This window comes from Arthrobacter sp. Y3224055 (assembly GCF_059090825.1).
Window position 1 is genome coordinate 342,501 of the sequence record NZ_JBNHGB010000003.1, and the last position, 56,662, is coordinate 399,162.

Below are 56,662 nucleotides of genomic sequence, written 5' to 3' on the forward strand. Positions count from 1 at the left end.
GAGGCAATCACGATGGCGGCCCCGCCAGCGGCGACGAAATCGCGGATGAGGTTGTGAACCTCCACCTTGGCCGAGACGTCGATACCCTGGGTCGGTTCGTCGAAGATCAGCAGTGAGGGCTTGGTGTTCAGGCAGCGGGCCACGATGGCCTTCTGCTGATTTCCGCCGCTCAGGTTTCGAATCTTTTCCCTGACGCTTGGGGCACGGATTGCCAAGCGCTGCCGGTAGCTCTCGGCCTGGTCCATTTCCTCGCGGTTTTTGACCAAAAAACCAAGCTGCGTGACGCCGCCCAAGCTGGAGATGGAGATGTTTTCGGCAACGGAAAACTCCGGCAGAATGCCCAGCTGCTTGCGGTCTTCCGGCAGCATGGCCAACCCGTGACGGTATGCCGAGCTCGAATCGCGGAGGCGCAGGGGTTGCCCGTTGAGGTGCATTGTTCCGCTGCTCATCTTGTCCAAGCCCATGATGACTCTGGCCAACTCGGTCCGCCCGGCACCGGCCAGTCCCGCTATGCCCAGGATCTCGCCCTTACGAACGGACAGCGAAATGTCCTTCAAGACGTGGCTGCGGTGCACATTCTCCAGTCGCAGCACTTCCTCGCCGGTGTCGGCCGCGGCGTGCGGCGGCGTGCCGCTGGCCGCACCGAATTCGCCGGCTGCGATTCCAAACATCATGCCAAGCAGTTCATCGACGTCCGTCTCTGCGATGGCGGCAGTCCCGGCGTTGGCCCCGTCGCGGAAGACGGTGGCGGTGTCCGCCAGACCGAACAGTTCCTCCAGGTGGTGGGTTACCCACAGCAGTGGCACGCCCCGCGCCCTGAGCTTGCGCATGTGTTCGAATAGGTGCCGCTTTTCTTCTTCTTCGAGCCCGGACGTCGGCTCGTCCAAAATCAGGACGCGGGGGTCGAAGGCCAGTGCCTTGACGATCTCCACCACACGCTTTTTCAAAGCACCGAACTCCCCAACGGGAAGCTTCAAGTCCTCAGGGGTGAGCCCGAAGTCGGCGGCGAGTTGCAAAACGCGCTCTTCCATCCCCTTGCGGTCAAGCCGGACCTTCAGGCCGAGGAATCGGGCATTGACCTCGCGGCCCAGGAAGATGTTGTCGAGTGCCGTGAGCGCCGGAACGAGCGACAGCTCCTGATGGATGGTCGTGATGCCTGCGTTGAGGGCGTCGCTGGGATGGCGGAACTGCACTTCTTCCCCGGCCAGGGTAACTGTGCCCGCGTCCGGCGAGACCACGCCGGACAGCACATTGATCAGCGTGGATTTGCCGGCCCCGTTGCCTCCCAGCAGGGCATGGATCTCGTCGGGGCGGATGTCCAGGCTCACCCCGCGCAGGGCGGTCACGCCTTGGTACTGCTTCACCACGCCCTCAACTTTGAGCAGCGGCGAATGGCCGCCAGGTTCGGTGGGATGCGCCATGGGATCGCTCCTGTTCTTGGAGGTTTGGCGGCAGGTGACGCTCGGTGTGTGAGCAACATCATGTGAAAACTCAATATAGTAATCAGTCACAACAAATGCAATAGCCTTTTTCGCTTGAGGGGCGGGGCACGGCTTCAGTCCGCAGGCCAGCGCAGGCACCGCCGTGGGTGTGTGGCCGCAAGGTGTCAGCGACTCGGCAGGGTGTGTGCGGCCTTGGGTGGGCGCTGGTCGTTGACTTGGGCCGCCGCGGCTAATATGTTGTTGCTCACTACTATTGCTTCCTGATGGGAGAAGGCAATGAGGCAACCGAGCCGCGAAGACAAGTTTTCCTTCGGCCTATGGACGGTGGGGTACACGGGGGCCGACCCCTTCGGCGGCCCTACCCGGTCGCACGTGGATGTCGTAGAAGTGGTGGAACGGCTGACGGGTCTCGGCGCCTACGGATTGACGTTCCACGATGATGACCTCTTCGCCTTCGGCAGCAGCGAGGGGGAGCGGCAGAAGCAGATCGACCGCCTGAAAGGTGCACTCGAGGACACGGGCCTTCAGGTTCCGATGGTCACGACGAACCTTTTCAGCCCCCCGGTTTTCAAGGACGGTGGGTTTACCTCCAACGACAGGGCCGTCCGGCGGTTCGCCCTTCGAAAGGTCCTGCGGAACATTGAGTTGGCCGCAGAGCTCGGGGCCCGGACTTTCGTCATGTGGGGAGGCCGCGAGGGCGCTGAGTACGACGCTGCCAAGGACGTCCGGACAGCCCTTGAACGGTACCGCGAGGCACTGGACGTTTTGGCGGCCTACGTGACCGATCAGGGGTACGACCTGCAGTTCGCCATTGAGCCCAAGCCGAACGAGCCCCGCGGCGACATCTTGCTGCCGACGGTGGGCCACGCGCTGGCGTTCATCGAAACCCTGGAGCGGTCCGAACTTTTCGGTGTCAACCCCGAGGTCGGACATGAACAGATGGCGGGCCTGAATTTCACCGCCGGCGTTGCCCAGGCGCTGTACCACGGCAAGCTGTTCCATGTTGACCTCAACGGCCAGCGGGGGGTTAAGTACGACCAGGATCTGGTCTTCGGCCATGGCGACCTGCAAAACGCTTTCTCTCTCGTGGACCTGTTGGAAAACGGCGGCCCGAACGGTGGCCGGGCTTACGACGGTCCGCGCCACTTCGACTACAAGCCGTCGCGGACCGAGGACGCCGGGGGAGTGTGGGATTCGGCTGCGGCGAACATGCGGATGTACCTGTTGCTGAAAGAGCGGGCCGCCGCCTTCCGCTCGGACCCGGAGGTCCAGGAAGCGATGCGCGCCTCCCGCGTCACCGAACTGGAGCAGCCGACCCTTGCCGATGGAGAGTCCTACGCCGAGCTGCTCCAAGACCGTTCCTCGTACGAGGATTTTGCCCCGGAGGGGTACTTTGACGGCTCCGGGTTCGGGTTCGTCAGGCTTCAGCAGTTGGCTATGGAACATCTGCTGAACGCGCGCTGAGCTGCGGAACCGGCGAGGTCCAGGCTCGGCCGACGTATCTGGAGGCATCATGACACTAGTCGCGGGTGTTGATTCTTCGACGCAAAGCTGCAAAGTGGTCTTCCGGGATGCCCGCTCCGGTCGGGTGGTTTCTGCGGGACGGGCCACCCATCCGGCGGGCACCGAAGTTGACCCGGAGGCCTGGTGGAGAGCGCTGCAGGCGGCGCTCGCAGAGGCGGGAGGTCTCGGCTCGGTCAGCTGCCTTTCCGTAGCGGCACAGCAGCACGGCATGGTGGCCCTCGATCAGGAGGGCCGGGTGATCCGGCCGGCCTTGCTCTGGAACGACACCCGCAGCGCGGGCGCTGCGGCTGCACTGGTGGGCGAAGTGGGCGCCGATGAATACGTGCAACGGACGGGATTGATTCCGGTGGCGTCTTTCACCGCTAGCAAACTCCGCTGGTTGCGTGACGCCGAGCCCGCCAATGCAGCAAAGGTAGCCGCGGTCGCTCTTCCCCACGACTGGCTCACCTGGCGGTTGCGCGGGTATGGGCCGGCCGCTTCCAGCCCGCTGGGGCCGGTCCTTGAAGAACTCACGACAGACCGGTCGGATGCCAGCGGTACCGGCTATTGGGATCCGGAGGCGAACCGGTACGACATGGATCTGTTCGCCTTGGCCCTCGGACATGCTGCCATCGTGCCCCGTGTCCTTCGCCCCCATGAGCCGGCGGGAAAGACGCCCGGGGGAGTCCTTCTGGGCGCGGGAGCCGGAGACAATGCCGCTGCGGCCCTGGGCCTCAACGCTTCCGGCCGGGAGGCCCTCGTTTCGATCGGCACCAGCGGAACCGTGTTCGCCTCATCCGCCGAACTGCGCCGGGACAGGACAGGTTCCGTCGCCGGGTTCGCGGACGCTGCCGGCGCCTTCCTCCCGATTGCCACCACGCTCAATGCAGCCCGCATCCTGACGTCGGTCGCCGAGGTGCTCGGCGTCGACAACGACGAGCTCTCGCGTCTCGCCCTGGAAGCTCCCGCCGCGGCCGGGGGAGCCGTCCTGGTCCCTTGGTTCGAAGGGGAACGCACCCCAAACCTGCCCAACGCGACGGGCAGTCTTCACGGGCTGTCGCTGACCGCAATGACAAGGCCCAACCTTGCGCGCGCTGCCATTGAAGGAATGCTGTGCAGTCTCGCCGGCGGGCTTGACGCGCTGCGGAAGGCCGGTGCCCTTCCCGAGCGGGTCCTTCTGATCGGCGGGGGCGCGCAGAACCGGGCCGTGCGGTCGATTGCCGCGCAGGTCTTCGATATGCCGGTCTCGGTTCCGGTACCCGGCGAGTACGTGGCCGAGGGGGCCGCGGTGCAGGCCGCCTGGGTCCTGGGCGGAGTACGCCCTGACTGGCCGCCGCACTTCGATGCGGAGCTGCGACCCGATCCGCGGCCTCTTATCCGGGACCAGTATCGCAGCCATGCCGAAGCGCAGGAGGCGTGGTTCCGCCGTCACAACGAAGGCGCGGCGTGAAGAAGCAGGCAGGCGCCGGCAGCCAGGAGACGGGACCGGTCCTCGCCAATGCGCGCAGCACGCGCCTGACACTCGACTGCTACGGTGCCAGGATCGTTGAACTGCTCCTGCCGGACAGGGGCGGCAAGCTCGAAAACGTGGTGCTTGGGTTCGACTCTGTGGATGACTATCGCCGCCACGCGGACTGCTACTTAGGGGCCACGATCGGCCGGACAGCGGGCCGCATCCCAGGCGGCCGGTTTTCCTCGGCAGGGGTCACCTTTCCCGTTGCCGCGAACGAGGGACGGAACCACCTTCATGGAGGACCCAGCCGAAGTTTCGACCGCGTCCTGTGGTCCCGTTCGGATGCGTCCCCGGAACGGGCGCAGGACGACTTTGTCAGTCTGGACTACCGCAGCCCCGAAGGCGAAGAAGGCTATCCCGGAAACCTCTCCGCGCGGGTTAGCTACTCACTCTCCGAAGCCAACGAGCTGTCGATTCTCTTCACGGCCAGGGCCGACGCGGACACCCCGGTCAATATGACCAATCACGCTTACTGGAATATGGACGGAGACGGGGCGAGGCCTGTCACCGATCAGCAGCTGATGGTTGACGCGGATTACATCCTGGCGACGGACTGGGAACGCATTCCGACAGGCAGCCACCTGCCTGTCGCCGGGTCGCCCTTCGACTTCCGCAAGCTAAGGCGGATCGGAGCCTTCCTGCCGAAGTCGGGCACCGAGCCGTGGCCGGGCATCGACAACACGTTCCTGTTCAATCCGGGCAGGGACAACACCAAGCCCGCGGCAGTACTTTATTCTCCGGAAACCGGACGTCTCATGGAGCTCTACACCACGGAGTTCTGTCTTCAGGTCTATACAGCGAACCGGCTGCCTCCGCTGGTCGGCCGCGGGGGAACCTTGTACGGGCCCGGCAGCGGCATATGCCTCGAACCCCAAAAGATCACCGATACCAGCCGTTTCCCCGACTTTCCGTCCGTGGTCCTTCCGGCCGGAACGGAGTACCGGCATCTCAGCCGATACCGTTTCTCGACAGCGTGAGCCGATCAAGCAGAAGCGGCCCCTCGTCGGGATACGCGACGCCCCTGTCAGGCGACGAAGGAGTAGGCAGCGGGGTCGGCCAGGAGGTCTGCAAATACCAGTTCAGCCGCGCCGACCATGAGAAGATTGGCGCCCAGCTGAGGTCGGGAAATGTGAACACTTTGGCGTGAAACCGGCAGCGATTCCCGGGAGACGAGGTGCTCCAGCCGCTCCGGATCGGCTGCATGCAAGGAACCCAGAAAGCCGCCCAGAATGATCAACTCCGGATTCAGGATGTTGATTGCGTTGCCCAGGGCAATGGCGAGGTATTCCTGCTGCCGGTCCACAACAGCCCGAACCTCGGCAGAAGTGGATGAAAGCAGCGCCTCCTCCAGTTCGTCCACGTCCGCGGATGCCAATCCGAGGGCGGCAAGCAGGGCATCGCGGGTAACTTCGGATTCCAAGGTGCCTCGGGCGTGCGCGGTGTCAAGCCCTCCGCCGCTTCTGATCCGGGTGTGGCCCAGCTCCCCGGCATGACCGGCGACGCCTGTCACGGCGTGGCCTCCGCTGATGATGCCGCCACCGATGCCGCTGGCCCCGCCGTTGAGGTAAATCATGTCGCTGACCCGTCGGGCGGACCCAAAGGTCCTTTCGGCGAGAGCACCAAGGCTCGCATCGTTGGCGGCTTTCACGGGATACCCGGTGGCAGCGGCCAGCATCTCGGCAATCGGTTCATCGGTCCACTCCAGGTGCGGGGCCAGCCGCACGAGCCCGTCCCGTGTCCTCACCAAACCCGGGACAGCGACGCCGATCCCTGCGATCCGGGTCCCGTCAGTCTTCATTCCTTCGATGATCGCCGCACTGATGTTGACCGCTTCCCGGACGCTGGGGGCCCTGTCCGTTTCATAGCGGACCCGTTTCTGGACAACGCCGCCCAGGCAGACGGCACCGACGGTCACCGCGTCGATCTCGGGATTGACGGCGATCGCCACTGTCGCCGGGTTGGGGCGCACCACGGCACTCGGCCGCCCGACACCGTTACTTGAGTCGGGGCTCGTTTCCAAGACCAGTCCGAGCTCGGCAAGCTCGCCGACCAAGGCACCGATTGTCGACCTGTTCAGCCCTGTTTTCCGGGTCAGCTCGGAGCGGGGAACGGGGCCGGCATGATGCACGAACTGAAGAATGGTGGAGAGGTTATGCCGGCGAATGCTGTCGAGGTTGTTCCCAGCCCGCGGGGCCGGCAGCGGCCGCCCGTGGCTGGTGCCAACCTGCGCGTCTGATGAATTCAACCAAGCCTCCCTGGATTCTGGACAAGAAACAACTGCGTAACTTATCGTTCAACCGCAGGCTACTCCATCCCCATTGCTCCCAATTGTTAATTCCTTGAACAAATTATGGCACAAGAGTAATCTTCCGGTATGTTGAACGCCCAAGGCCCTCCGCGGCCTGTCCGCACCGGCTTGGTGGGCTACGGGCTGGCCGGAAAAGTCTTTCATGGGCCCTTCCTCGGCGCCCTTCCGGAGTTCTCCCTGGACGTCATCGCGACGGCCCACCCGGAACGGAGGCTGCAGGCCGCCAAGGACCATCCCGCTGCAGAGATTGTTGCAGACGCCAACGAAATGCTGGCGGGGGGCCTGGATCTGGAATTGGTGGTGCTAGCCGGCCCTCCCCACACCCATGTGGATCAAGCGCTGGCAGCACTGGACGCGGGCTTGGCGGTGATCGTGGACAAGCCCTTCGTGCCAACGGTCGGCGACGGCGAGCAACTGATAGAACGGGCAGAACGCGTCGGGAAACCCCTGATCGTGTTCCAGAACCGGAGGTGGGACGGGGACTTCCGAACGGTGCGGAAGATGCTGGCCGAGGGGCACCTGGGACGGGTCTATCAGTTTGAATCGAACTTTGAGCACTGGGCGCCCAAAGTCGTTGACCGCTGGCAGGATACGACGCCTCCGCACCTGGCCGGCGGGATCACGTTTGATCTGGGCAGCCACCTCATAGACCAGGCCTTGGTGCTGTTCGGTCCGGTTGAAGAGGTCCGTGCCGACGTGCGCACCGTTCGTGATGGCGGCGGCAACGACGACGTCAGCCTCATTGAGCTATTCCACTCGAACGGCGTGCATTCGCGGCTCTGGATGAGCCGGGTGGCGGCGCAAGCCGGACCCCGCTTCCGCGTTCTGGGGACCGAAAGCGCCTATGTCAGCTATGGCCTGGACGGCCAGGAACCGGCCTTGGCGGCGGGGGCAGTCCCAACTGATCCAGGGTTCGGCGCCGAGCCCGAAAGCACGTGGGGCACGCTCGGCATCCGGGCGCCGGGCCATCCCGCCCCCATTGCGGTGCCGACCGAACGAGGCGACTACCTTGGGTTTTACCGGGCTGCGGCTCTGGCGGTCCGGGGAAGCGGGCCCATCCCGGTTAATCCCCGGGAGGCTTTGGAGGTCGTCCGGGTGATCGAACGAATCCATCAGTTGGCGAAGCCCGGCTAGGGATGCTGCGGGCGTGTCGCTTCCGAAGACCTTGTCCCGCCGTCAAAGAACGGAAAACCCCGCCTGACCGGGCTTTCGCCAATCAGACGGGGTTTGTCTGTGCACCCCCCGGGACTCGAACCCGGAACCCATTGATTAAGAGTCAATTGCTCTGCCAGTTGAGCTAGAGGTGCAGCTGTCGGTGAGGGGCCGGCGCCGGTTTCCCGGGCGCTTTCTCCCTCGCAACGACATGTAACTCTAGCAGGACTTTTCCGCGAATGTGAAATTGAGGCGGCCTTTGTCGCCTACTTCACAGAAACCGCCAGCATCCGGTCCTCGTCGGTGCCGTTGGTGAGTACCCAGAGCCGGCCGTCCGGGGCAGCGGCCACGTCGCGCAGCCGGCCGTATTCTCCTTCGTAAAAGGCCTCGGGCTCTCCGGCCTCGGTGCCGTCGAGCTCCACCCGCCAGAGCCGCTGGCCGCGCAGCGCGGCGATCCACGCCGTCCCGTCCACCAGGGCCATGCCGCTGGGGGAGGCCTCGGCCGTGGACGGCCAGACCACCTTGGCGTCGATGAACCGCTCGTCGCCGGGGGCTCCGGTAACGTCCGGCCAGCCGTAGTTGCCGCCGGGCTCGATCAGGTTCAGCTCGTCGTCCCGGTCGGGGCCGAACTCCGTAATCCAGAGCCTGCCGTCGGCGTCCCACGCCAGCCCCTGCACATTGCGGTGGCCGAAGCTGTAGACCGGGCTGTCGCCGAAGGGGTTGCCGGGGGCAGGGTCGCCGTCGGGCGTGACCCGTAGGATCTTGCCGCCCAGAGAGGAGAGATCCTGGGAGCGGGAGGAATCGGCGGCGTCGCCGGTGGCGATGTACAAGTAGCCGTCCGGGCCGAACTTGAGCCGCCCGCCGTTGTGGATCCCGGCTTTGGGAATGCCCGTGACGATTTCCTGCCCGTCGCTGAGCCGGCCGTCGTCCCAGCGGTAGCTGAGAACCCTGTTGTCCTCCGGCGAGGTGAGGTAGACGTAGAGCCGGGCGTCGGCGTCGAAATCGGGGCTGGGCTCCAGCCCCAGCAGGCCGGCCTCGCCGGTGGTTTCCAGCGCGGAGTCCACGGGCACGGCGGCAACCGTTTCGCCGTCGACCACGTGTTTGATCAGGCCGGTGTCGTTCTCGGAAATGAGGGCACTGCCGTCGGGCAGTACGGCTATGGACCACGGTTCGGCCAGGCCCGAGGCCGCCGCTTCCACGTCCGGGCTGGTAGCGGCGCCGCCGCTACTGTCCGGCCGGCCGCTGCCGCCGACGCTGCAACCGGCCAGGACGGCCGCCAGCGCTACGGCCAGGGCCAAGGGGGCAAACCGAAGCGGCAGGATGCGCCGATCCGCTTGGTCGTCCATCCGTCAGCCTCGTTTCCGGTCCGCTCCGTTCCCATCCTCGGCCTCCACGGACGGTTCGATGACCGCCTCGCCCGCGTAACCGAGCCATTCGGTCTCATCGTAGAGCGGTTTCTCCGTGACCGCCGCCTGCTCCGCTGCCGCGTCCTCGACATCGGCCGGCACCGGCTCGTCCGCGCCGAAGCCGCCGGCAGCCGACGTGCCGGTGTCGCCCGGGGACTCCGGCATGGTCTCCTCCACCATCAGGTCCTCGTCGAATGCCCGCGGCGTGCGGCCGGTCGTTGGGTTCCCGCTGGCAGTGCCGGAGGGGGCGTGCATCAGGTTCGACGGCGTGGGGGCGGCCTCGGAGGGGGCGTGCGCCAGGTTCGACGGCGTGGGGGCGGTCTCGGAGGGCGCGTGCGCCAGGTTCGACGGCGTGGGGGCGGGTCCGGAGGGGGCGTGCGCCGGATTCGCCGGCGCGGAGGCGGCCAGGGATCCGGCCTTCGTGGAGCGGGACTTGCGGCTGAACAACCGGCACAGCAGGGCGGTCGCGAGGGTGGCTGCGACGGCGGTCCTGATTCCCCATCTCCGGTCCATGGCCTTCACCTTCGGTTGATGGTTGTGCTGCATCCGGTCCCGACGTTACGTGCGGGACACGGCAGTGTCCATAGCCTCCCGTGGCCGGTTCCGTCTCCGAAAACGTGAGGTGGACCGGCAGGTTGAGGCGATGCTTTGCAGGCCCGGGGCGGGCCGCTAGGCCCGGAAGATCAGCTCCGCCATGAAGCTGTGGAAGTCGGGCTGGTCTTCGGACTGGTCGATCGTGTGGCCCTCGGCGGGCAGCCTGCCTTCGGCCTGGACGCCGAACCGGAACGTCCTGCCGGTGCTGGTGCCCACTTCGTATTCCCCGCCGCCGAGCTGGACTGCGTGGGACATGTTGGTCATGTTGATCGCGACGGGGGTGCCGCCGGCCGTCAGCGCGGAGCCGTCGAACGGCGCGATGACCAGTTCCTGCGGCCGCCAGCGGTAACCGATCACGTAAAAGTCTTCGGTCCCGCCCTGCGTCCGGTGCGCATCGTCCTGGCGGCCGCTGGCGAAGACGAGGTTGTAGTCGCCGTAGTTGGGAATCTGGGAGTCAAAGATGGCGCTAAGCGCGTCCTTGAGTTCGTCGCTGGTGGGCATGTGGCCTTCGGAAGTGCGTAATCGGGCGGGAGTGCTGGGCGCCTGCGGCGCCGGAAGCGCGGGGCGCTGCCGTCAGCCTAAGGAACCGGACCCACAAAAAAGCGCCTGGCCCATGTGGTGCCCGGCGCTTGATTGTAAGGGTGGAAGTCAGACGGCGTCGACCGCTTTCACCGGCATGGCCGAATGGTCGGTCTCCCACGTGTGGCTGCGGGGAACCGGGCCATGGTCGCGGCGGACAACGACGGCGAGGCGCGCCAAGACGGCGGCCATCCCTATTGCGGTCAGGGCAACTGAGACTGTCATGCCGCTATTGTCAACCGGGGCAACCGTCAAGTTCAAGCTAACGTTACTTACCTCACTATGTAGTATCTCTTTATGGACATGAGGCGGCTGCAGATTCTGCGGGAACTGGGCGACCGCGGATCCGTCGTCGCCACCGCCGCTGCGATGAAGATCACAGCCTCGGCCGTCTCCCAGCAGCTGAAGGCGCTGCAGCGGGAGGTGGGCGTCACGCTGGTGGAGAAAGCCGGCAGGGGAGTGCGGCTGACCGAGGCCGGGCTGGCCATGGCAGCAGCCGCCGCGGACGTCTCCGCGGCGATGGAGCGGGCGCAGGCCACCGTGGACGGCTACCGCAGCGGCTGGCAAAACCAAATCCGTGCCGCGTTCTTTCCCAGTGCGGCGGAAATGTTCCTGCCGGGCCTGATGTACCGGCTGCAGGACATCGAGGGGCTGCACTTCGACCCCTGCCTGGAAGACCCGTCCGTCGAGGGGTTCCTGCCGCTGGCGGCCGACTACGACCTGGTGCTGGCCCACAGCCAGCAGGGCGTCGAGGCCTTCGCCCGCAACGGCATCACCGTGCTGCCGTTGCTGGACGAACCACTGGACGTGGCCATGCCCGCCGGCCATCCGCTGGCGGCACTGGACGTCCTCCGGCCCGAGGACGTGGTGGACCACCCGTGGATCGGCGTCCCGCAGGGCTTTCCCTTCGAGCAGGTGCTGCGCCAGATCGAAGCGCGCACCGGCAGGCTGGCCAAGCGCACCACACGCTACGCCGACCTGCGCGTAATGGAGGCCATGGTGGCCGCCGGGCACGGGCTCGCCGTGGTGCCGCGGTTTACCTCCCGGAAGGCGCAGTCCACGCGCGGCTTCGTGATGCGCCCGCTGGAGGGGATCCGCGCCCGCCGGACCATCGTGGTGCTGGCCCGCAGCGACGTGGCCGAGCGCAGCAGCGTGCACCGCGTGATCGGAATGCTGCAGCAGGAGGCGGCGGCGATCGCCAGCCAGCAGGGCTGAGGGCGGCCGGATCCGGGCAGCCCCGGCGCGCGGCAGTGCGGCCGGATCCGGGCAGCCCGGCGCGGTGCAGGGCGGCCGGATCCGGGCGGCCCGGGCCGGGGGGCGCCGGGCCAGCCGAGGCACCGCCGTCGTAATATGGCCCTGCCATGGCGGCGCGGGTCATAGAATCGATGCCATGAGTGCGGACGCAACCCCAGACATCAAACCCCGTAGCCGGGTAGTAACCGATGGCATCCACGCCGCTCCGGCGCGCGGCATGCTCCGAGCCGTAGGGATGGGCGACGAGGACTTCGCCAAGCCGCAGATCGGCATCGCGAGCTCCTGGAACGAAATCACCCCCTGCAACCTGTCGCTGAACCGGCTGGCCCAGGGCGCCAAGGAAGGCGTCCATGCCGGCGGCGGTTTCCCGATGCAGTTCGGCACCATCTCCGTCTCCGACGGCATTTCCATGGGGCACGAGGGCATGCACTTCTCGCTGGTCTCCCGCGAAGTCATCGCCGACTCGGTGGAAACGGTCATGATGGCCGAGCGCCTCGACGGTTCCGTGCTGCTGGCCGGCTGCGACAAGTCGCTGCCGGGCATGCTGATGGCCGCCGCCCGCCTGAACCTCTCCTCGGTGTTCCTCTACGCCGGCACGATCATGCCCGGCTTCGCGAAGATGGAGGACGGCTCGGAGAAGGAAGTCACCCTGATCGACGCCTTCGAGGCCGTGGGTGCCTGCGCCGCCGGCAAGATGAGCCGCAAGGACCTGGACTCGATCGAACGCGCCATCTGCCCGGGCGAAGGCGCCTGCGGCGGCATGTACACGGCCAACACCATGGCCTCCATCGGCGAGGCGATGGGCATGTCGCTGCCGGGTTCGGCCGCGCCGCCGTCCGCGGACCGCCGCCGCGACAACTTCGCGCACAAGTCCGGCGAGGCCGTGGTGAACCTGCTGCGCCAGGGCATCCGCGCCCGCGACATCATGACCAAGAAGGCCTTCGAGAACGCCATCGCGGTGACCATGGCCTTTGGCGGCTCCACCAACGCCGTGCTGCACCTGCTGGCGATCGCCCGCGAGGCGGAGGTGGACCTGACGCTGGACGACTTCAACCGGATCGGCGACAAGGTCCCGCACCTGGCCGACATGAAGCCCTTCGGCCGCCACGTGATGTTCGACCTGGACAAGATCGGCGGCGTCCCCGTGGTCATGAAGGCGCTGCTGGATGCGGGCCTGCTGCACGGCGACTGCCTGACCGTGACCGGCAAGACCGTGGCCGAGAACCTGGCGGCCATCAACCCGCCGGACCCGGACGGCAAGATCCTGCGCGCCCTGGACAACCCCATCCACAAGACCGGCGGCGTGACCATCCTGCACGGTTCGCTGGCTCCCGAGGGCGCCGTGGTCAAGTCCGCGGGCTTCGACGCCGACGTCTTCGAGGGCACCGCCCGCGTGTTCGAACGCGAGCAGGGCGCCCTGGACGCGCTGGACAACGGGCAGATCAAGGCCGGCGACGTGGTGGTCATCCGCTACGAGGGCCCCAAGGGCGGCCCGGGCATGCGCGAGATGCTGGCCATCACGGGCGCCATCAAGGGCGCCGGGCTCGGCAAGGACGTGCTGCTGCTCACCGACGGCCGGTTCTCCGGCGGCACCACCGGCCTGTGCATCGGACACGTGGCGCCGGAAGCGGTCGACGGCGGCCCGATCGCGTTCGTGCGCGACGGCGACCTGATCCGCGTGGACATCGCGGCCCGCAGCTTCGACCTGCTGGTCGACGAGGCCGAACTGGAAGCGCGCCGGGTGGGCTGGGAACCGCTGGCGCCGAAGTTCACCACCGGCGTGCTGGCCAAGTACGTCAAGCTGGTGAACTCCGCCTCCACCGGCGCGTACTGCAGCTGAACCACGACGGCGGGCGCCTCCCTCCGCGAGGCGGGCGCCCGCCGTCGTGCCCCTCCCCGGGTGAAGGGTCCATCTTATGGACTCAAGTGCCCAAATAATGAGACGGCGATGTCTCAGGTTGACACTGATATCCGCGTGGCACGAGACTGAAGCCATGCAAAGCGTATCCGTGGTCGTCCTTACCAAGCGCGTGGCGTAAACGCCCGTCTGGCACAACCACGTCACGCGCGAAACCCCATCGGAGCCAACCGGCTCGACGGGGTTTTTTTATTTGCAGAAGAGAACAGGGCCGTTCCCCGCTCGCGGAGGACGGCAAGCACATCAGAGAACATCAAGATCCGCAAAGGAAATCCGATGACTAAGGGATCGCCAATCAGCCCCTCGCTGATGGCCAATAAGGCGCCGGCCTCGCCCGACGCTGTCAAAACCAAAGATGTAGCTGCCTCTGTCTCTTCCGTCGTGGACGGCCTCAGCCCGGTAGTCGGGCCGAACAACATCGTGCCGCCCACGGAAATGACCGGCTCACAAGCCGTTGTCCGTTCGCTGGAAGAACTGGGCGTCGATGACGTCTTCGGGTTGCCGGGCGGGGCCATCCTCCCCACCTACGACCCGCTCATGGATTCGGCCAAGATCAACCACGTCTTGGTCCGTCATGAACAGGGTGCAGGCCACGCCGCACAGGGTTATGCCATGGTCACCGGCCGCCCCGGTGTCTGCATTGTCACCTCCGGCCCGGGGGCCACCAACCTGGTCACCGCCATTGCCGACGCGCACATGGACTCGGTGCCGATGGTGGCGATCACCGGGCAGGTCTCCTCGGCCGTGATCGGCTCGGACGCGTTCCAGGAAGCGGACATCGTCGGCATCACCATGCCGATCACCAAGCACTCCTACCTGGTCACCAAGGCGCAGGACATTCCCCGCGCCCTGGCCGAGGCGTTCCATATCGCCACCACCGGCCGCCCCGGCCCGGTGCTGGTGGACATCACCAAGGACGCCCAGCAGTCCACGATGAGCTTTTCGTGGCCGCCGAAGATCGACATCCCCGGCTACCGCACCGTGGTCCGCGGGCACTCCAAGCAGGTCCGCGAGGCCGCCAAGCTGATCGCCGCGGCGGAGCGCCCGGCCTTCTACGTGGGCGGCGGCGTGATCAAGGCCCACGCGTCGCAGGAGCTGCGCGAGCTGGCCGAGCTGGTGGGCGCCCCGGTGGCCACCACGCTGATGGCCCGCGGCGTGTTCCCGGACTCGCACCCGCAGCACGTGGGGATGCCGGGCATGCACGGCTCCGTCTCGGCGGTGACCGCGCTGCAGCAGGCCGACCTGCTGATCACGCTCGGCGCCCGCTTCGACGACCGCGTCACCGGCGTGCTGAGCAGCTTCGCCCCGGGTGCCAAGGTGATCCACGCGGACATCGACCCGGCGGAGATCTCCAAGAACCGCACCGCCGACGTGCCGATCGTCGGTTCGGTCAAGGAGATCATTCCGGAACTGGCCGAGGCCTGCCGCGAGCGGTTCGCCGCCGAGGGAACCCCGGACCTCTCCGCCTGGTGGGCCACGCTGGAGCGGCTGCGCGAGACCTACCCGCTGGGCTTCGCCGAGCCCGACGACGGCCTGATGGCCCCGCAGCAGGTGATCCAGCGGATCGGCGAGCTGACCGGGCCGGAAGGCGTCTACGTCGCCGGCGTGGGCCAGCACCAGATGTGGAGCGCGCAGTTCATCAAGTACGAGCGCCCGCACGCCTGGCTGAACTCCGGCGGCCTGGGCACCATGGGCTACTCGGTGCCGGCCGCCATGGGCGCCAAGGTGGGCAACCCGGACCGCGTGGTCTGGGCCATCGACGGCGACGGTTGCTTCCAGATGACCAACCAGGAACTGGCCACCTGCCGGCTGAACAACATCCCCATCAAGGTCGCGGTGATCAACAACTCCTCGCTGGGCATGGTCCGCCAGTGGCAGACCCTGTTCTACGACGGCCGGTACTCCAACACCGACCTGAACACCGGCCACGACACCGTGCGCGTGCCGGACTTCGTGAAGATGGCCGACGCCTACGACTGCGTCGGCCTGCGCTGCGAACGTCCGGAGGACATCGACGCCACGATCCAGCAGGCTCTGGCGATCAACGACCGCCCCGTGGTGATCGACTTCGTGGTCAGCCCCAACGCCATGGTGTGGCCGATGGTCCCCTCCGGCGTGAGCAACGACCTGATCCAGATTGCCCGCGACATGACCCCCGAGTGGGAAGAGGAGGACTAGGAATGTCCCGCCATACCCTTTCAGTGCTGGTGGAGGACGTCCCGGGCGTGCTGACCCGCGTCGCCAGCCTCTTCGCCCGCCGGGCGTTCAACATCCATTCTCTGGCCGTCGGCCCCACGGAAGCAGACGGGTTCTCCCGCATTACCGTGGTGGTCGAGGCCGAGGGTGACCTGCTGGAGCAGGTCACCAAACAACTGAACAAGCTCATCAACGTCATCAAGATTGTCGAGCTGGTTCCCGAAACTTCCGTGCAACGCGACCACATCCTGGTCAAGGTCCGCGCGGATGCCGCAACACGGCTGCAGGTAACCCAGGCAGCAGACTTGTTCCGCGCCTCCGTGGTCGACGTGTCCACCGACTCGTTGGTCCTGGAGGCCACCGGCACCGCCGATAAGCTCGAGGCCCTGCTTGCAGTGCTGGAGCCGTTTGGCATCCGCGAAATAGTCCAATCCGGAACGCTGGCCATTGGCCGCGGCTCCCGCTCCATGAGCGACCGCGCGCTGCGTTCCGCCTGATTCCTTTCCACGCAATCCCAACAGGAGAAACCTAAGTGACTGAGCTGTATTACGACGACGACGCCGACCTTTCGATCATCCAGGGCCGCAAGGTCGCTGTCATTGGCTACGGCAGCCAGGGCCACGCCCATGCCCTGAGCCTGCGCGACTCCGGCGTCGACGTCCGCGTCGGCCTGGCCGAGGGCTCCAAGTCCCGCGCCAAGGCCGAGGCCGAGGGCCTGAAGGTCCTCTCCGTCGCCGACGCTGCCGCCGAGGCCGACGTCATCATGATCCTGACCCCGGACCAGGTCCAGGCCAAGGTCTACGCCGAGTCCATCGCCGACAAGCTCGAAGAGGGCAACGCGCTGTTCTTCGGCCACGGCTTCAACATCCGCTACGGCTTCATCCAGCCGCCGGCCAACGTCGACGTCGCCCTGGTCGCCCCGAAGGGCCCGGGCCACATCGTGCGCCGCGAGTTCGAAGCCGGCCGCGGTGTCCCGGACCTGATCGCCATCGAACAGGACTTCACCGGCAACGCCAAGGCCCTGGCGCTCTCCTACGCCAAGGGCATCGGCGGCACCCGCGCCGGCGTCATCGAGACCACGTTCACCGAAGAGACCGAGACCGACCTGTTCGGCGAGCAGGCAGTGCTCTGCGGCGGCGCCTCGCAGCTGGTGCAGTACGGCTTCGAGACCCTGACCGAGGCCGGCTACAAGCCGGAGATCGCCTACTTCGAGGTGCTGCACGAGCTCAAGCTGATCGTCGACCTGATGGTCGAAGGCGGCATCGCCAAGCAGCGCTGGTCGGTCTCCGACACCGCCGAGTTCGGCGACTACGTCTCCGGCCCGCGCGTGATCACCCCGGAGGTGAAGGAGAACATGAAGGCCGTCCTGGCCGACATCCAGAACGGCTCCTTCGCCAAGCGCTTCATGGACGACCAGGCCAACGGCGCCAAGGAGTTCCTGGAGCTGCGCCAGAAGGGCGAAGACCACCCGATCGAGGCCACCGGCCGCGAACTGCGCAAGCTGTTCTCCTGGATCAAGTCCGACGACGACTACACCGAGGGCGTAGCAGCCCGCTAGGTCAGTCCGACGGCCGGCGCCCACTGCGGGCGCCGGCCGTCGCGTTTCCGGAAGGCCCCGCCGTCGTCGTCACGGCTCCCGAGGCGCCCCGCCGTCGTCGTCACGTTTCCGGAAGGCCCCGCCGCCGTCGTCATGTTTCCGCGGCGCCCGCCGTCGTCGTCACGATTCCCATGGCCCGCCGTTTCACCGGGCCGGTGCCGGCCGGCCGGTACCGGTAACAACTGGGGGACAGGGCCGCAGCCGTTCTAGACTGGAGTCACCCCCATCTATACGCACGGCCATCACCATGCTTGCAGCGAAGGAACACCCCTGTGGAAAAACCAGTAGTCCTGCTGGCGGAGGAACTCTCCCCGGCGACCATCGAAGCCCTTGGGCCCGACTTCGAGATCCGGCAGACCGATGGAGCCGACAGGTCCCAGCTGCTGGCCGCGATTGCCGACGTCGACGCCATCCTGGTCCGCTCCGCCACCAAGGTGGACGCCGAGGCCATTGCCGCGGCCAAGAACCTGAAGGTCATCGCCCGTGCCGGCGTGGGCCTGGACAACGTGGACATCAAGGCCGCCACCCAGGCCGGCGTCATGGTCGTGAACGCTCCGACCTCCAACATCGTCTCCGCCGCTGAACTGACCGTCGGCCACATCCTGGCCCTGGCCCGCCACATCCCCGCCGCGAACGCCTCGCTCAAGGGCGGCGAGTGGAAGCGCTCCAAGTACACCGGCACCGAGATCTACGAGAAGAAGATCGGCATCATCGGCCTGGGCCGCATCGGCGCCCTGATCGCCGCGCGGATGCAGGCGTTCGAGACCCAGATCCTGGCCTACGACCCGTACGTGACCAGCGCCCGCGCCGCCCAGCTGGGCGTGCAGCTGGTCAGCCTGGACGAGCTGCTGGAGCAGTCCGACTTCATCACCATCCACATGCCGAAGACCCCGGAGACGGTGGGCATGATCGGTGCCGCCGCCTTCGAAAAGATGAAGCACACAGCCTGCGTGGTCAACGTGGCCCGCGGCGGCCTGATCGACGAAGCCGCGCTCTACGACGCGCTGAAGGAAGGCAAGATCGCCGGCGCCGCCATCGACGTCTTCGTCACCGAGCCGAGCACCGACCTGCCGTTCTTCGAACTGGAGAACGTGGTGGTCACCCCGCACCTGGGCGCCTCCACCGAGGAAGCGCAGGAGAAGGCCGGCATCTCCGTGGCCAAGTCCGTGCGCCTGGCGCTGGCCGGGGAACTGGTGCCCGACGCCGTGAACGTGGCCGGCGGCGTGATCGCCCCGGACGTCCGCCCGGGCATCCCGCTGATCGAAAAGCTCGGCCGGATCTTCACCGCGCTGACCCACGACTCGGTGACCCAGATCGACGTCGAAGTGGCCGGCGAAATCGCCGAGCTGGACGTGAAGGCGCTGGAACTGGCCGCGCTCAAGGGCGTCTTCCGTGACGTCGTCTCCGAGCAGGTCTCCTACGTCAACGCCCCCGTGCTGGCCGAGCAGCGCGGCATCAACACCCGCCTGATCACCACCACGGAGTCCGAAGAGTACCGCAACGTGCTCACCATCCGCGGCGCCCTGTCGGACGGTTCCCAGATCTCCGTCTCCGGCACGCTGACCGGCCCCAAGCAGATCCAGAAGATCGTGGCCATCAACGGCTACGAGGTGGAAATGCCGATCAGCGAACACGTGATCGTCTTCCTCTACGAGGACCGTCCGGGCGTCATCGGCACCCTGGGCCGGCTGCTGGGCGAGCAGGACATCAACATCGCCGGCATGCAGGTGGCGCGCAACGACGCCAGCAAGCAGGCGCTGGCCGTGCTGACCGTGGACAGCGCCCTGCCGCAGGACCTGCTGGAAAGGCTCAGCGCGGAGATCGGCGCCGTCGTGGCCCGCGAAGTCGACCTGCAGGACTGACTCTCGCCCCGCGGTAAAGCGCGCCCGGTCCCTGCTGTTCCCCCGGGGCCGGGCGGGCTTTACGCAGACCCGCGGGTCGATTCCTCGCCTGCGCTCACCTCGTGAGAACCTTAATGCCGGGTCAATTCGACCTCTGGCCTTTTTGCTGCCGTATGGAGTGATTCTGTGGAAATCCGGTTCAACGCTGCGTCACGCTTCATGCGCAGCCGTTCGCTCGTGGTGACGGTCGCCGTCCTGATCGCGGCAATGGTCCTTTCCATTTTCGTCCAGGGTCGGGCACAGGCATCGCTGACCCGGATCGTCGACGCCAACACCCGCGGCGTGTACGACATCCTGGTCCTGCCCGAGGGCACCGCGGGCGACGAACTGCGCCAGCCGGACTTCCTCAGCGGCAACGGCGGCATCGCCGCGTCGGATCTGGAGCAGGTCCGGGGGATCGACGGCGTCTCCGTCGCCGCCCCGATTTCGCTCGTGTCCAAGGTGGTCCAGGACATCGAGTTCCCGCAGCTGAAGGCCACCGATTACGTCGGCTACAACCCGAACATCGAGCAGTACCTCAAGGGCCAGGGCATCAAGGACGCCGTGCCGAAGGAAGAGTGGCCGGCGCCGGATTCCGTCTTCAACGAAGAACCGACGAACTACCGCATCACCGCCAAGGCCGTCAGCTCCGACGGCCTGACGGACACCGTCCTCTTTGAAACAGCCGCCGAGGGTTCCCTGGGCCAGGCGAAGCTGGAGGAGCTGAAAGTACCCGGCGGCACCAGCCTGCGCACCGTGGCCCCCAAGGGCGAAACCGGCATCAAGTTCCCGGACCCGGCCGGCGGCAGCATGCACGGCGATTTCGACACCACCATCGCGCTGCCCATGCTCCCGCAGATCACCGAGACGGTGGTTGCCGTGGACCCGGCGGCCGAATCCGCGCTGCTCGGCGAGGCCGGCGACTTCCTGGCCCCGCTCAAGCAGGCACCGGAACCGACCGACCGCAACGCCCAGGAACTGGGCCAGCACTTCTCCTCGCAGTTCGGCATGGGCATGTTCTCCGAGGGCGGCGAAGGCGCCGCCATCGACGGACACCCGTTCGAGTTCTGGAGCCCGTTCTTCGTCCAGTACCAGAACGCGGTGGAAGCCGGCACGCTGGACGAGGAATCCCAGGTCATCCCCATGGTGGTCCGCTCCGGCACCGACCTCGACCTGACCTACTCGGTCACCATCGAAGAACTGGACGACGCCGGCAACACCGTTTCGGAGGTCGGCACCGTCAGCAAGGAGCTGGGGGAGGGCTACCTGCCCTTCGCCTCCAGCAAGCCCTTCCAGCTGCGCTGGCCCGGCGGAGAGGACTACAACTACCTGCTGGGCTCCGGCGGCGTCCAGATGGTCGCCGGCCTGCACCAGCCGCCGGTGTGGACCACGGACTTCATGTCCAACCCGGAGTTCACCGCCGGGGACGCCGCCAGCGACGGGAGCGCGGAGCAGACCGCCACGCCGCAGGGTTGGATCCAGGTCAACAAGCTGCCGGAGAAGACCCTCCAGTGGCAGCTGGAACCGGACCAGAGCCAGCGGGAACCGGTGGAAGAGCAGTCCTACCGCAGCACCGTGGATTCCGGCGGCGAATCCGCCACTCCGCTGCCCTTCGTCTACGGCACGTTCGACGCTTCCGCCGTGCGCGAGGCCGCCGGCGACGTGAACTACCTGCCGTTGGGCGGGTACGACCCGACGCCGGTGACCATCACCGAAGACGCCGAGGGCAACAACGTCGACGACACCGTGATGAAGCCGGGCCTCAGCGGCGCCGGCCTGTCCGTGCAGTCCGCGGGCGCCATCACCGACTTCGCCGGACTGGCCGCCGTCCGCGGCACGAGCGCCGAGGAGCCGGTCATCGACGCGGTCCGCGTCCGCGTCGACGCCGCCGGCTCGTGGGCCGACGCCGAAGACCAGATCAACGCCGTGGCCGCCGCGATCGAGGACCTTGGCCTGCAGACCCAGGTGGTGGCCGGCTCGGCCCGCGAAGACGTGTCCATCTACGTGCCGGACTACCACAAGGACGCCTCCGGCACGGTCAGCGACCTCGGCACCGTGCAGCAGTCCTGGGTCCGCCAGGGCGCGGCCGGCGAGGTGCAGGGCGCCCTCAGTGCCTCCAGCGCGGCGCTGCTGGCCCTGACCGTCGGCGGCGCGGCGCTGTTGACCGCCGCCAGCGCCGTCGCCTTCACCCGCTCCCGCCGGACCGAAGCCGTGACGCTGCGGGCCATGGGCTGGAACCGGCGGCGCATCCGCTCCTGGTTCCTGAACGAACTGCTGGTCGGCGGCGTCGCCGTGCTGGTGGTAGCCGTCGTGGCCAGCGCCATCAGCCGCAGCGCCGTGACGCTGTGGGTGTCGCTGATCGCGCTGGTCGTCTACGGTGCCTCCGCCTTCATCTCCGCCGCCATGCTCAAGCCGCACCCGGCGAAGGACGTCGAACCGTCCGGGGCGGCCGGCGTGCCGTCGGTGAAGACCCCGCTGCAGTTCGCCGCCCGCCAGCTGAGCACCAACCGGTTCAACACCGTGGCCATCGCGTTGGGCGTCGCGGTGCTCGGCGCCGCGGCCGGAGCCCTGATGGCGGTGCTGGCCGACATTCCGCGGGCAGCCGGCAGCACGGCGCTCGGTTCGCTGGCCGCCGCACAGCTGAGCGGCCTGAACATCGCGCTGGCGCTGCTCGGCGTGGTCACGGCGCTGCTGCTGGCGCTGATGACCACCCGGTTCGAGGCGCGCCGCAAGCGCGAACAGTTTGCCATCCTCGGCGCCATGGGCTGGACGCCCACGCTGCTGCTGCAGGCCCGCCGCGGCGAGGCCGGCATCACCGCCGCCGTCGCCCTGCCGCTTGCGGTCATCGGCGCCGTCGTGACCGCCCTGTTTATTGCACCGCATACCGCGGTGTGGGCCGCTGCCGCTGGCATCGCGGCCGTGCTCCTCTGGTTTGTTTTGATGACAAGGACCCGGAAATGATCGAAGAACCCCTGACCCGCGCCGCCACCAAGGAGCGCACCGCCGACCATGCCATGCCGGTGGAGCTGCGGGGCATCACCATCCGGTACGACGGCGGTGCCGAGCCGCTCGTGATTGCCGACGACTTCGACCTCGGCCTGGAAGCCGGCACCATGCACTGCCTGGCCGGCCGCAGCGGCTCCGGCAAGACCAGCATCCTCACCGTGGCCGCCGGGCTGCAGCAGCCCACGGCCGGCGAGGTGTTCTGGCAGGGCGACGCCCTCAGCACCATGGACGACGACGAGATCTCCGACCGCCGCCGGGCCCTGATCGGCTACGTGGACCAGGGCGGCGCGCTGATCGACGGCATGAGCGCGCTGGAGAACGTCCTGCTGCCGGCCGTGCCCGACGGCAAGGTGGAAGAGCGCACCGAGATGGCCAAGGACCTGCTGGACCTGGTCGGGCTGGGCCGCCGCATGCGCCACCGTCCGGGCCAGCTCTCCGGCGGTGAACGCCAGCGGGTGGCCATCGCCCGGGCGCTGATCCTGGGCACCAAGGTCCTGGTCGTGGACGAGCCCACCGCCAACCTGGACCGCGAACAGGCCAACAAGATCATCCACATCCTGAAGGACACGACCAAGGACGGCATTGCCGTGCTCGTGGCGTCCCACGACCAGGAACTCATCAAGGCCGCGGACAGCAGCACCCGGATGAACTAGGCGCCCGGGCAACGTCGCACGGCCCCTGATCTGGAGACGAGGTCAGGGGTCAGCGTCCAGGTCACCGCTCATGGCCCCTGATCTGGAGACGAGGTCAGGGGTCAGCGTCCAGATCACCGGTTATAGCCCCTGATCTGGCAGCCAAAGGGGGATCTGGTGGATGGCGTCCGCTCACGCCGTCAGGCCTGAGGCCTTGCGAAACGCCTCGTTGTACTTCCGGACCAAACGCTGCCTGAGCGCATCATCGTCGTCGAGATGGCTCCATCGGACACGGACGATCGTCCAGCCGTCTTCCATCAAACGAGTCTCCCGCTTCCGCTCGTCCAGAATCACTTGGTCCGTGGGGTGATAGGCGCGGTACTTGCTTTCGCCGTCGAACTCGAAGATGAGCTTCAGTCCCGGCCAAGCGAAGTCAGCGCGGTAAGTGCCCTCCGCCGTCCTGATCTCGTGTTGAAGTACCGGCGGCGGGAAGTTCCAACTGCGCAGTTTCAGCCGCAATCTGGTCTCACCCGCCGATTCGGACCGCCCATCGACGGTGTCGAGCACTTGCCGGACGCGTGTCAGGAAGCGTGATCTGGGGGCGGCGTCTGCCAATTCATGCATCCGTTCGAGGCTCGCACCGAGCTGGAGGGCCGAATCGGCGATGACCACGGCCGGTTCGAATGGCAGCGCCCGCGCGCAGTCCAGTACCGTCCGCTCACGGGATGTTACGCGGATGCCCCCGTCCAGAATCCGCACGTCTCGGTCCGGCACCTGATGGGTGTGCCGCACCACCCCGGTGCCAGCGGACTTCTCGCCACGGCGGCCGCGCTGGATCACATGGATTTCAGGCGGCGCGTTCCAGATGTGCAGGCCCCACAGCCGTGCGGCCGAAGCATGGCTGTAAACAAGGTTGCCGTCGGAAGCCGCGTGGTGGGCTTTAATCATCAGCACCTGCTGGTCCCACGGTTTCTGCGCCCGCCAGTATTCCTCCGAGACGTAGATGCCGCGCCGCAGGCGGCGCAGGATCCTGCGGCGCACGGCGGCAGTGATCTGGCGTTCCTCGATCCCGAGTTCGCGCAGTTCCCGGTAGGTGACGATTCGGTCAATGCGGCATGTCTGCCCGAGACTGCCGATGAGTTCGTCCATCGAACCAACGTGCCCCATGTCCCGTCCGCCGTCGATCCCGCCGGCACATCTGTGGATGAAGCCCGACGTCGGCGCTCCTCGACTGGCGGCACGCCCGTCCCACGCCACGGCCCGTGCTGCCTGCCTGCCGACACCACCGCTCCAGGGCCCCGCCCCGCGCTGCTTGCGTGCTTACGGCACCGCTCCAGGCCAAGGCCGCCTAGCCCCGCGCCTCACCCGCGGCTACCAACCGACCACACGCCACCGAGCGCGTCGCACATTTCGACACCGCCGAACGCAGAGGGTAATTTCATAGGGTGACCGCATCCGAGCCCAAGCCCCCGTTCTACATCACCACGGCCATCACGTACCCCAACGGCGTGCCGCATATCGGCCATGCCTACGAGTACATTGCGACCGACGCGATGGCCCGCTTCAAGCGACTGGACGGCTACGACGTCATGTTTCTGACGGGCACGGACGAGCACGGCATGAAGATCGCCCAGACCGCCGCCAAGGAGGGCATGACCCCGAAGGAATTGGTGGACCGGAACACCGCGGCCTACAAGTCGGCCCATCAGGTCCTGGAGATCTCCTACGACCGGTTCATCCGCACCACCGATGCCGACCACTACGCTGCCTCTCAGGCCATCTGGAAGAAGATGGAAGAGGCCGGGGACATCTACCTGGGCAAGTACGAGGGCTGGTACTCGATCCGCGACGAGGCCTACTACGCCGAGGACGAGACCGAGCTCCGCGAAGACGGCAAGCGCTACTCCGTCCAGACCGACACCGAACTGACCTGGACCGAGGAGGAGAGCTACTTCTTCCGGCTCTCCAACTACCAGGACAAGCTGCTCAAGCTCTACGAAGACCACCCCGATTTCGGCGCCCCGCGCAGCCGCTTCAACGAGGTCATCAGCTTCGTCAAGGGCGGCCTGGAGGACCTGTCAATCTCCCGGACCACCTTCGACTGGGGCGTGCCCGTGCCGGGCAACGACAAGCACGTCATGTACGTCTGGGTCGACGCCCTGACCAACTACCTTACCGGCGTCGGCTACCCGGACACGGAGTCGGAGTCGTTCAAGAAGTTCTGGCCGGCCGACGTCCACGTGATCGGCAAGGACATCTCCCGCTTCCACGCCGTCTACTGGCCCGCCTTCCTGATGTCGGCCGGTCTGGAACTGCCCAAGCGCGTCATGATCCACGGCTTCCTGAACAACAACGGCGTGAAGATGTCCAAGTCGCTGGGCAACGTGGTCGCTCCCGCCGAATGGGTGGCGCAGTACGGCCTGGACCAGGTGCGCTTCTTCCTGCTGCGCGAAGTTCCCTTCGGCGCCGACGGCTCCTACAATCACGACGCCGTGGTCGGCCGGATGAACGCGGACCTGGCCAACAATCTGGGCAACCTCGCCCAACGGTCGCTGTCCATGGTGGCGAAGAACTGCGAGGGCAAGGTCCCGCAGCCCGCGACGCTTGCCGCCGAGGACCACGAACTGCTGGCCCGCGCCGAGCGCCTCCTCGAGAAGTCCCGGGCTGCCTACGAGGTCCAGGATTTCCACGGGTCGCTCGAAGCCATCTGGACCGTGCTCGGCGACACCAACGCGTACTTCGCGGAACAGGCTCCCTGGGTGCTGCGCAAGACGGACGTGGAACGGATGAACACCGTGCTCTACGTGACGCTCGAGGTGCTGCGCATAGTCTCCATCCTGGTCCAGCCGGTCATGCCCGCCGCGGCCGGCAAGCTGCTGGACGTCCTGGGACAGGACGACGGCGGCGCCCGCGACTTCGCTGCCATCGGCACGGCTTTGGTGCCGGGCACCCTGTTGCCGGCGCCCACGCCGATCTTCCCGAAGTACGAAGAACCGGCCGGCTAGCTGATCGTCGTGCGGCAGGAAGCGCCTGCCGGGTAGCCCTGCCCGTGCGGCAGGAAGCGCCTGCCGGGTAGCCCTACCCGCCCGGCAAGAAGCGCCGGCTGTCTGGCCCCCGGCCGGTTGGCCCTACCCGGCCGGCAGGAAGCGCCTGCCGGGTAGCCCTACCCGCGCGGCTGGAAGCGCCGGCGGGATAACCCCGGCTGGTTGGCCCTACCCGCCCGGCTGAAAGCGCCGAGCCGCGGTCGCGGCCATGATCCGCTCCACCCGTCTCTGCTGGTCCGCGGCCTGGGCCTCGAGTTCCTGGAAGCGGGTGGCGTCCAGCCGGCGGTCCCTGGGCGCCAGAACGGTCAGGACCTGCCACATGCACTGCTTGCCGCGCAGGGCGGACATCAGTGATTCGAGTTCCAGTTGGGCGCCCACCCCGCCCGAAGCCCGCGTGGGGTTGAGCGGGTTCACTTTGCTGGCGATGGCGCCGGCCATCGAGCCGAGCTGCTTGAGCTTGTTCCGCCGGTAACCGAAGCTCCGGTGCAGGGCCTTCAATTCCTTGCGCTCTGCGGACACCTCGTCGCGCAGCTTCCGGAACTCGGCCTCCTCCGGGGTTCCCGCCCACGACTGGCGGACGGCGTCGAACAGTTGCACGCCAGCAGCCGAACCCAGCAGATGGTAGTCCAGATAGGCGGCGAGGTTCTCCTGGTCCAGGGTCCCGGTCCGGTGTTTCTTGGCGGCCATGGCCTTCCTTCCTGCTGGCTCTCATTCGCCCGCGGCCGGTCTCAGAAGGCCGCCGGCGTCGTCGTCACGCGGACGGCCTCCGCCGTCGTTGTTTCACTGTCCTTACCCACCCATGCCCCGGGTCAATCGCCCGGGCTCCGTCAATCGGCGGCTTCGGACGATCGCCGGTGCGATGAGTCACCCGGTTCGCTCCGTACGCCCGGTCCCGTCAACCGCCCAGTTCCTCCGGGCTGCGGAACCTCGTCTTCCTGCCGTACGCGCCGCGGTTCCAGAGCCAGGTGAGCAGCCACAGCACTAGGCCGAGGACGATCAGCAGGCCGGCAATCTGGTATTCGATCGGATCCTGCGCCCACGGGCCCACCAGGAAGAGGCATGTGGCCATCCCGAGGTAGGGCAGCACGGTGGGGGTCCGGAAATGTTTGCGGTCGACCGGTTTGCGGCGCAGGACCAGCACCGCCAGGTTCACGATCGTGAAGACGCCCAGCAGCAGCAGGGCAGTGGTGCCGCCCAGCGCGGCGACGGTGTCGGTGCCCATCACGTTGGTGACCACAAAGATCAGGACGAACGCAATGAGCGTGGTGAAGATGATGGAGGCCCAGGGGGAGCGGCGGTTGGGGTGGACCTTGCCCAGGAACCGCGGCAGCACGTCCTGCCGGGCCATGCCGTAGAGCAGGCGGCTGGCCATCAGCATGTTGATCAGCGCGGTGTTCGCCACGGCGAACATGGACAGGAACGGATAGATGACGTCCACCGGGAACCCCGGCGCGCCGACCGACACGACTTCCAGCAGCGGCGTCGGGCTTTCCGACAGCTGCCCGATCGGCACGATGGCCACCGCGGTGATGGACACCAACACGTACACGATCACGGTGATGCCCAGGCCAGTGAGCATGACCTTGGGGAAGGTGGTGACCGGGTCCTTGGTCTCTTCGGCCATGTTCACCGAGTCCTCGAAGCCCACGAAGGAGAAGAACGCCAGGGAGGTGGCGGCGGTGATGGCCAGGAAGACGCCCTTGTCCTCCGAGGTTTCGAACACCATGACCCGGCTGAAGTCGACATTGCGCTGGCTCATGGCCCAGAAGCCGATGAAGATCACGATCAGCAGGCCGGTGAACTCCACTACCGTCAGGACCACGTTGAACTTCACCGACTCGCTGACGCCGCGGAAGTTGATTCCCGCCAGGACCGCCATGAAGACGATCGCCACCCAGGTCACGCCGGTCTGGTTCCAGTCCAGGTTGAACCCGGCGATGAAGTTCTCACCCAGGAACTTGGCGGCGGTGGAGGCGGAGGTGATGCCGGAACTGAGCACGGCGAACGTCACCAGGAAGGTGAGGAAATGGACGCCGAAGGCCTTGTGCGTGTACAGCGCGGCCCCGGCGGCCTGCGGGTACTTGGTGACGAGCTCCAGGTAGGAGAACGCGGTGATGGTGGCCACGACGAACGCGAGCAGCAGCGGGGCCCACGCCGCGCCGCCCACCTCGCCGGCCACCTGTCCGGTCAGCGCGTAGACGCCCGTGCCCAGGATGTCACCCACAATGAACAGGAGCAGGAGTTTGGGTCCTATGGCCCGTTTCAGCTCCGGTTGTTTTTCGGTTGTGGTGGAACCGCTCATGCCTTTCCTCCGTCCGCACGGCGCTCTGCACTGGTCTGTCCCGCCAACGTAGCATCAGGCCCTGCCGATGTCTCCGCCGTGGCGGCCGCCGAGGGAAGCGAACGGCTGGATCCTCGTTCCCCTGGGACCGCCGGCGCCGCAGTCGGTAGAGTGTCGGCTACCCGCCCAACGGAAGGCCGCTCCGATGACCTACAAGGCCCTGTCCCTCGCCAGCCTGCGTCCCGCCTCGGGAGCCGCCGTCTTCCGTGGCAGCGAACACGGCGCCCACGCGTCCTTCTTCGTGAACTCGCGCGGTGCCGAACGCCATCGCCATCCCTACGAGGAGATCTTCGTACTGCTCGACGGCGAGATCGACTTCACGATCGACGGCCAGTCCGGCCATGCGGGCGCGGAAACGGTGATCGTCATCCCGGCGTACGCCTGGCACGAGTTCACGGCCACCACCGGGGACGGCGTCAGGATGGTGAACATCCACCCCGTCGCGGAAATGCAGACCGAATGGGCCAGGTAGGCGGTCAGGCGGTCGCCAGGCCTTCCACGGGGGAGAGGCGGGCTGCCCGGCGGGCCGGCAGCACGGAGGCGAGCAGGCCGGCGACCACGGCCACGGCCAGCACCCCGAGCAGCTGCAGCCACGGCACGTCCGGAACCACGGTGGCGAACGCCCCAAGCGCCGACTGCGCGCCGAGCCAGCCGTAGACCGCGCCGAGCACCGATCCGATCAGCGCGGCGACCCCGGCGATGAGCACGGCCTCCAGCGCCAGCATTGCGCGCAACTGCGACGTGGTCAGCCCGAGCGCCCGCAGCAGCGACGACTCCTGCGTACGCTCCAACACGGAGAGCGAGAGCGTGTTGGCCACACCCACCAGCGCGATCAGCACCGCCACGCCCAACAACCCGGTGACCACCAGCAGCAGCACATCGATCACCTGATTGAACGCGGCACGTTCCACGGCGGCACCGGACACCTGGTACTCGTCCACGTCGAGCCCGGCGGCCAGTTCGGTCCGCAGGTCCAGGAGCGCCCCGGCATCCAGGTCCCGGTCCACGGACACCCACAGCTGCGGCAGGGCTGAGTAGTAGTCCGGGGAGTCGGCGGCGGGCAGCTCCGGCACGCCGATCTCGTCGGCCACCGCGGCGGAGATCAGCGGCGGCAGGGTGCGGCTGTCGGCCTCCACCACGCGCAGTTCCTTGGCCCCCCGGCTGCCGGTCACGGTCAGCTTCTCCAGTCCCGAGCCCTGCGGCATCAGCACCGTGCTCGCGTCCAGCTCCAGCGAGCCGTCCTGCAGCAGGCCCAGCTGCTCCGGCGCCAGCTGGTAGACCCCGGTCCGCTGGCCGTGCAGGTCGGCGAAGCCGCCGTTGGTGACCAGGCCGGCGGCGGCAACGCCGTCGTATGTGACGGCGGTGGCCGCGGCCGAGGCGTCCAGCGGTTCCCCGCCGAGCGTGAGGTGCCCGACCGCCAGGTCCACCGGATACTCCGCGCCCAACTGGGCGTCGAACGCGGTGCGGGCGGTTTGCGCGCCGGTCATCATCATCGCCACCAGCGTGACGCCGATCAGCAAGGCGGTGGCGGTGGCGGAGGTACGCCCCGGGTTGCGCACCGCGTTCACCGCGGCCAGCTTGCCCGGCACTCCCGCGGGCCTCGCGAGCGCGCCGACGGCGGTGACCAGCGGCGGCACGAACAAGGTGGCGCAGAGCAGCAGGCCGATGAAGGAGAGCATGCCGCCGGGCAGGGCGATCAGCAGGTTCGCCGACAGCGCTCCGAGTGCCAGCAGGACGGCGCCGACCGCCGTGAGCGCGCCGCCGATCGCGAGCCGGACCTTGCCTTTGCGGTTGCCGGTGCGCGCCTCGTCGGCCGGGCGCAGGGCGGCCAGCGGTGCCACCCGGGTGGCGGCACGGGCCGGGGCGAGGGCGGCCAGCACGGTCATCAGGATGCCCGCCGCGAGTCCGACGGCGACGGCCGACGGCGGCACGGCCAGGGCGGCGAACTCGGTCTCCGGCTGCCCCTGCAGCACGGCGATCACGCCGGCCATCAGGGCCACCGCCCCTAGCACGCCCAGCACGGAGGCACCGACGCCGACCAGCAGGGCCTCCGCCAACACGGAGTTCCGGATCTGCCCGCGGTCCGCGCCGATGCAGCGCAGCAGCGCCAGCTCGCGGGTCCGCTGGGCGATCAGCACCGAGAAGGTGTTGGTTACCACCAGCGCCGAAACCAGCAGGGCCACCAGCGCGAACGCCAGCAGCACAATGGTCAGCTGGTCGCTGCCGCCGGTGAGGCCGGCCACCACGGCCTTCGTCTGCTCCGCGGCCGTGTTCACGGTGGCGTCGCCGAAGCCTGCCTCCGCCAGTGCCGCGGCCACAGAGTCCTGCACCGTGCCGGCAGCGGCGCCCGGGGCCAGATCCAGCTGGATGTTGTGCAGCTGCGGCCCGGCCTCGCCGGCCAGCTGCCGCACCAGGGTGCCACCGGCGAAGAACTGCGGCTGGCCCATCATGAACGGGTCCTTGGACGGCTTCACGATCCCCGAAACCGTTAGTCCGGTCCCTGCGGCGGCGATGTCCTCGGCGGCCACCTTCCCGGCGGCCGGCGCCAGCTCCAGGGTGTCGCCGACCGCCAGATCCTGCTTCCCGGCAGTTCCGGCGTCCAGCGCCACCTCACCCTCCGCGGGCAGGGCGCCTTCCACCAGCTCCAGGTGGTTCAGTCCGTCGGGGGCGGTGTTCTGCAGAACCGCGTAGCCGGGGTCGGCCCGGGACCGGAACGCGACGGGCGCCGTCTCCTGTGCGTACACCTCGCCGGCGCCCTCGGCGGCGGCCACGGCATCGACGGCCAAGGCGTCCAGCGGCCGGTCCGGAGGGCCGGACACCACCAGGTCGGCGTTCCGGAAACCGGCGCCGATGCTGTTGCCCAGCGAGGCTTCGGTGGATGCGTTGACCATCAGCGTGGCGGTCAGGAACCCCACCGCCATCACCACGGCCAGCCCGACGGCGATGAACCGCCGCGCGTGCTGCCGCACCTGTGCAAGCGCTACCTGCAGCATGTTCAGGCCCCCAGCTTGGCCAGGGCGGCCAGGATCGCGTCGGTGTCGGGCCGGTTCAGTTCGCCCACCAGCGCGCCGTCGTTCATCAGCACCACCCGGTCCGCGTAGGAAGCGGCCACCGGGTCGTGCGTGACCATGATGATGGACTGGCCTATCTCCCGGCAGGACCGGCGCAGCAGCGAGAGCACCTCCGCGCCGGACTTCGAGTCGAGGTTGCCGGTGGGTTCGTCGCCGAAGACGACGTCGGGGCGGGTCAGCAGCGCCCGCGCCACGGCGACGCGCTGCTGCTGGCCGCCGGACAGCTCGTGGGGCCGGTGCGCGAGCCGGTCGGTCAGGCCGAGCGTTGCGGTGACAGAGCGGAACCACTCCCGGTCCACGGAGCCGTCCGCCAGGGAAATCGGCAGCGTAATGTTCTGCTCCGCGGTCAGGGTGGGCACCAGGTTGAAGGCCTGGAACACGAAGCCCACGCGCTCGCGGCGCAGCTTGGTCAACTGGGAGTCGTTCAGCGAGGAGATTTCGGTTCCGCCGATCCAGATGTTGCCCGCATCGGCGGTGTCCAGCCCGGCCAGACAGTGCATCAGCGTGGACTTGCCCGAGCCGGACGGGCCCATGATCGCGGTGAACGTGCCGGCCTCGAAGCTGGCGTCCACCTCTTTCAGGGCGTGCACGCGGGTGTCGCCGGTTCCGTAGGTCTTGTTCAGGCCGCGGGCAGCGGCGGCCGGGGTGGCGCCGCCAGGGGCAGCGCCGGCGCGTAGTTGCTCAGTACTGGTAGTCATACCCTTACGCTATGGAAACGCTGCCTTGTGCGGATCAGCCGCAGGTCTGGTCTCCGCAGCCCGCCGGCTCATACCCAGGGTGGAGAGCGCGGGCCCGACGGGACGGGCTGATCCGGCGGGGACACGGCCGTCATGCGGTGAAACCTTTGCACGGCGGCCGGGTACGCGGGAACATAAAGCCATGAAACTTGCCCGCCTCGCCGCGCTCCCGCTCGTATCCCTTCTCCTGCTGACCGGCTGCGCGCCGAAGGCCGAGCAGCCCCGTCCGCTGCATTCGGCAACTCCCAGCCCCAGCATGGTGGAGACCGGCGAGATGCCCGAACCCCTGGCGGAGTTGGCGACGGCCATCTACGAGGGCGGCGACGTTGCGGCCAACAAGCTGGCTGCCGGAGCGCTCGCCGGCCGGACTCCTGTCGAAGCCAAAACCACGGTCAAGGCCGCGACCGGTAAATGGAACGGGCAGCACATGGCCGTCCTGACCTCCGGCGACGACGTGACCCTTGCCGTAGACAAGGACGGAACGTGGACGGCGGTGGGAGGCTGGTGGCCCTCGCTCGACGTGAACAAGACGGTTCTGGGCGGCAAGCGCCACGTCCTGCTCATAGGCTCGGACGCCCAGAAGAGCAAGGGCGAGAAGGTTCGTGAAGCCCGCGCCGACGCCCTCCAGGTAATCGGTGTGGACGGCAAGGGCGGAGGCGGCATCCTGGGCATTCCGCGGGATCTCTGGGTGGACATGCCAGGCGGCGGCCAGGCGAAGATCAACGCGGCCATGATGCGGGGCGGACCCAAGGCGCAGCAGAAGGTCGTGGCGGACGTGACCGGCCTGAAGGTGGAGGGCTACATCCTCACCGGTTTCAGGCAGTTCGAGGACCTGGTGGATGAAATCGGCGGCGTCACCATTGACGCCCCAATCCCGGTGCTGGACGTCAAGGCGGGAAAGAGCAAGCTCGACGGTGAGACGGCGCTGGACTACGCCCGGGAGCGGAAAACCCTGCGCAATGGAGACTTCGGCCGCTCAACGCACCAGGGGGTACTGTTGCTCGGATTCGCCGCCATGGCCAAGATGAGCGGGCCGGCCGGGCTGGTCGACCTGCTCACCGCCGCCGATCCGCTGGTCGAGACCAACCTGAGCGCGGAGCAGGCGCTGACGCTCGGCGCCTGGGTCTACAAGACAAAGCCGGCGAAGGTCGGGCACCAAGTCCCCGAGCCCGGCTTCGGCTACAGCACGGACGGCCAGTACATGCTGCCCATGGATGCCAAGACCCGCAAGATCTTCAATTCCTTCGCCGACGGCAATTTGTAAGCACTTTATCGAACCGCGGGCACGCCGCGAACGCAGTTTCTCGGACTGTCCGGACGAGCGAAAGGCCGGGGCGGGAGTGCTCCCGCCCCGGCCTTTCGCGTCGGCCTTGCCCCCGGCTAGCGGCGACGGGTGTCGTCGTCGGTGCCGTCGGTCTCGATGCGTTCCTTACGCACCTCTTCGTCGACCCTGACTTCGTCGGTGACCGTGTCCTTTTCCAGCCGGACACGTTCCACGGGGACGGTCTCCTTCTCCACGACGGGCCGTTCCTCGTGGAGCGTGACCTCGTGTTCCTCGTCGCTCAGATCCGGGCCGGACATGGCGTCGCCGCGGTTGGCGTCGGTGATCGGTTCGCGCTCGATGCGGACTTCCTCGCGCTGGACCGGAACGGTCTGGGTAACATTTTCCGTGGTGACGTACTTGCGCAGCCTGGCCCGGCCCGTCGCCTGCTTCTCGGTACCGACATGCAGGCGCTCCTCGGAGCGGGTCATGGCGTCGTCGGTAGTGGGACCGGAGGTGTCCCGGCCTACCGTGCCCGGGGCGTCCTCGGTGTACGTGCCGCGGGCGTCGTCGGTGCCGTACTGCCCGGTAGTGCCGGTGCCCGTGCCGGCAGCGGTGTAGTCGGTATCCCGGCCGGTTGTGGCGTCGGTGTAAGTCCGTCCGCCGCCGCCCAGCTGATAGTGCGCGTAGAGCCGGTCCTCCTCTGCGGGCTCCAGGTAGCCGTCCACGTCAACCCGCGGGGCGTCCTTGATCTGGTCCTTCGTGTAGGGGACCACAATGTCGTCACCCTCCACCCGGGCCGCTTCAAGCGGGACGAAAGTTTCGGAGGAGCCGAACAGGCCGGTCTTGGCCGTCACCCACGTGGGGCGGCCGCTGTCATCATCGGCGTAGACCTGGCCGATGGAGCCGATTTTGTCTCCGTCAGTCGAAACGACATTTCCGCCGCGGCTGAGCAGGTTGTTGAGTTGTTCTTGGGCGAGCATGGTATCTCCTTCTCGATCGATGTCTTTTGGAGGGTACGGACGCCCGTGTTGAGCGTGATCCGTGCGGCCCTTAACGATTTAACCTAAGCATGCTTATTAATCTTTGGCAAGGCCCCCGAAGCGTGCAGCCGCAGGCGGGGCGGGTGCTTTTCCGTGCCGGTTTTGGCGGTGGGCTGCGGCCGGCCCCGCCGCACGGCCCGCAGCTCCGTGCGAGGAGTGCGGGCGAGTCCTACGGGGTCACCACTCCGGTTTCGTAGGCGATCAGCACGGCCTGCACCCGGTCGCGGGCGTTCAGCTTGGCGAGGATGTGTCCCACGTGGGTCTTCACCGTGGCCTCAGACAGGAACAGCCGGGCGGCGATCTCCGGGTTCGACAACCCGCGGGCGATCAGCGTGAACACCTCGCGTTCCCGCGGGGTCAGCGACTCGACCGCCCGATGGTTCCGGCTGAGGGACGGGCCGGGGGTGCGCAGCAGCGGTGCCACATGGTTCAGCAGCCGCCGCGTGGTCGACGGGGCGATGACGGCGTCTCCCCGGTAGACGGTGCGGATGGCCTCCAGCAGCTCCTCCGGCGGCGCGTCCTTGAGCAAAAACCCGCTGGCCCCGGCCTGAATGGCGGCCAGCGCGTATTCGTCCAGGTCGAACGTGGTCAATACCACCACCTTCAGCTCCGCCCGGTCCGAGCCGTTCGGCTGCGCGGCGGCGGTCTCGAGCAGCCTCGCGGTCGCCTCAATCCCGTCCATGCCCGGCATCCGCACATCCATGAGTACGACGTCGGCGCGCACCTTCGCGAGCGCGCTCACCGCTTCGCGTCCGTCGCCTGCCTCTGCCACCACGTCGAGGTCGGGTTGGGAGTTGATCAGCATTTTGAAGCCGCCGCGGACCAGCTGCTGGTCGTCCACCAGGGCAACGCGGATAGGGGAGTCGGTCATGTGGATCTTTCTGGTTCGGCGGTCCAGCGGACGGCGAAGGTTCCGCCCGCAACGGCGGCCCGCCCCGGCGGACGTGCCGGGGCTCAGGCTTCGGTGTAGGGGATGAAGGCGCGGACGCGGTATCCGCCGCCCGTGAGCGGGGCGGCCTCCACGGTTCCATCGTAGAGCGCCAGCCGTTCGGCCATCCCCGTCAGGCCCTGCCGGCTGCCGGCGGTGGCGGGATCGGCGGCGGCGCCCCGGCCGTCGTCGTCAATCTGCAGGCCAAGTCCGCGGGCGCTCCAGTGCAGGCGGACCCGGGCGGAGGCCTCCGGACCGGCATGCTTGAGCACGTTGGTCAGGCCCTCCTGCACCACCCGGTAGGCGGTCAGCTCGGCGCCGGCCGGCATCGGGCGCCGTGGCCCGCCTGACTGTTCCAGCTGCACCGTAAGCCCGGAGCGCCGGACGGTTTCCACGAGGGTTTCCACATCGGCCAGCGTCGGCAGCGGCCGGGTAGACGCGACCTCGTCCCCGCGCAGCACACCCAGCAGCCGGCGCATGTCCCGCAGAGAGGTCCGCCCGGTCTCCGCGATGGTCGCCAGGGTATCCGTGGCCACCGCGGGGTTCTGTGCGCTGGCGTACCTGGCGCCGTCGGCCTGCGTGATGATCACCGAGAGCGAGTGCGCCACAATATCGTGCATCTCGCGGGCGATGTGGCTCCGTTCGTCGGCAGCGGCCAGGTCCCGCTCCTGCTGCCGCTCCACCTCCAGCCGGCGGGCCCGGTCCTCGAGCGCCTGCACGGTGAGCCGGCGGTTCCGCACCAGGTCGCCGAAGGTCCAGCAGACCAGCACCACGGCATCAATCGCCACGAGTGCGATCAGGTAAAACGGGGCCGCGCCCGCGTTGAACGGATCGGTGATCAGGTACCGCACCACGTACAGGGCACCGCCCAGCAGCGCCAGCACCAGTCCGCCCAGGCTCGCCCAGCGCGGTCCGTAGGCTGCCAGCGAGTACACCGTCGCCAGGACAAAAATGTGGGCCGGAACCGGCTCGGCCAGCAGCGCGACGTTGAGCAGCGCGGCTACGGCCATGGCCACGCCCGATTGCCACGGGCGGGTCCGGCGCCAGGCGAGGGGGATGACCAGGAGGGCAGAGAGGAAGAACGGCGCCATGCTGCCCATCGCCACGTAGGACAGCGGCAGCACGGCGAACGCCGCCAGCATCAGGATCAGGTCGACCTTGCCGGTGTTGGCCTGGAGCCAGCGGTAGAGGTTGTGGTGCATGCCCATGACGAGAAACTCTAGGCGCTGGCGCCCGCGGTCCGCGTCATGCCCAGGTCTGAGCTGAAGCCCGAGGTGTTCACATTTTGGGACGGTTTGCCCAGAATGTGGAATGGTTTCCTAAACTTGAAGCCATGAGCGCAGCAGCAAAGGCATTCTCCCTGGCAGTCATTCCCGGCGACGGCATCGGACCGGAGGTCGTGGCGGAGGCGGTAAAGGTCCTCACGGCGGCCACTGCCGACGGCGGCGCCACCTTCGACCTGACCGAGTACCCGCTGGGCGCCGAGCACTGGCTGGCCACCGGCGAGACCCTGCCCGAGGAGACGCTGGAGCGGCTCCGCAAGCACGACGCGATCCTCTTCGGCGCCGTCGGCGCCGCCCCCGGCGACACCCGGATTCCGTCCGGCGTCATCGAGCGGGAGATGCTGCTCAAGCTGCGCTTCTCCCTCGACCACTACGTGAACCTGCGCCCGGCGAAGCTGCTGCCCGGCGTCCCCAGCCCGCTGGCAAACCCGGGCGAGGTGGACTTCGTCGTCGTCCGCGAAGGAACCGAAGGGCCCTACGTGGGCAACGGCGGCGCGCTGCGCGTGGGCACCCCGCATGAAATCGCCACCGAGGTCTCGGTCAACACCGCCCACGGCGTGGAGCGCGTGGTCCGCGATGCCTTCCGCCGCGCGTCCGGCCGCCGCAAGAAGCTCACCCTGGTGCACAAGCACAACGTGCTGGTCCACGCCGGGCACCTGTGGCGGCGCACCGTGGAGACCGTCGGCGCCGAGTTTCCGGATGTTGCCGTCGACTACCTGCACATCGACGCGGCCACCATCTTCATGGTCACGGACCCGGCCCGCTTCGACGTGATCGTCACCGACAACCTGTTCGGCGACATCATCACCGACCTGGCCGCCGCCATCACCGGCGGCATCGGCCTGGCGGCGTCCGGGAATATCAACATGGACCGCACCGCGCCGTCCATGTTCGAACCGGTTCACGGCTCCGCGCCGGACATCGCCGGCCAGCAGAAGGCCGACCCCACGGCGGCCATCCTGTCCGTGGCCCTGCTGCTGGAGCACCTGGGCCTCGCCGACGCGGCCGCCCGCGTGCAGCAGGCGGTGGAGCACGACGTCGCAACCCGGGGGAGTGCCTCCCGCACCACTGCGGAAATCGGCGATGCGATCACCGCCGCTTTGGCAGTAGGGTAGTTAACGGTTACTAACCAGAATCATTATTTGACGCACAAGGGCGTGCCCTCACCGCGGAGGAACCATGACTGAACCCCTCGAATTCACCCAGCAGCTCTCGGAGCGTCCGAAGAGCGCCGAGGAGCGCGCCGCCATCTTGGCGAACCCGGGCTTCGGCAAGCACTTCACGGACCACACGGCCGTCGTCGACTACAAGGTCGACGCCGACGGCAAGGGCAGCTGGTCGAATGCGCGGATCGAGCCGTACGGACCCATCATGATGGATCCTGCCGCCGCGGTGCTGCACTACGGCCAGGAGATCTTCGAGGGCCTGAAGGCCTACCAGCACGACGACGGGTCCGTCTGGACCTTCCGGGCCGAGGCCAACGCCGCCCGCCTGAACACCTCGGCGCGCCGGCTGGCCCTTCCGGAGCTGCCGGAGGAAACCTTCATCGAGTCCCTGCGCCAGCTGGTCACCACCGACAAGGCGTGGGTGCCCTCCGGCGACGGCGAAGCGCTGTACCTGCGTCCGTTCATGATCGCCACCGAGGCGTTCCTGGGCGTGCGCCCCGCCCACGAAGTGTCCTACCGCGTGATCGCCTCGCCGGCCGGGAACTACTTCGGCGGCGAGCTCAAGCCGGTGTCCATCTGGCTCTCCGAGCGCTACTCCCGCGCCGGCGAGGGCGGCACCGGGGAGGCCAAGTGCGGCGGCAACTACGCCGCGTCCCTGGCCGCGCAGCTGGAAGCCGAAGCCAACGGCTGCCAGCAGGTGCTGTTCCTGGACAAATTCAACGACAATGCCATCGAAGAACTCGGCGGGATGAACGTGTTCTTCGTGTTCAAGGACGGCAGCCTGGTCACTCCGGAGCTGAACGGCCACATCCTGCACGGCGTCACCCGTTCCTCGGTGATCGAGCTGGCCAAGGACCGCGGCCTGGACGTGCAGGAGCGCAAGATCACCATCGACGAATGGCGCGACGGCGTGGCGGCGGGGGACATCACCGAAGCCTTCGCCTGCGGCACCGCCGCGGTGATCACCCCGATCGGCGAATTGAAGGCCGACGGCTGGAGCATCGCCTCGCCGAGCGCCGGGTCCGGCGACGTGTCCATGTCCATCCGCCAGGAGTTGCTGGGCATCCAGACAGGCGCCGTGGAGGACTCGCGGGGCTGGCTCACCCGCCTGGCCTGACCTGACCGCCGGCCTGGCCTGACCGCCGCTTCCGTTCGGGTCCCGGCCGGGCCACACTGGGTCCATGACGGTGGCGGCGTACGTCCTGGCGGCGCTCTTCGGAGTGATGCTGATTGCCGTTGGCGCGGCGGAGGCCTTCTTCTACCGCGACCAGCGCTTCCACCGGTTGTTCCTCATCCGACCGGAGGACGTGGGCGCCGTGCGGCTGTGGACCATTAACGTGGGCTTCTACAACATGGTCTGGGGGCTGGGCGCCCTCGCGGGCGTGCTCATCGCCGCCGGCGGCCGCCCGGCCACCGGCGAGACCATCATCGTCTTCACCTGCATCGCCCACGTGATCCTCGGGGCCGTGCTCTGGTTTTCGGAACGCCGCCTGTGGCAGAGTGCGCTGGCCCAGTCGGTCCTGCCGCTGGTGGTCCTGATCCTGTTGTTCCTCTGACGCAGGACCACGACGGCGGGGCACACCTTCGACGCCCGCCCACCTTCCTTCCGGGCCCGCCCACCTTCCTTCCGGGCCCGCCCACCTTCCTTCCGGCGTACCCCCGGGGAGCGCGGGAAGGTGCTGCGGCTAACGCTTCCGGGCGGCTGCCTTGCGCTCTGCGGCCTTCCGAGCCTTCTTGGAGACGGGCTTGAGCGCTTTGCGCTCGGCCTCTTCGGCGGCGATCCGGTTCTTGCGGGCATCCACCAGGTCGTTCCACAGGGCGGTGGCGAAGCTGCCGCCGTCCCGCGCGTAGACCTCGTACGGGAACGAAGCGAAAATGCCGGCCGGCGCCGCCGTCCCCGGGAGTTCCTTCCCGCTCTTCAGCGCGTAGGCGTCGCCGAGGGCCCAGGTCTCCGACAGGAAGCGGGCCAGGTTCTCGCGGATAAACACATTGGCGTCCGGGGCCTCGGCAGCCTGTTCCAGCAGGGCCTGCAGCCGGGAGGACGCCAAGGCCGCTGCGGCTTCGGCGGTATCCGCGCCGCCCGCGGCGGCGGCCTCGAGCTCGGCGGAGAACTCCTGGACGGCGGTTTCCCAGTCGGTCGTTTCGCGGTTTTTCTGCCAGGTGGGGAACCACACAATGTCCCCGTTGGCGTGGTTATGGATGTGCTGCATCCCGCTGTTGCGCTCGGCCACCGCATGGTCGTGCTCGGCCACGTCATATTCGGCCAGCAAATCGGCCAGGGACGTGGTGTTCTGGGTATCCGCCATGAAGTTTTCCTATCCTGCAGCTGCAAATGGTTCCATCAAGGGCAACCCGGCCGCAGCCCGGACTTATTCCGTCTCCACCCCGGCAAGGCGTCCGGCGTGCGTCGCCAGCCACTGACGCGCCTCGGCCTCGTCGTCGAAATATCCCGTCGGGAAGTCATCCTTCGCGAAAATCCGTACGAAGAAGCTGGCGAGCACCCGATCGACCGCCCCGTTGCCGAGCACCGCGAGGGCAACGCACGGCGTGAAGGTATCGGCGATCAGCCGCGCCTCCGGAGTCACCCAGCGCACGCCGGCCATTTTCAGCAGCACCGCTACCTGCCGGTCCCCGGCGACGTCGAAGAGGTGGTCGACGACGTGCTGCGCGAGCTCGGCACCGACGCTGAGGCCGCGCCGGACAGTCAGCACCAGGAGCCCATCCCGGCCGAGCTGCACGTCGTACTCTGAGTGGACTTCCGCGAGCACTGATCCCCCATCCGGCCGGGAAGATGCGCGCATCGCCCAGCCTTCGTCCGGCCGCCGTTGGCGGGACTGCAGGTGCCTAGCGTAGCGAACATGGTCAAGCCACCGGTACGGGCCCGGCACGTGTGACGGACGGTGTGGGCGAGTGTGACGGATGCCGTCCGGCCCGGCGGGAATGACGACGGCGGCGGCGGGCTCCGGCGGATGCCTCTTGGGGCGCCGGCCTGCGGCGCGCGGCGGGGAGTGCGAGGATGAATCCTGTGACCGCTGAACAGAATCCCTCCCTTATCCGCAGCAGTGAACTGACCCGGTACCGGCTGGCCCCCAACCCGGGGCCGATGAGCCTGGACGGCACCCAGTCCTACCTGATCGCCGCCCCGGGGAACGGGGGAGTGGCAGTAGTCGATCCCGGGCCGCTGGACGAGGAGCACTTGGCTGAGCTGGCGGCGGCGGGGGAGGTGGAACTGGTGCTGATCACCCACCACCACATCGACCACATCGAGGCGAGCGAACGCTTCCATGAACTGACCGGCGCCCCCGTGCGTGCCCTGGACGAAGCGCTCTGTTATGCCGCGGAACCGCTGCGGGACGGCGAGGTGATTCGGGCGGCCGGCGTCGAGATCCGGGTGCTGGCCACGCCGGGCCACACGGCGGATTCGGTGAGCTTCCATCTTCCCGACGACGGCCCCCACGGCTCGGTGCTCACCGGCGACACGATCCTGGGCCGCGGCACCACCATCATCGCCTACCCCGACGGCAGGCTCGGCCCGTACCTGGATTCGCTGGCCCGGCTGGAACTCCTCGGTCCGGCGAAGGTCTTGCCCGCGCACGGCGGCACGCTTCCGGACCTGTCGGCCATCTGCCGCGAGTACGCCGACCACCGCCGGCTCCGCCTGGACCAGATTCGCGCCGCACTGGAGCACCTCGGCGCCGACGCGACCGTCGGCGCGGTGACCGACCATGTCTACGCCGACGTCGATCCCGCGGTCCGCTTCGCCGCCGAATCCTCCGTCGCCGCTCAGCTCGAATACCTGCGCGGTTGAGAGGTGCAGGTTCGGGCCCGTCCCATTTGAAATCCGCGGGCGGGAAACCAGTAGGCTAAACCCATGCGCATAGCCCGGTTTGTCCTTGAATCCGACCCCCAGTACGGCATCGTCGAAGGCGAGGAGGGGAGTGAGCAGATTACCGTCATCGCCGGCGACCCGTTCTTCAACGGCATCCAGCCCACCGGTGCCCAACACAAGCTCGAGGACGTGCGGTTGCTCGCCCCGATCATTCCGCGCAGCAAGGTGATCGGCATCGGCCGCAACTACGCCGACCACATCCGGGAAATGGGCAACGAGACGCCGGCCGCCCCGCTGATGTTCCTCAAGCCCAACACCTCGGTGATCGGCCCGAACGAGCCGCTGGTCCTGCCTGAGTTCTCCGACGAAGTCTCCTACGAGGCCGAACTCTGCGTGATCATCGGCCGGATCTGCAAGGACGTCCCGGTGGAGCGCGTGGACGAGGTCATCTTCGGCTACACCTGCGGCAACGACCTGACCGCCCGGGACGCGCAGCGCACCGACAACCAGTGGGCCCGCGCCAAGGGATTCGACGGCTCGGCCCCGCTCGGCCCGTGGATCGAGACCGAACTGGACACCGAAGACCTGGCCATCCGCGGCCGGCTCGACGGAGAGCTGAAGCAGGAGGGCAATACCTCGCAGATGATCTGGGGCGTCAAGGAACTGGTCTCCTACGCCTCCCAGGCCTTCACCCTGCTCCCCGGCGACGTCATCATGACCGGCACCCCCTCCGGCGTCGGCACCATCGAATCCGGCCAGCGCTACGAGGTTGAGATCGAGGGCATCGGCACCCTGTCCAACACCGCCCGCCGCTGATCCCATGCCGGCACGCCGCCGCTCCTTCGGAGTCTTTGCGCTCGGATCGCTGGCCACGTTTTCCGTGGCGGCCCGGGCCACCCACTACTGGGGCGGCCCGGACTGGCTGGCGGGGACGTTCCTGGCGGTCGGCATCCTGCTGGCGCTCTATTACCTCTACCGATACACCGCCGGTTCGCGCCGGAAGAAGCCGCACAAGAAGTAGCCGGGCCTCCGGCCCGGCCAGCGGCAGCGGCTTGGCAGACTAAACTGGAGCACATCATGACTACTGCTGCTGCCATCCCCACTGTTGACGACGAAACTCCCGTCCGTGTGCGCTTCTGCCCGTCTCCCACGGGCACGCCGCACGTCGGACTGATCCGCACCGCCCTGTTCAACTGGGCCTACGCCCGGCACACGGGCGGCACCATGGTGTTCCGGATCGAGGACACGGACGCCGCCCGCGACAGCGAGGAAAGCTATCAGCAGCTGCTGGAAGCGCTGAAGTGGCTGGGCATCACGTGGGACGAGGGCGTGGAGGTCGGCGGGCCGCATGAGCCGTACCGCCAGTCCCAGCGCGGCGACATCTACCGGGACGTCATCGCGAAGCTGAAGGAGGCCGGCCACCTCTACGAGTCCTATTCCACCCCGGAAGAAGTCGAGGCCCGGCACAAGGCCGCCGGCCGCGACGTCAAGCTGGGCTACGACAACTTTGACCGGGACCTGACACAGGACCAGATTGCCGCGTTCAAGGCCGAGGGACGCGAACCGGTGTTGCGCGTGCGGATGCCGGACGAGGACATCACCTTCACGGACCTGGTGCGCGGGGAGATCACCTTCAAGGCCGGCAGCGTGCCGGACTTCGCCGTCGTCCGCGCCAACGGCAAGCCGCTCTACACCTTGGTTAACCCCGTGGACGACGCACTGATGGGCATCACCCACGTTCTGCGCGGCGAGGACCTGCTGTCTTCGACTCCTCGCCAGATCGCGCTCTACCGGGCCCTGGTGGACATCGGCGTGGCCCGCTACATGCCGTTGTTCGGCCATCTCCCGTACGTGATGGGCCAGGGCAACAAGAAGCTTTCCAAGCGCGATCCCGAGTCCAACCTGTTCCTGCACCGGGAGCGCGGTTTCATCCGGGAGGGCCTGCTCAACTACCTCTCGCTGCTGGGCTGGTCGCTGTCCGCCGACGAGGACATCTTCACCATCGACCAGATGGTGGAGGCCTTCGACATCCACGATGTGCTGGCGAACCCGGCGCGCTTCGACCTGAAGAAGGCCGAGGCCATCAACGGGACCCATGTGCGCCTGCTTGAACCCGGCGACTTCAAGCTCCGGCTGATCCCTTACCTGCAGCATGCCGGCCTGGTCGGGGAGTCGCTGACGGAACGCGAGCAGATGATCCTGGCCGACGCCGCGCCGCTGATCCAGGAGCGCATCACCCTGCTGGGGGAGGCGCCGGAGATGGTGGCGTTCCTCTTCAAGAACGACGACGAGATCGAGGTCGCCGACGACGCGCGCAAGGGCCTGCCCGAGAACCTGGCGGAAGCCCTGGACGCCGCGCTGGCCGCGCTGGAGCCGCTCGAGGAGTGGACGGCAGAGAACATCCAGGCGGCCCTGCGGTCGGCCCTGGTCGAGGGCCTGGGGCTGAAGCCGCGGCTGGCCTTCGGGCCGGTGCGCACCGCGGTCTCCGGGCGTCGGATTTCGCCGCCGCTTTTCGAGTCCATGGTGATCCTGGGCAAGGACTCCTCCCTGGCGCGGATCAAGGCCTTCCGCGGCTGAGCGCGCCCCGGGCGACGCGCGGCCCGGCTGCCGCGCGTTGCTCGTTTTGCACTTTCGAGCAGGCATCCGGTAAAGTAATTACTCGTGCTGAGGCGCCAGGGAATGGGTAAAAGCCCGTTTCCACCGGCTCCGAAAGTGCCAGTGGGATATGGTGTAATTGGCAACACAACGGTTTCTGGTACCGTCATTCTAGGTTCGAGTCCTGGTATCCCAGCGCTACAGTCTCCGCTCCGGCGGGGACTGGATTGTGTGGAGCGAAAACTCCGCGCAAACCTACGGCCCCATCGTATAGCGGCCTAGTACGCCGCCCTCTCACGGCGGTAACGCGGGTTCGAATCCCGCTGGGGTCACGGTCCGCAAGGGCAAGGCAGTGCAGGCCTTCAACTGTGCAAGCTATGCGGCCCCATCGTATAGCGGCCTAGTACGCCGCCCTCTCACGGCGGTAACGCGGGTTCGAATCCCGCTGGGGTCACCAACAGCCGGTCCCGGACATCCCGTCTGGGACCGGCTTTTTGTATGCCCCGAAGAACCAGGCCTACGGCCCGCCGTGGCAGGGTTGGCGGCTCCTGCTGGCATGATAGGAACCGTGACAAGCAGGTTGCCCGAGGGCCAGGACAGGGGAGCGGCGGACGCCGTCGTGCTCCTGGAACAAAGCCGGGGCGCGCTTGAAGCGGTCCAGTTGCCGCTAAACGTTCCCGGTGCCGCCGCAGCCCGCGGAGCCGTCGCCGCCGCCATTGCCCAGTTGAACGACTACATTCTGCCCCGCTACCGCACGCTGGAAGCCCCGCTGCTGGCCGTCGTGGGGGGATCCACCGGCGCCGGGAAATCGACGCTTGTGAACGCGGTGGCGGGCTTTCCGGCCACCCGTGCCGGAGCGATCCGGCCCACCACACGCCAACCCGTCCTGCTGCATCATCCGGGCGACGCGGCATGGTTTTCGGATCGGCGGATCCTGCCCGGCCTCAGCCGAATCACCGGAACGCCGGCGCCGGCCACCGCCGACAGGCAGGCCCACAATCCGGAACCGGCCGGCGAACCTGCCGGAACCTCGCTGGTGTTGCTCGCCCACAACAGCATTCCCGCGGGCATAGCGCTGCTCGATGCACCGGATATCGATTCGATTGCCGACGAGAACCGGCGGCTGGCGGGACAACTGCTGGCCGCCGCCGACCTGTGGATTTTCGTTACCACCGCCAACCGGTACGCCGACGCCGTGCCGTGGGCGCTGCTCCTGGACGCCGCACAGCGGGACATCGAAGTGGCGATCGTCCTGGACCGGGTGCCGGAAGAAGTTGAGCGTGAAGTCCGCGCCGACCTTGCCGGTCTGCTGCAGCGGCAGGGTCTCGCCGCGGCCCGCCTGTTTGTCATCCTCGAGTCCCGGCTGGACGAACGGGGCATGCTCCCGGCCGGCGCCGTCGATCCCCTCCGGGAGTGGCTCCAGGAACTCGCCGCCGACGCCTCCGGCCGCGCAGACATCGCCCGGCGCACCCTCGGCGGGGCAGTGCGCTCACTGGCCGCGACGGTCGGCTCGGTCGCCGATGCCGCGAACGACCAGCATGCCGCCGGCCAGCGGCTGCGAAAGGTCGTGGAAGACGCCTACGAGGCGGCGACCACGCGGGCTCTCTCGGCCACGGAGGACGGAACGCTCCTCCGGGGCGAGGTGTTGGCGCGCTGGCAGGACTTTGTCGGCACCGGAGAATTCTTCCGGGGTATCGAGAGCGGCATAGGCCTGCTGCGGGACCGGATTGGCGCGTTCTTTTCCGGCAAACCCGCTCCCTCCGTCGAAGTCGAAGAAGCCATCGAGTCCGGGCTGCAGGCCGTCGTCGTCGAGGCGGCGGCCGCCGGCGCGGAGGAGGCCGACGCGCGCTGGCGGACAGACCCGGCCGGGCAGGGCCTGCTCGGACGCGAAGATCTGTCGACTCCCAGCGCGGGCTTTGCGGACGAGGTAGCCCGCGAAATCCGGGCGTGGCAGGCAGACCTGCTGGACCTGATCCGCAGCGAGGGTGAGAGCAAGCGCTTCACCGCGCGCATGCTCTCCTTCGGAGTCAACGGCCTCGGGGTAGCGCTGATGGTGGTGATATTCGCGGCCACCGGAGGGCTGACCGGCTTGGAAATCGGCGTGGCGGGCGGAACGGCCGTGGTGGGCCAGAAGCTGCTGGAAGCGGTCTTCGGCGAGGACGCCGTACGCAGGCTGGCGCGCAAGGCCCGCGCCGAACTGCAGGAGCGAACGCGCAGGCTCATGCGCGCCGAAGCGGAGCGCTTCCTGGCGCGGATCCCTGAGGTGGAGGACGCAGGGACCATGCGCGCACTGGAAGGGCGGCTGCACGCGCTGGGGGCAAAGACGGACACGGGAGCCCCGGATTGAGCCGCCACCGGGGCCAGCCCGAGACCTCCCTGCTGCAGACACGGCTGGATGCCTTGAACACGGCCGCCGAGCTCGCCGCCGGGGTGCTGCCGGAAGCGGAACTCGCACCCGTCACCGAAGTCCTGGAACGGGCCAGCACCCGCCGCTCCCTGTCCGCCGAGCACACCGTGGTTGGCTTTTTCGGTGCGACCGGCAGCGGAAAGTCCTCCCTCTTCAACGCCGTATCCGGCACCCGCCACGCCACCGTGGCGGCACGCCGCCCCACCACGTCCGAAGCAATGGCGGGAATTTGGGGAACGGCCGGCAGCGAACCGCTGCTGGACTGGCTGCAGGTAGCCAACCGGCACGTGGTGGACGACGGATCGTTCGCCGGGCACGGCGGCCTGATCCTGCTGGACCTGCCGGACTTTGATTCCACCGCCGTCGAGCATCGCGCCATCGTGCAACGGTTCGCCGGCCAGGTCGACGTACTGGTCTGGGTGCTGGATCCGCAGAAGTACGCCGATGCCGCCGTGCACCAGGGATTTTTGCGCCCGTTGGCCTCGCACGATGCCGTGACGCTGGTGGTGCTGAACCAGGTGGACCGGCTGGCCGAGGGACAGCTGCAACCGGTCCTGGGGTCGCTGAGGGAGATTTTGCTGCGGGACGGGCTCGCCCGGGTGGATGTCTACCCCGTCTCCGCGACGACGGGGACCGGCCTTGCCGAGCTGACGGCAGCCATCACGGCCTTTGCCGACAAGCGGCAGGCCGCGGCCGAGCGGCTGCTCGCCGACGTCAGGAAGGCGGCCCAGGGCCTGGCCGTTGAACCCGGGGCGGAGCCGGCAGGCGTCAGCAAGGCGGCCAGGAACACGTTGGCCGAGCAGTTGGCGCAGGCGGCAGGCGTGGAAGCGATCAGCGACGCCGTGGGGGCCTCCTACCGGTGGCGGGCGCATGCCCGGACCGGATGGCCGGCGGTCCGCTGGCTCGGAAAGCTGCGCCGCGACCCGCTCAAGCGGCTCAACCTCGACCGCAAGGACGTTAATCCGCTGCTGAACCGCTCGTCCATGCCGGCCCCGGGCCCCGCCCAGCGGGCGCAGGCCGACAAGGCCATCCGTCAGTTCGCCGACCGCGCCGGTGAAGGCGCCGCCGCCCCCTGGCGCGCGGCCATCCGCCGGGCGGCACGATCCGCGGAGGAAACGCTTCCGGACGACTTGGACCAGGCCCTGGTGGGCACGGACCTGCGCTCCGACCGTGCCTCGTGGTGGTGGCCGGTTTTCGGCCTGCTCCAGTGGCTCGCCCTCGCAGCCGCCTTGGCCGGAGGGCTCTGGCTCCTTGGCATCGCCGCGCTGGGCTACCTGCAGTTTGCGGTCCCTGAGACACCAACGGTCGAAGGCTTCCCGGTGCCGACCTTGTTGCTGGCCGCCGGGATCCTCGCCGGGGTGGTGCTGGCGCTGGCATCGGGCGTGATCGCGCGGTTCGTGGCCCGTGCCCGGGCCGCAAATGCGCGGCGGCGGCTCCGGGACGCTGTTGCGCGGGTCGCGGAAGAGCGGGTGGCACGGCCGGTCGAAGAAGCGGTGGCCCGGCACCGGGCATTCAGGCAGGCAGTGCTGAGGGCGTCCGGCGAATGACGTCCCGGGGGAGGCGCGGGGCCATGGACCCGGCAGACGAGATACAAGGAGAACGCAAAAGATTGGCCGCTGAACTGACTGTCAACGATCTGGACGAAGGCTCGCTTCTGGAAAGGATTTTCCCGCGCCTCGGCCCCGCCCGCGTCCCGGTCGGGCCGGGCGATGACGCTGCCGTGATCGAGGCACCCGATGCCCGCACCGTCATCTCGATCGACACATTGGTCCAGGACCAGGACTTCCGGCTTGAGTGGCCCTCCGGGTACCGGACGACGGGCTACGACGTCGGATGGAAATCCGTCGCGCAGAACCTCTCGGACATCAATGCCATGGGAGCCGTGCCGACGTCACTGGTCATCAGCCTGACCCTGCCCGGTGCGACGCCGGTGGCATGGGTCGAGAGCCTGGCCGACGGCGTGGCCGATGCCCTGCGGAAACTGGGGGCGGGCCGGTGCTCCGTCGTGGGCGGTGATCTTGGCCGCGGCGAGTCGATCGTGGTCACGGCTGCCGTTACCGGGGACCTCGAAGGCCGCAGCCCGGTCCTGCGCAGCGGCGCGCGTCCCGGCGACACCGTCGCGGTGGCCGGCACGCTGGGGCGCGCGGCGGCCGGACTGGCGCTGCTCGAAAGCCCGGTTTTCGACGACGGGGCCCCGGCTCCGCTGCAGGAGCTCGCCGGAATCCAGTCCCGGCCGGTGCCTCCGCTGAGCGCCGGCCCCGCTGCGGCCGAATGTGGCGCGACCGCCATGATGGACATCTCGGATGGCCTGCTCCGTGATGCGGCGCGGTTGGCCCGCGCCAGCAGTGTCGCGGTAAACCTTGCGTCGGCGCAGTTGCGGCACTTTGCCGCACCCTTGGACGAGGCAGCGGCCCTGGTGGGGGCGGAGCCCAGCGACTGGGTCCTCGGCGGCGGCGAAGACCATGGCCTGCTGTGTACCTTCCCAGCAGCACAAACCCTGCCGGCGGGGTTCGCCGCCATCGGAGTGGTCGGCGGCGGGAAGGATACGGTGACCCTCGACGGCGTCCCCGTCCAGGTTCGGGGATGGGACCATTTCAGGGGCTGAAGCGCTGCTAGTCGTTGGTCTTTCGCAGGGCTTCGGTCAGTTGGGCGGCCGCGTTGCAGACCACCTCGGCATGCAGCCGGCCGGGTTGCCGCGTGAGCCGCTCGATCGGCCCGGAAATGGAAACCGCGGCGATGACCCGCCCGGACGGACCGCGGACCGGGGCGGAAACCGACGCCACGCCGGGTTCGCGTTCGCCCAGGCTCTGGCCCCAGCCGCGGCGGCGGACGCCGGCGAGGACCGTCGGGGTGAAACGCGCCCCATGGAGTCCTTCAAGCAGCCTCTCGTGGTCTTCCCAGGCCAACAGCACCTGGGCGGCGGAGCCGGCCTTCATCGAGAGCTGTGTCCCCACCGGAATGGTGTCCCGCAATCCGATCGGCCGCTCGGCCGAGGCGACGCATACCCGCGAATCGCCCTGCCGGCGGAAGACCTGGGCGCTCTCACCCGTGGCATCGCGGAGGTTCATGAGCACCGGGCCGGCGGCGGCTATGAGCCGGTCTTCGCCGGCGGCCGCGGCCAATTCGACCAGCCTGCTGCCCAGGACGAACCTGCCCTGCATGTCCCGGCTGACCAGCCGGTGGTGGACCAGCGCCAAAGCGAGCCGGTGGACGGTGGGCCGGGCCAGGCCGGTGGCGGCCACCAGTTGGGCCAGGGACGTGGGTCCGGCCTCCAAGGTGTCCAGCACCATGGCCGCCTTGTCGATGACGCCGACACCGCTAGGATTGTCCATAAGCTGATATTCGCATCTCAATATGTGAGATGCAAGTCGATTGACTGGCGGGCGGGCAGCCGCGCTGGAAGAGTTAAAGCACACACTTGGTGCGGGCCTCCCGGCGGGAGAAAAAGCCTGCGTTGGTATTGATGGAGGAGATCTGGCCATGGCCGGTAACACTGCGGGCAAGACGCTCGCCGAAAAAGTCTGGGATGCACACGTGGTGCGCCACGGCGACGGTGAAGGCGCGGCGCGCCAGCCCGACCTCCTCTACATCGACCTTCACCTGGTACACGAGGTCACGTCGCCGCAGGCCTTCGAGGGCCTGCGCCTGGCGGGGCGCGGGCTGCGCCGCCCGGACCTGACCATCGCGACCGAGGACCACAACACCCCCACGCTGGATATCGACAAGCCGATCGCCGACCCGACCAGCCGCACCCAGATCGAGACGCTGCGCACCAACTGCCGTGAATTCGGGGTCCGGCTGCACTCGCTCGGGGACGCCGAGCAGGGGATCGTGCACGTGGTGGGTCCCCAGTTGGGACTCACCCAGCCCGGCATGACGGTGGTGTGCGGCGACTCGCATACCTCCACCCACGGTGCCTTCGGTGCCCTGGCATTCGGCATCGGGACCTCCGAAGTTGAGCACGTCATGGCGACCCAGACGCTGTCGCTGAAGCCGTTCAAGACGATGGCCATCAACGTCGAGGGCACGCTGCGCCCCGGCGTCACCGCCAAGGACATCATCCTGGCGGTCATCGCCAAGATCGGCACCGGCGGCGGCCAGGGCTACGTGCTGGAGTACCGTGGCTCCGCCATCCGGGCCCTGAGCATGGAAGCCCGGATGACCATCTGCAACATGTCCATCGAGGCGGGCGCCCGCGCCGGCATGGTCGCGCCGGACCAGACCACCTTCGACTACCTCAAGGGCCGGCCGCACGCCCCGGAGGGCGCCGACTGGGACGCCGCCGTCGAAAATTGGCAGACCCTGCGTACCGACGACGACGCGGTGTTCGACGCCGAGGTCTTCCTGGACGCCGATACGCTGGAGCCGTTCGTCACGTGGGGGACCAACCCCGGACAGGGCGTTTCCCTGTCGGAAGCCGTGCCGTCGCCCGACGACTTCGCCGACGAGAACGCCAAGGCAGCCGCGGAACGTGCGCTGGCCTACATGGGTCTCGAAGCCGGCACCCGCATGAAGGACATCCCGGTCGACACCGTCTTCCTGGGCTCCTGCACCAACAGCCGGATCGAGGACCTGCGCATCGCGGCGGACATCATCCGCGGCCGGGCCAAGGCGCCGAACGTGCGCATGATGGTGGTGCCCGGGTCTGCCCGTGTCCGCCTGGAAGCAGAGGCCGAAGGCCTGGACAAGGTGTTCAAGGAGTTCGGCGCCGAGTGGCGGTTCGCCGGCTGCTCCATGTGCCTGGGCATGAACCCGGACCAGCTGGCCCCGGGCGAGCGCTGCGCGTCCACGTCCAACCGGAACTTCGAGGGCCGGCAGGGCAAGGGCGGGCGGACGCACCTGGTATCGCCGGTAGTGGCGGCCGCCACCGCAGTCAGGGGCACGCTGAGTTCGCCCTCGGACCTGGACCCGGTCAACAACGACGCCGTCTCGCGGCCTGCCGCCTAAGGAGCCTGAAGAATCATGGAGAAGTTCACCACCCATACCGGCATCGGGGTCCCGCTGCGGCAGTCCAACGTGGACACCGACCAGATCATCCCGGCGGTGTACCTCAAGCGGATCACCCGGACAGGCTTCGAAGATGCCCTGTTCGCAGCCTGGCGCAAGCACGAGGACTTTATCCTCAACCAGGAGCCGTTCAGCCGCGGGTCCGTTCTCGTGGCCGGCCCGGATTTCGGGACCGGTTCCTCGCGCGAACACGCGGTCTGGGCGTTGAAGGACTACGGGTTCCGTGTCGTCCTCTCCTCCCGGTTCGCCGACATCTTCCGCGGGAACTCCGGCAAGCAGGGGCTGTTGGCCGCCGAGGTCGGCCAGGATGACATCGAGCTGATCTGGAAGGAACTGGAGAACCACCCGGGCACCGAAATCACGGTGGACCTGGAGTCGAAGACCGTCACCTGCGGAACCATCACTGCGCCGTTCGAGATCGACGACTACACCCGCTGGCGGCTGCTCGAAGGCCTGGACGATATCGGGCTGACCCTGAAGCATGAGGCGGAAATCACCACCTACGAGGCCACCCGCCCGTCCTGGAAGCCGACGACCCTCCCGGCAAAAGTCTGAGGACACGCGCCCTGGCGCGAATCGGCGCCGTCGAGGGAGCCGTTCCGGCTCCGTCGGCGGCGCCGATTTGCACCTGCGACTGCCTCATGCAAGGCACCGGCCGGCGGGACGGAAAGCGCCGGACTCGCTGCACGTTTATTTCAGAGTGGTCACGGATTGCCAATATGCTTAGCTGAGGCCCTGGCGCAGTTCGGCGCTAAACTAGCTTGAGGAAACAGGTATTCATGGCAAGTGTTTTGACCATTCGTGGTGGCGTTCCGTTGGCGGGGAAGGTATCCGTCCGCGGCGCCAAGAACCTGGTTCCCAAAGCGATGGTCGCGTCCTTGCTCGGCAGCAATGCCTCGGTCCTGCGGAATGTGCCCGAAATCAGGGACGTGGAGATCGTCACGAGCCTGCTCCGCCTGCACGGCGTCGAGGTGTCCAAGGACGCGGTGACGGGTGACCTGACGCTTGACCCCACCAAGGTCAAGACGGCCCACATGAAGGACATCGACGCCCACGCCGGCGATTCCCGCATTCCGATCCTTTTCTGCGGGCCCCTGATCCACGCGATCGGCGAGGCCTTCATCCCCGACCTGGGCGGCTGCCGGATCGGCGACCGGCCCATTGACTACCATCTCGACGTGCTGCGGCAGTTCGGCGCGATCGTGGACAAGCGGCCCGGTGGCATAGCCATCTCCGCACCCAGGGGACTGAAGGGCGCGAAACTCACGCTGCCGTATCCCAGCGTGGGCGCCACCGAGCAGGTTCTCCTGACGGCAACCCGCGCCGAGGGCATCACGGAATTGAGCGGCGCCGCCATCGAGCCGGAGATCATGGACCTGATCGCCGTGCTGCAGAAGATGGGTGCCATCATCACGGTCCAGACCGACCGTGTGATCCGTATCGAAGGCGTCACCGAACTGTCCGGCTTCAACCATCGCGCGCTGCCCGACCGCAACGAGGCCGCGTCCTGGGCATCCGCGGCGCTCGTGACGCAGGGAGACATTTACGTCGAAGGTGCCCATCAGGGCGACCTCACCGCCTTCCTGAACACCTACCGCAAGATCGGCGGGGCGTTCGACATCGACGACGACGGCATCCGCTTCTACCACCCGGGCGGCAGCCTGTCGCCGCTGGTGCTCGAGACCGACGTGCACCCGGGCTTCATGACGGATTGGCAGCAGCCCCTCGTCGTCGCCCTGACGCAAGCCGAAGGCGTCTCGATCGTGCACGAGACCGTGTACGAGAACCGGTTCGGATTCACCGAGGCGCTGATTCGGATGGGTGCTAACATCCAGGTGCACCGCGAATGCCTCGGCAGCATTCCGTGCCGCTTCGGGCAGCGGAATTTCCTGCATTCCGCCGTGATTTCCGGACCCACACAGCTCTCCGGGGCGGAGATAGACATCCCCGACCTCCGCGGCGGCTTCAGCCACCTGATCGCCGCGTTGGCGGCGGCCGGAACCTCCCGCGTGACCGGCATCGAACTCATCAACCGTGGCTACGAACGCTTCCAGTCAAAGCTGGAGGGCCTCGGCGCGGACTTCGACGTCGAGTAGGCGGACATGGGAGCAGACTCCAAAGAGCGGGTGGTCATTGGTGTCCTCGCCGGCGTTGTCCGGCCAGTCCTGAACCTGGTCCTCCGGCGCAACTGGACGGGAACGGAGAATTTCCCCAAGGACCGGGGATTCATCGTCTGTCCGAATCACAACACCGAAATCGATCCGCTCGTGGTCGGCCATTACGTCTACAACCAGGGCGCCCTTCCGCACTTCCTGGCGAAGGCCTCGCTGTTCAAGATCCCGGTGGTCGGGCAACTGTTGACGGCGGCCCGGCAGATACCGGTGGAGCGGAGCAGTTCGGGCGCAAACCGTTCCCTTGACGTCTCACGGGAGGTGCTCGACGAAGGCGGGGCCGTGATCATCTACCCGGAGGGGACGCTGACCCGGGACCCGGCCCTGTGGCCGATGCGCGGGCGCACCGGGGCGGCAAGGCTCGCGCTGCAGACCGGCGCACCGGTCATTCCGGTGGCGCACTGGGGTGCCAACGAGCTGTTGCCCCGTTACGCGAAAAGGCCCAGCCTTTTTCCGCGCAAGACGGCACACGTCACGGCCGGACCGCCGGTGGACCTGAGCGAATTCAGCGGCTTGCCGATCACCAGGACCGTTCTCGAGGCCGCAACGAATAGGATTATGGACAGCATCACGGCGCTGCTGGCCGAAGTACGCGGCGAGGCAGCGCCCGCCGTCCGCTGGGATCCTTCTGCTCACGGTCAAAGCGCCATGGGCCGGGACTTTGGTTCCGGCGAACCGGTGCATACAGAAGAGCTACCGCCCGAGGAGAAGTTGTGACAGCACGCCCCGACCTGCCTGCCAACATCGCCGTTCTGGGAGCAGGAAGCTGGGGCACTACCTTTGCCAAGGTCGTCGCGGACGCCCACCCCGAGGTCGAGGTCAGGCTCTGGGCCCGGCGCGCCGAAGTGGCGGAGGAAATCAATTCCCGGCACCGGAATGCGAAGTACCTCCGGGACATCGCGCTGCCGGAGAACATCGTCGCTTCGGAGGACGTCGCCGAAGTCCTCCGCGGCGCGCCGCTGGTGGTGCTCGCTGTTCCCGCCCAGACCCTCCGGCCGCAGCTGGCGTCCTGGAAGCCCCTGCTCGATCCGGAGGCAGTGGTCGTCTCGCTCATGAAGGGGCTGGAGCGCGGGACCGATGCGCGCATGAGCGAAGTCATCAAGGAAGAGCTCGGCCTGTCAGACTCCCACGTGGCCGTCATTTCCGGTCCCAACCTGGCGCTCGAGATTGCGCGCAAGGAACCGACCGCCTCGGTGGTGGCCTGCACGGACGACGACACCGCGCAGTGGATTGCGCGGTTGTGCACCGCCAGCTATTTCCGTCCGTACACGAACTCGGACGTCACGGGGGTGGAGATCGGCGGCATCGTGAAGAACATCATTGCCCTGTGCGTGGGAATCTGCGACGGCAAGGGCATGGGAGACAACACCAAGGCGACGGTCATCACCCGCGGACTGGCCGAGACCACCAGGCTCACCCTTGCCCTCGGGGGAGAGGTCCAGACGATGGCCGGGCTGGCCGGGCTCGGCGACCTGGTCGCCACCTGCGCGTCGCCGCTGTCGCGCAACCACACAGCCGGACGGCTCTTGGGCGAAGGCCTGACCCTGGACCAGGTGACGGAACGAATGACCCAAACGGCCGAAGGCATCAAGTCCGGCCGCGCCGTGCTGGATCTGGCCACCAAGGTGGGCGTCGACATGCCGATTACCGAGGCAGTGGTTGCCGTCCTGGAGGGGCAGGTTTCCGTAGAGGCGCTGGCGCCACGCCTGTTGACCCGTGAACTCAAATCCGAAGGTGAACTCCAGTGAACGACGAGACCATTCCCGCCGCGAACGCCCCGTCGCCGGGCCGCAAACCCCGCGTTGCCGTCCTTTTCGGCGGGCGGTCCAGCGAACATTCCGTCAGCTGCGTCACCGCGGCCGGGGTTCTCGGGGCCATCGACAAGGACAAGTACGACGTCGTTCCCATCGGAATTGCGCGCAACGGCCAGTGGGTCCAGGTCGCCGATGATCCGGCCCAGTGGTCGCTCGCCTCGGGGAAAATGCCGGAGATCAGTACGTCCGCCGAACCCGTCGTGCTGGCCAGCAGGCGGGACACGCCGGAACTCATGGTCGCGCCGGCCGCGCAGGTTCCGCAGAGCCTGGGCAACGTCGACGTGGTGCTGCCGCTGCTGCACGGGCCGTTCGGCGAGGACGGAACGCTTCAGGGGTTGCTGGAGATGGCCGACGTCCGCTACGTCGGCGCCGGCGTACTGGCCTCTGCCGTCGGCATGGACAAGCACTATATGAAGGTGGTCTTCGAATCGGCCGGCCTCCACGTCGGTCCCTACCAGGTCATCACCGACCGTCAGTGGCAGCAGGACCCGGACGCGGTGCTCGAACGTCTGGGCACGCTCCAGTTCCCGGTCTTCGTCAAGCCGGCCCGTGCGGGCTCCTCCATGGGAATCACCCGGGTGGCCGAGCCGGGCGGCCTGCGCGACGCCGTGGAGGCCGCCCGCGAACACGATCCCAAGGTGGTTGTCGAAGCCGGCATCATCGGCCGCGAGATTGAAGTAGCGGTGCTGCAGGGCAGGGGAACAGAACCGACGCGCACCAGCCTGCCCGGGGAAATCGCCGTCCAGCCCGGCGAGCATCAGTTTTACGATTTCGAAGCGAAATACCTGGACGGTACGGCCGCCGCCCTCAGCTGCCCGGCGGATTTGCCCGCCGACGCCACGGAAAGAGTGCGCGAACTCGCCGCACAGGCGTTCGACGCGCTCGGGGGAGAGGGACTCTCCCGGGTCGACTTCTTCTACACGCCGGACGGCGAGCTCATTATCAATGAGATCAACACCATGCCCGGGTTTACGCCGATCAGCAT

The 56,662-nt window shown here is 67.8% G+C and carries 48 protein-coding genes and 4 tRNA genes (2 of these 52 only partly in view); 34 read left to right on the plus strand and 18 right to left on the minus strand.

The genetic code is table 11. The annotated features are described in order from the left end of the window. A protein-coding gene (locus AC5RTY_RS09735) for a sugar ABC transporter ATP-binding protein (protein ID WP_494139460.1) crosses the window boundary here: on the minus strand, nt 1–1,580 show its 5' portion. The gene continues 160 nt to the left of window position 1, outside the view; 1,580 of the gene's 1,740 nt are visible here — the first part of the coding sequence; it begins with the start codon at nt 1,578–1,580; the stop codon falls past the left edge of the window. Between the two features lie 138 nt (nt 1,581–1,718). Between AC5RTY_RS09735 and xylA the strand changes: the two genes are divergently transcribed. Genes xylA through AC5RTY_RS09750 form a run of 3 tightly spaced genes read left to right on the plus strand, consistent with a single transcriptional unit; the run spans nt 1,719 to nt 5,435 of the window. Beyond that, a complete protein-coding gene (xylA, locus tag AC5RTY_RS09740; RefSeq protein WP_494073758.1) occupies nt 1,719–2,906 on the plus strand; it encodes a xylose isomerase in 1,188 nt (395 codons plus the stop codon). Nucleotides 2,907–2,955: 49 nt separating this feature from the next. After that, nucleotides 2,956–4,395, plus strand: coding sequence for an FGGY family carbohydrate kinase (locus AC5RTY_RS09745; RefSeq protein ID WP_494139461.1), 1,440 nt, complete (start codon nt 2,956–2,958; stop codon nt 4,393–4,395). Next, nucleotides 4,392–5,435, plus strand: a complete 1,044-nt coding sequence (locus tag AC5RTY_RS09750) for an aldose epimerase family protein (protein WP_494073760.1) — start codon at nt 4,392–4,394, stop codon at nt 5,433–5,435. The genes AC5RTY_RS09745 and AC5RTY_RS09750 overlap by 4 nt, the downstream gene beginning before the upstream one ends. 47 nt (nt 5,436–5,482) lie before the next feature. Here the strand turns inward: AC5RTY_RS09750 and AC5RTY_RS09755 are convergent, their stop codons facing one another. After that, nucleotides 5,483–6,703, minus strand: coding sequence for an ROK family protein (locus tag AC5RTY_RS09755; protein ID WP_494073761.1), 1,221 nt, complete (start codon nt 6,701–6,703; stop codon nt 5,483–5,485). 129 nt (nt 6,704–6,832) lie between these two features. On the opposite strand from AC5RTY_RS09755, the gene AC5RTY_RS09760 reads away from it, so the two are divergent. Beyond that, nucleotides 6,833–7,900, plus strand: a complete 1,068-nt coding sequence (locus AC5RTY_RS09760) for a Gfo/Idh/MocA family protein (protein WP_494073762.1) — start codon at nt 6,833–6,835, stop codon at nt 7,898–7,900. Between the two features lie 100 nt (nt 7,901–8,000). On the opposite strand, the gene AC5RTY_RS09765 is transcribed toward AC5RTY_RS09760, so the two are convergent. From AC5RTY_RS09765 to AC5RTY_RS09785, 5 genes are all read right to left on the minus strand, one after another. Beyond that, nucleotides 8,001–8,073 (minus strand) — tRNA-Lys (locus tag AC5RTY_RS09765). A 111-nt stretch (nt 8,074–8,184) separates the two neighbouring features. Beyond that, nucleotides 8,185–9,264, minus strand: coding sequence for a PQQ-dependent sugar dehydrogenase (locus AC5RTY_RS09770; RefSeq protein WP_494000039.1), 1,080 nt, complete (start codon nt 9,262–9,264; stop codon nt 8,185–8,187). Between the two features lie 3 nt (nt 9,265–9,267). Continuing rightward, nucleotides 9,268–9,870 (minus strand): hypothetical protein, encoded by a 603-nt coding sequence (locus AC5RTY_RS09775; RefSeq protein ID WP_494139462.1) that lies wholly within the window; start codon nt 9,868–9,870, stop codon nt 9,268–9,270. Nucleotides 9,871–9,993: 123 nt separating this feature from the next. Next, nucleotides 9,994–10,419 carry a hypothetical protein gene (locus AC5RTY_RS09780; protein ID WP_494012359.1) on the minus strand — a complete coding sequence of 142 codons (426 nt, stop codon included), beginning with the start codon at nt 10,417–10,419 and terminating at the stop codon, nt 9,994–9,996. A 147-nt stretch (nt 10,420–10,566) separates the two neighbouring features. Beyond that, entirely contained in the window at nt 10,567–10,722 is a 156-nt protein-coding gene (locus AC5RTY_RS09785; protein WP_494139463.1) for a hypothetical protein, read from the minus strand. A 72-nt stretch (nt 10,723–10,794) separates the two neighbouring features. On the opposite strand from AC5RTY_RS09785, the gene AC5RTY_RS09790 reads away from it, so the two are divergent. The 8 genes from AC5RTY_RS09790 to AC5RTY_RS09825 all read left to right on the plus strand — a co-directional run bounded on the left by AC5RTY_RS09790 (nt 10,795) and on the right by AC5RTY_RS09825 (nt 23,001). Continuing rightward, nucleotides 10,795–11,712, plus strand: coding sequence for a LysR family transcriptional regulator (locus tag AC5RTY_RS09790; RefSeq protein ID WP_494012358.1), 918 nt, complete (start codon nt 10,795–10,797; stop codon nt 11,710–11,712). A 175-nt stretch (nt 11,713–11,887) separates the two neighbouring features. Beyond that, complete coding sequence (ilvD, locus tag AC5RTY_RS09795; protein ID WP_494139464.1) at nt 11,888–13,591, plus strand: dihydroxy-acid dehydratase; 1,704 nt, start codon at nt 11,888–11,890, stop codon at nt 13,589–13,591. Nucleotides 13,592–13,945: 354 nt separating this feature from the next. Next, entirely contained in the window at nt 13,946–15,847 is a 1,902-nt protein-coding gene (locus AC5RTY_RS09800) for an acetolactate synthase large subunit (protein ID WP_494012357.1), read from the plus strand. Nucleotides 15,848–15,849: 2 nt separating this feature from the next. Continuing rightward, nucleotides 15,850–16,362 carry an acetolactate synthase small subunit gene (ilvN, locus tag AC5RTY_RS09805; RefSeq protein ID WP_493979937.1) on the plus strand — a complete coding sequence of 171 codons (513 nt, stop codon included), beginning with the start codon at nt 15,850–15,852 and terminating at the stop codon, nt 16,360–16,362. Nucleotides 16,363–16,397: 35 nt separating this feature from the next. Next, a complete protein-coding gene (gene ilvC / locus AC5RTY_RS09810; protein ID WP_493941723.1) occupies nt 16,398–17,423 on the plus strand; it encodes a ketol-acid reductoisomerase in 1,026 nt (341 codons plus the stop codon). 311 nt (nt 17,424–17,734) lie between these two features. Next, nucleotides 17,735–19,324 carry a phosphoglycerate dehydrogenase gene (gene serA / locus AC5RTY_RS09815; RefSeq protein WP_494073765.1) on the plus strand — a complete coding sequence of 530 codons (1,590 nt, stop codon included), beginning with the start codon at nt 17,735–17,737 and terminating at the stop codon, nt 19,322–19,324. Between the two features lie 165 nt (nt 19,325–19,489). Continuing rightward, nucleotides 19,490–22,303 (plus strand): ABC transporter permease, encoded by a 2,814-nt coding sequence (locus AC5RTY_RS09820; RefSeq protein ID WP_494128146.1) that lies wholly within the window; start codon nt 19,490–19,492, stop codon nt 22,301–22,303. Next, nucleotides 22,300–23,001: an ABC transporter ATP-binding protein gene (locus tag AC5RTY_RS09825; RefSeq protein ID WP_494073767.1), complete on the plus strand. Its 702-nt coding sequence runs from the start codon at nt 22,300–22,302 to the stop codon at nt 22,999–23,001. The genes AC5RTY_RS09820 and AC5RTY_RS09825 overlap by 4 nt, the downstream gene beginning before the upstream one ends. 171 nt (nt 23,002–23,172) lie before the next feature. Here the strand turns inward: AC5RTY_RS09825 and AC5RTY_RS09830 are convergent, their stop codons facing one another. After that, nucleotides 23,173–24,129: a type IV toxin-antitoxin system AbiEi family antitoxin domain-containing protein gene (locus AC5RTY_RS09830; protein ID WP_494012355.1), complete on the minus strand. Its 957-nt coding sequence runs from the start codon at nt 24,127–24,129 to the stop codon at nt 23,173–23,175. Nucleotides 24,130–24,425: 296 nt separating this feature from the next. Here AC5RTY_RS09830 and metG point away from each other — a divergent pair, with 296 nt between their 5' ends. Further along, nucleotides 24,426–25,985 carry a methionine--tRNA ligase gene (metG, locus tag AC5RTY_RS09835; RefSeq protein ID WP_494012354.1) on the plus strand — a complete coding sequence of 520 codons (1,560 nt, stop codon included), beginning with the start codon at nt 24,426–24,428 and terminating at the stop codon, nt 25,983–25,985. 207 nt (nt 25,986–26,192) lie between these two features. Here metG and AC5RTY_RS09840 read toward each other — a convergent pair whose 3' ends face one another. Together AC5RTY_RS09840 and AC5RTY_RS09845 are read right to left on the minus strand one after the other, a co-directional pair. Continuing rightward, nucleotides 26,193–26,711, minus strand: coding sequence for a hypothetical protein (locus AC5RTY_RS09840; protein ID WP_494012353.1), 519 nt, complete (start codon nt 26,709–26,711; stop codon nt 26,193–26,195). Between the two features lie 208 nt (nt 26,712–26,919). Next, nucleotides 26,920–28,326: an APC family permease gene (locus AC5RTY_RS09845; RefSeq protein ID WP_494139465.1), complete on the minus strand. Its 1,407-nt coding sequence runs from the start codon at nt 28,324–28,326 to the stop codon at nt 26,920–26,922. Nucleotides 28,327–28,510: 184 nt separating this feature from the next. Here AC5RTY_RS09845 and AC5RTY_RS09850 point away from each other — a divergent pair, with 184 nt between their 5' ends. Continuing rightward, on the plus strand, nt 28,511–28,837 hold the full coding sequence (locus AC5RTY_RS09850; RefSeq protein WP_494000025.1) for a cupin domain-containing protein: 327 nt from the start codon (nt 28,511–28,513) through the stop codon (nt 28,835–28,837). 4 nt (nt 28,838–28,841) lie between these two features. Here the strand turns inward: AC5RTY_RS09850 and AC5RTY_RS09855 are convergent, their stop codons facing one another. Together AC5RTY_RS09855 and AC5RTY_RS09860 are read right to left on the minus strand one after the other, a co-directional pair. Continuing rightward, nucleotides 28,842–31,358 (minus strand): ABC transporter permease, encoded by a 2,517-nt coding sequence (locus AC5RTY_RS09855; protein ID WP_494012350.1) that lies wholly within the window; start codon nt 31,356–31,358, stop codon nt 28,842–28,844. A 2-nt stretch (nt 31,359–31,360) separates the two neighbouring features. Next, a complete protein-coding gene (locus AC5RTY_RS09860) occupies nt 31,361–32,134 on the minus strand; it encodes an ABC transporter ATP-binding protein (protein ID WP_494139466.1) in 774 nt (257 codons plus the stop codon). Between the two features lie 181 nt (nt 32,135–32,315). Between AC5RTY_RS09860 and AC5RTY_RS09865 the strand changes: the two genes are divergently transcribed. Continuing rightward, nucleotides 32,316–33,437, plus strand: a complete 1,122-nt coding sequence (locus AC5RTY_RS09865; protein WP_494012348.1) for an LCP family protein — start codon at nt 32,316–32,318, stop codon at nt 33,435–33,437. A 116-nt stretch (nt 33,438–33,553) separates the two neighbouring features. Here AC5RTY_RS09865 and AC5RTY_RS09870 read toward each other — a convergent pair whose 3' ends face one another. The 3 genes from AC5RTY_RS09870 to AC5RTY_RS09880 all read right to left on the minus strand — a co-directional run bounded on the left by AC5RTY_RS09870 (nt 33,554) and on the right by AC5RTY_RS09880 (nt 36,613). Then, nucleotides 33,554–34,417 (minus strand): DUF2382 domain-containing protein, encoded by an 864-nt coding sequence (locus AC5RTY_RS09870; protein WP_494012347.1) that lies wholly within the window; start codon nt 34,415–34,417, stop codon nt 33,554–33,556. A gap of 229 nt (nt 34,418–34,646) precedes the next feature. Beyond that, nucleotides 34,647–35,348 carry a response regulator gene (locus tag AC5RTY_RS09875; protein ID WP_494139467.1) on the minus strand — a complete coding sequence of 234 codons (702 nt, stop codon included), beginning with the start codon at nt 35,346–35,348 and terminating at the stop codon, nt 34,647–34,649. Between the two features lie 83 nt (nt 35,349–35,431). Continuing rightward, a complete protein-coding gene (locus AC5RTY_RS09880) occupies nt 35,432–36,613 on the minus strand; it encodes a sensor histidine kinase (RefSeq protein WP_494139468.1) in 1,182 nt (393 codons plus the stop codon). A gap of 125 nt (nt 36,614–36,738) precedes the next feature. On the opposite strand from AC5RTY_RS09880, the gene AC5RTY_RS09885 reads away from it, so the two are divergent. From AC5RTY_RS09885 to AC5RTY_RS09895, 3 genes are all read left to right on the plus strand, one after another. Next, the gene (locus AC5RTY_RS09885) at nt 36,739–37,803 is read left to right on the plus strand and encodes a 3-isopropylmalate dehydrogenase (protein WP_494000022.1); all 1,065 of its coding nucleotides are present in this window, start codon (nt 36,739–36,741) and stop codon (nt 37,801–37,803) included. Between the two features lie 64 nt (nt 37,804–37,867). Then, nucleotides 37,868–38,971 carry a branched-chain amino acid aminotransferase gene (locus tag AC5RTY_RS09890; RefSeq protein WP_494049791.1) on the plus strand — a complete coding sequence of 368 codons (1,104 nt, stop codon included), beginning with the start codon at nt 37,868–37,870 and terminating at the stop codon, nt 38,969–38,971. A gap of 64 nt (nt 38,972–39,035) precedes the next feature. After that, a complete protein-coding gene (locus AC5RTY_RS09895) occupies nt 39,036–39,410 on the plus strand; it encodes a DUF1304 family protein (RefSeq protein WP_494101482.1) in 375 nt (124 codons plus the stop codon). Nucleotides 39,411–39,539: 129 nt separating this feature from the next. On the opposite strand, the gene AC5RTY_RS09900 is transcribed toward AC5RTY_RS09895, so the two are convergent. Both AC5RTY_RS09900 and AC5RTY_RS09905 read right to left on the minus strand, forming a co-directional pair. Next, nucleotides 39,540–40,160, minus strand: a complete 621-nt coding sequence (locus AC5RTY_RS09900) for a hypothetical protein (protein ID WP_494139469.1) — start codon at nt 40,158–40,160, stop codon at nt 39,540–39,542. Nucleotides 40,161–40,223: 63 nt separating this feature from the next. Beyond that, nucleotides 40,224–40,655: a DUF7793 family protein gene (locus AC5RTY_RS09905; RefSeq protein ID WP_494139470.1), complete on the minus strand. Its 432-nt coding sequence runs from the start codon at nt 40,653–40,655 to the stop codon at nt 40,224–40,226. Between the two features lie 215 nt (nt 40,656–40,870). On the opposite strand from AC5RTY_RS09905, the gene AC5RTY_RS09910 reads away from it, so the two are divergent. From AC5RTY_RS09910 to AC5RTY_RS09955, 10 genes are all read left to right on the plus strand, one after another. Then, nucleotides 40,871–41,662 (plus strand): MBL fold metallo-hydrolase, encoded by a 792-nt coding sequence (locus AC5RTY_RS09910; protein WP_494139471.1) that lies wholly within the window; start codon nt 40,871–40,873, stop codon nt 41,660–41,662. Nucleotides 41,663–41,725: 63 nt separating this feature from the next. Then, nucleotides 41,726–42,499 carry a fumarylacetoacetate hydrolase family protein gene (locus tag AC5RTY_RS09915; protein WP_494101485.1) on the plus strand — a complete coding sequence of 258 codons (774 nt, stop codon included), beginning with the start codon at nt 41,726–41,728 and terminating at the stop codon, nt 42,497–42,499. 4 nt (nt 42,500–42,503) lie between these two features. Then, entirely contained in the window at nt 42,504–42,704 is a 201-nt protein-coding gene (locus AC5RTY_RS09920) for a hypothetical protein (protein WP_494073774.1), read from the plus strand. Between the two features lie 56 nt (nt 42,705–42,760). Continuing rightward, entirely contained in the window at nt 42,761–44,260 is a 1,500-nt protein-coding gene (gene gltX, locus AC5RTY_RS09925) for a glutamate--tRNA ligase (RefSeq protein ID WP_494073775.1), read from the plus strand. 142 nt (nt 44,261–44,402) lie between these two features. Then, a tRNA-Gln gene (locus AC5RTY_RS09930) sits at nt 44,403–44,474 on the plus strand. 63 nt (nt 44,475–44,537) lie between these two features. Then, nucleotides 44,538–44,610 (plus strand) — tRNA-Glu (locus tag AC5RTY_RS09935). A gap of 49 nt (nt 44,611–44,659) precedes the next feature. Next, a tRNA-Glu gene (locus AC5RTY_RS09940) sits at nt 44,660–44,735 on the plus strand. Nucleotides 44,736–44,834: 99 nt separating this feature from the next. Further along, a complete protein-coding gene (locus AC5RTY_RS09945) occupies nt 44,835–46,625 on the plus strand; it encodes a dynamin family protein (protein WP_494073776.1) in 1,791 nt (596 codons plus the stop codon). Further along, entirely contained in the window at nt 46,622–48,232 is a 1,611-nt protein-coding gene (locus AC5RTY_RS09950) for a GTPase (RefSeq protein ID WP_494101486.1), read from the plus strand. The genes AC5RTY_RS09945 and AC5RTY_RS09950 overlap by 4 nt, the downstream gene beginning before the upstream one ends. Before the next feature lie 23 nt (nt 48,233–48,255). Then, entirely contained in the window at nt 48,256–49,290 is a 1,035-nt protein-coding gene (locus AC5RTY_RS09955; protein WP_494109357.1) for a thiamine-phosphate kinase, read from the plus strand. A gap of 7 nt (nt 49,291–49,297) precedes the next feature. Here the strand turns inward: AC5RTY_RS09955 and AC5RTY_RS09960 are convergent, their stop codons facing one another. Continuing rightward, nucleotides 49,298–50,017, minus strand: a complete 720-nt coding sequence (locus AC5RTY_RS09960; protein WP_493977303.1) for an IclR family transcriptional regulator — start codon at nt 50,015–50,017, stop codon at nt 49,298–49,300. Between the two features lie 148 nt (nt 50,018–50,165). Between AC5RTY_RS09960 and leuC the strand changes: the two genes are divergently transcribed. The 6 genes from leuC to AC5RTY_RS09990 all read left to right on the plus strand — a co-directional run. Next, on the plus strand, nt 50,166–51,632 hold the full coding sequence (gene leuC, locus AC5RTY_RS09965) for a 3-isopropylmalate dehydratase large subunit (RefSeq protein WP_493986902.1): 1,467 nt from the start codon (nt 50,166–50,168) through the stop codon (nt 51,630–51,632). Between the two features lie 15 nt (nt 51,633–51,647). Beyond that, the gene (gene leuD, locus AC5RTY_RS09970; RefSeq protein WP_494101515.1) at nt 51,648–52,247 is read left to right on the plus strand and encodes a 3-isopropylmalate dehydratase small subunit; all 600 of its coding nucleotides are present in this window, start codon (nt 51,648–51,650) and stop codon (nt 52,245–52,247) included. 224 nt (nt 52,248–52,471) lie between these two features. Next, nucleotides 52,472–53,788 carry a UDP-N-acetylglucosamine 1-carboxyvinyltransferase gene (murA, locus tag AC5RTY_RS09975; RefSeq protein ID WP_494000008.1) on the plus strand — a complete coding sequence of 439 codons (1,317 nt, stop codon included), beginning with the start codon at nt 52,472–52,474 and terminating at the stop codon, nt 53,786–53,788. 6 nt (nt 53,789–53,794) lie between these two features. Further along, entirely contained in the window at nt 53,795–54,580 is a 786-nt protein-coding gene (locus AC5RTY_RS09980; RefSeq protein WP_494022892.1) for a lysophospholipid acyltransferase family protein, read from the plus strand. Then, nucleotides 54,577–55,611 (plus strand): NAD(P)H-dependent glycerol-3-phosphate dehydrogenase, encoded by a 1,035-nt coding sequence (locus AC5RTY_RS09985; protein WP_494022893.1) that lies wholly within the window; start codon nt 54,577–54,579, stop codon nt 55,609–55,611. The genes AC5RTY_RS09980 and AC5RTY_RS09985 overlap by 4 nt, the downstream gene beginning before the upstream one ends. An 11-nt stretch (nt 55,612–55,622) precedes the next feature. Continuing rightward, nucleotides 55,623–56,662, plus strand: partial view of a D-alanine--D-alanine ligase family protein gene (locus AC5RTY_RS09990; protein WP_494001270.1) — the 5' portion only. The gene runs 97 nt beyond the window's last position; 1,040 of the gene's 1,137 nt are visible here — the first part of the coding sequence; it begins with the start codon at nt 55,623–55,625; its stop codon lies beyond the right edge, outside the window.

Excerpts from the sequence above, each read along its gene's own strand:
- xylA (WP_494073758.1), top strand. The coding sequence starts at position 1,719 with ATGAGGCAACCGAGCCGCGAAGACAAGTTTTCCTTCGGCCTATGGACG.
- AC5RTY_RS09745 (WP_494139461.1), top strand. The coding sequence starts at position 2,956 with ATGACACTAGTCGCGGGTGTTGATTCTTCGACGCAAAGCTGCAAAGTG.
- AC5RTY_RS09760 (WP_494073762.1), top strand. The coding sequence starts at position 6,833 with ATGTTGAACGCCCAAGGCCCTCCGCGGCCTGTCCGCACCGGCTTGGTG.
- AC5RTY_RS09770 (WP_494000039.1), bottom strand. The coding sequence starts at position 9,264 with ATGGACGACCAAGCGGATCGGCGCATCCTGCCGCTTCGGTTTGCCCCC.
- AC5RTY_RS09775 (WP_494139462.1), bottom strand. The coding sequence starts at position 9,870 with ATGCAGCACAACCATCAACCGAAGGTGAAGGCCATGGACCGGAGATGG.
- AC5RTY_RS09780 (WP_494012359.1), bottom strand. The coding sequence starts at position 10,419 with ATGCCCACCAGCGACGAACTCAAGGACGCGCTTAGCGCCATCTTTGAC.
- AC5RTY_RS09785 (WP_494139463.1), bottom strand. The coding sequence starts at position 10,722 with ATGACAGTCTCAGTTGCCCTGACCGCAATAGGGATGGCCGCCGTCTTG.
- AC5RTY_RS09790 (WP_494012358.1), top strand. The coding sequence starts at position 10,795 with ATGGACATGAGGCGGCTGCAGATTCTGCGGGAACTGGGCGACCGCGGA.
- ilvD (WP_494139464.1), top strand. The coding sequence starts at position 11,888 with ATGAGTGCGGACGCAACCCCAGACATCAAACCCCGTAGCCGGGTAGTA.
- AC5RTY_RS09800 (WP_494012357.1), top strand. The coding sequence starts at position 13,946 with ATGACTAAGGGATCGCCAATCAGCCCCTCGCTGATGGCCAATAAGGCG.
- ilvN (WP_493979937.1), top strand. The coding sequence starts at position 15,850 with ATGTCCCGCCATACCCTTTCAGTGCTGGTGGAGGACGTCCCGGGCGTG.
- AC5RTY_RS09825 (WP_494073767.1), top strand. The coding sequence starts at position 22,300 with ATGATCGAAGAACCCCTGACCCGCGCCGCCACCAAGGAGCGCACCGCC.
- AC5RTY_RS09830 (WP_494012355.1), bottom strand. The coding sequence starts at position 24,129 with ATGGACGAACTCATCGGCAGTCTCGGGCAGACATGCCGCATTGACCGA.
- AC5RTY_RS09840 (WP_494012353.1), bottom strand. The coding sequence starts at position 26,711 with ATGGCCGCCAAGAAACACCGGACCGGGACCCTGGACCAGGAGAACCTC.
- AC5RTY_RS09845 (WP_494139465.1), bottom strand. The coding sequence starts at position 28,326 with ATGAGCGGTTCCACCACAACCGAAAAACAACCGGAGCTGAAACGGGCC.
- AC5RTY_RS09850 (WP_494000025.1), top strand. The coding sequence starts at position 28,511 with ATGACCTACAAGGCCCTGTCCCTCGCCAGCCTGCGTCCCGCCTCGGGA.
- AC5RTY_RS09855 (WP_494012350.1), bottom strand. The coding sequence starts at position 31,358 with ATGCTGCAGGTAGCGCTTGCACAGGTGCGGCAGCACGCGCGGCGGTTC.
- AC5RTY_RS09860 (WP_494139466.1), bottom strand. The coding sequence starts at position 32,134 with ATGACTACCAGTACTGAGCAACTACGCGCCGGCGCTGCCCCTGGCGGC.
- AC5RTY_RS09865 (WP_494012348.1), top strand. The coding sequence starts at position 32,316 with ATGAAACTTGCCCGCCTCGCCGCGCTCCCGCTCGTATCCCTTCTCCTG.
- AC5RTY_RS09870 (WP_494012347.1), bottom strand. The coding sequence starts at position 34,417 with ATGCTCGCCCAAGAACAACTCAACAACCTGCTCAGCCGCGGCGGAAAT.
- AC5RTY_RS09875 (WP_494139467.1), bottom strand. The coding sequence starts at position 35,348 with ATGACCGACTCCCCTATCCGCGTTGCCCTGGTGGACGACCAGCAGCTG.
- AC5RTY_RS09880 (WP_494139468.1), bottom strand. The coding sequence starts at position 36,613 with ATGGGCATGCACCACAACCTCTACCGCTGGCTCCAGGCCAACACCGGC.
- AC5RTY_RS09885 (WP_494000022.1), top strand. The coding sequence starts at position 36,739 with ATGAGCGCAGCAGCAAAGGCATTCTCCCTGGCAGTCATTCCCGGCGAC.
- AC5RTY_RS09890 (WP_494049791.1), top strand. The coding sequence starts at position 37,868 with ATGACTGAACCCCTCGAATTCACCCAGCAGCTCTCGGAGCGTCCGAAG.
- AC5RTY_RS09895 (WP_494101482.1), top strand. The coding sequence starts at position 39,036 with ATGACGGTGGCGGCGTACGTCCTGGCGGCGCTCTTCGGAGTGATGCTG.
- AC5RTY_RS09900 (WP_494139469.1), bottom strand. The coding sequence starts at position 40,160 with ATGGCGGATACCCAGAACACCACGTCCCTGGCCGATTTGCTGGCCGAA.
- AC5RTY_RS09905 (WP_494139470.1), bottom strand. The coding sequence starts at position 40,655 with ATGCGCGCATCTTCCCGGCCGGATGGGGGATCAGTGCTCGCGGAAGTC.
- AC5RTY_RS09910 (WP_494139471.1), top strand. The coding sequence starts at position 40,871 with ATGAATCCTGTGACCGCTGAACAGAATCCCTCCCTTATCCGCAGCAGT.
- AC5RTY_RS09915 (WP_494101485.1), top strand. The coding sequence starts at position 41,726 with ATGCGCATAGCCCGGTTTGTCCTTGAATCCGACCCCCAGTACGGCATC.
- AC5RTY_RS09920 (WP_494073774.1), top strand. The coding sequence starts at position 42,504 with ATGCCGGCACGCCGCCGCTCCTTCGGAGTCTTTGCGCTCGGATCGCTG.
- gltX (WP_494073775.1), top strand. The coding sequence starts at position 42,761 with ATGACTACTGCTGCTGCCATCCCCACTGTTGACGACGAAACTCCCGTC.
- AC5RTY_RS09945 (WP_494073776.1), top strand. The coding sequence starts at position 44,835 with ATGATAGGAACCGTGACAAGCAGGTTGCCCGAGGGCCAGGACAGGGGA.
- AC5RTY_RS09955 (WP_494109357.1), top strand. The coding sequence starts at position 48,256 with ATGGACCCGGCAGACGAGATACAAGGAGAACGCAAAAGATTGGCCGCT.
- AC5RTY_RS09960 (WP_493977303.1), bottom strand. The coding sequence starts at position 50,017 with ATGGACAATCCTAGCGGTGTCGGCGTCATCGACAAGGCGGCCATGGTG.
- leuC (WP_493986902.1), top strand. The coding sequence starts at position 50,166 with ATGGCCGGTAACACTGCGGGCAAGACGCTCGCCGAAAAAGTCTGGGAT.
- leuD (WP_494101515.1), top strand. The coding sequence starts at position 51,648 with ATGGAGAAGTTCACCACCCATACCGGCATCGGGGTCCCGCTGCGGCAG.
- murA (WP_494000008.1), top strand. The coding sequence starts at position 52,472 with ATGGCAAGTGTTTTGACCATTCGTGGTGGCGTTCCGTTGGCGGGGAAG.
- AC5RTY_RS09980 (WP_494022892.1), top strand. The coding sequence starts at position 53,795 with ATGGGAGCAGACTCCAAAGAGCGGGTGGTCATTGGTGTCCTCGCCGGC.